This window comes from Enterovibrio calviensis DSM 14347 (assembly GCF_000621165.1).
Lineage (GTDB): Bacteria > Pseudomonadota > Gammaproteobacteria > Enterobacterales > Vibrionaceae > Enterovibrio > Enterovibrio calviensis.
In genome coordinates, this window is record NZ_JHZA01000008.1 from 230,687 (window position 1) to 288,357 (window position 57,671).

Consider the following 57,671-nt stretch of genomic DNA (forward strand, 5'->3'; position numbering starts at 1 on the left):
TTAAACACGAATCAACAAGTCTATGCGCAGTCCCTCGTGTCAGTAAGTGGCACATGAATTTCAACAATCCCAGCAAAACACCAAAAAATTGTTTAGTGCTGTAGAAATAATCCGTACTATTTTTTGATTTTAAGCAATTTAGGTGGGTTTTTTACTTGCATGGGTGATACTGATTCTGTAATTTTACTACCAGTTTCATTTTCACTAGATATCAAAGTTGTGGAGCAACATAATGACTATCAAAGTAGGTATTAACGGTTTTGGCCGTATCGGCCGTTTCGTATTCCGTGCATCTGTTGAGCGTAACGACATCGAAGTTGTAGCAATCAACGACCTGATCGACGTAGATTACATGGCGTACATGCTAAAGTACGATTCAACTCACGGTCGTTTTAACGGCACTGTTGAAGTAGTTGAAGGTAACCTAGTTGTTAACGGTAAAACCGTTCGCGTAACAGCTGAGCGTAACCCAACTGAACTTCAGTGGGATGCAGTAGGTGTTGACGTAGTTGCTGAAGCAACTGGTATCTTCCTGACTGACGAAACTGCACGCCAACACATCACTGCTGGTGCTAAGAAAGTTGTTCTTACTGGTCCTTCTAAAGATGCGACCCCAATGTTCGTAATGGGTGTTAACCAAGACACTTACGCGGGCCAAGACATCGTTTCTAACGCTTCTTGTACTACTAACTGCCTAGCGCCAATCGCTAAAGTACTGAACGACAACTTCGGTATCGAATCTGGCCTGATGACTACTGTTCACGCAACTACAGCAACTCAGAAGACTGTTGACGGTCCTTCTGCTAAAGACTGGCGTGGCGGTCGTGGTGCTTCTCAGAACATCATCCCATCATCAACTGGTGCAGCTAAAGCAGTAGGCGTTGTTCTTCCAGAACTAAACGGCAAACTGACTGGTATGGCTTTCCGCGTACCAACTGCAAACGTTTCTGTTGTTGACCTAACTGTTAACCTGAAAGAGTCTGCAACTTACGAAGCAATCTGTGCTGCTATGAAAGCTGCTTCAGAAGGCGAGATGGCTGGCGTTCTTGGCTACACTGAAGACGAAGTTGTTTCTCAAGACTTCATCGGTGAAAAGCAAACTTCAGTATTCGATGCTAAAGCTGGTGTTGCTCTGACTGACAAATTCGTTAAAGTTGTATCTTGGTACGACAACGAAATCGGTTACTCAAACAAAGTTCTGGACCTGATTGCTCACATCTCTAAGTAATCATTCCGGATTGCCTATTTAAGGCATGAGTGACAAAAGGCGGCTTATTGGCCGCCTTTTTTGTATCTAAATTTCAGATTCAAAAGGCAAATCTCATGGATGTTAATCAGCTTCCAACCACTGCTGTCCTCTCTGACTATGTCACCGTTTGCGAGCTTGACGGCATTAAAGTGCTCCGCGTCATTCACCCTAAAGCAACGGCTTCCATTTCTCTTTTTGGTGCTCATGTACTTAGCTTCCAACCATCTGGTAAAAAAGATGTCATTTGGATGAGTGAGAAAGCCGATTTTAGCGGTAACAAAGCCATTCGTGGTGGCGTTCCTGTTTGCTGGCCTTGGTTTGGTAAAGCAGCAGAACCATCACATGGTTTCGCACGCAGCAGCGAGTGGACACTTAACGAACACAGAGAGAATGAGCAAGGCGTTATTATTAGCCTCACGCTGAAAGATTCAGCCAACACTCGCGATATATGGCCGCATGCATTCAACGCGGAAATTATCATGGAGGTCGGCGATACGCTGAAAATCAGCCTTGTTTCTACGAACACGGGTGACACCCCTATGCTGATAGGTGGCGCGCTCCATACTTATCTAAACATTGGCGACATTACCAAAACCACCGTTTCTCAACTCGGCAACGAGTTCATTGCTGCGGGTGTTCGTCACCCAAGCGCTGGCAATACGGGATTTGACCAAGAAGTTGATCGAATTTATACGCATTCTGACGAAACCGTCATGGTTGAAGACCTTGGCTTTCAGCGCCGTCTTGCCGTAACGAACCAAGGTCACAATGCTGTCGTGGTGTGGAATCCGTGGAAGGATTTGTCTATCAGCATGGGTGACATGGCTGATAACAGCTATGAAACCATGGTGTGTGTGGAGTCTGCCGTTCATGACCGCAGCGTCACCTTGGAGCCAGGGCAAACTCACACATTGTCTACCGTGATTTCCTGTCAATAACCAGCAGCAAAACTCCCCCCTCTAAGCCGGATCGACAATTGCTCCGGCTTTATTACTTTGATTATCCCTCCTTCTACCTCGTTTGTTTTCCTCTAGTCGCCTCACAAAACAAGACACAGCATTAAGGTATTAATCGTAAGCGTGATTCTCTTCGTATTGATAAGTTCATTGCGATGAGGAAGTTACAGCTTGAATACAAGGCCTTATCACAAAAGGGAAAAATATCGAAAAAACAACGAATTCAACCAAGCAAATTGATCAGTTGCTACTAGTCTTAAAAAGGTAAGGATATGAAAGCAACTGCGCCGATATCCTTTCTTATTGATAACAGCACGATTTAGGGGGCAGGACCATGAGTATATTCGACCACTATCGTCAACGATACGAAGAATCTAAAGACGAAGAGCTGAGCCTTCACGAATTTCTGGACCTATGCCGGGAAGATCGCAGTGTGTACGCCAATGCAGCCGAACGTTTGTTGATGGCCATTGGTGAGCCTGAAATGATCGATACCGCGCACGAGCCGCGGTTGAGCCGGCTTTTTTCAAATCGTGTCATCTCGCGATATGAAACCTTTGAAGATTTTTACGGGATGGAAGAAGCGATTGAACAAATCGTCTCCTATCTCAAGCATGCTGCACAAGGTCTAGAAGAACGCAAACAGATCCTCTATTTGCTTGGTCCAGTGGGTGGCGGTAAGTCATCACTGGCCGAAAAACTCAAAAGCCTGATGCAGAAAGTACCTATCTACATCCTCACTGCCAATGGTGAACGTAGCCCAGTGAATGACCACCCATTCTGTCTCTTTGATGTAACAGAAGACGGTGCATTGCTGGAAAGCGAATACGGTATTTCTCAACGTTACTTACGTTCGATCATGTCACCTTGGGCAGCTAAGCGACTTCATGAGTTTGGTGGTGACATCAGCAAGTTCAAAGTCGTGAAAGTTCGTCCATCGATTCTTGATCAAGTCGGCGTTGCGAAGACAGAGCCGGGTGATGAAAACAACCAAGATATTTCATCGCTGGTTGGTAAAGTGGATATTCGTCAACTCGAGCATTTCTCACAAGATGACCCCGATGCTTACAGTTACTCTGGCGCATTGTGTAAAGCCAACCAAGGCTTGATGGAATTCGTAGAGATGTTTAAAGCCCCCATCAAAGTGCTTCACCCATTGCTTACTGCGACGCAGGAAGGTAACTACAACGGGACCGAAGGCCTCTCGGCGCTACCATTTGATGGCATGATCCTCGCTCACTCGAATGAATCTGAATGGCAAACATTCCGAAACAACAAAAACAATGAGGCTTTCCTCGATCGCGTTTACATCGTGAAAGTGCCTTACTGTCTGCGTGTGTCGGAAGAAATGAAAATTTACGACAAACTACTGCAAAACAGTGAGTTGTCTTCTGCGCCTTGCTCGCCAAGTACGCTCGATATTCTTGCTCGATTCAGTATCTTGTCGCGCCTAAAAGAGCCAGAAAACTCAAGTATCTTCTCTAAAATGCGCGTCTATGATGGCGAAACGCTGAAAGATACCGATCCAAAAGCCAAGTCTTATCAGGAATACAGAGACTACGCGGGTGTCGACGAAGGCATGAACGGACTTTCAACGCGTTTCGCGTTCAAAATTCTGTCCCGCGTCTTCAACTTTGACCACTCAGAAGTGGCGGCTAACCCTGTCCACTTGTTCTATGTGCTCGAACAGCAAATTGAACGCGAACAGTTCCCGCAAGATCTTGCTGAGAAATACCTTGAGCACCTTAAAGGGTACTTGATTCCAAAATACGTCGAGTTCATTGGCAAAGAAATTCAAACCGCCTATCTCGAATCTTATTCAGAGTATGGTCAGAACATCTTTGACCGCTATGTCACTTATGCCGATTTCTGGATTCAAGATCAGGAATACCGTGACCCTGATACTGGCCAACTGTTTGACCGCTCCGCACTCAATAGCGAGTTGGAAAAAATAGAAAAACCGGCGGGCATTAGTAATCCAAAAGACTTCCGAAATGAAATTGTGAACTTTGTGCTCCGTGCTCGCGCCAACAACGAAGGCAGAAACCCAGGTTGGACAAGCTACGAGAAACTCCGCACTGTGATTGAGAAGAAAATGTTCTCTAACACAGAAGAGTTGCTGCCTGTCATCTCGTTCAATGCGAAAACCTCGACGGAAGAGCAGAAGAAACACGATGACTTTGTCGCACGTATGATGGAGAAAGGTTACACCCGCAAACAAGTACGACTCTTGTCTGAATGGTACCTGCGCGTGCGTAAGTCTTCGTAATCAGGCTGTTAATGAAGTAACGAAATACGGGGGGCTTATGGGGCATTTTATTGATCGAAGGCTCAACGGAAAGAACAAGAGTACAGTGAACCGACAGCGTTTTTTACGCCGTCACAAACGACAGATCAAAGAGTCGATTGCTGACGCTGTAAATCAACGCTCTATCACTGACGTGGATAGTGGTGAGAGTATCACTATCCCTTCTCGTGACATCCGAGAGCCAACGTTCCGACAAGGTAAAGGAGGACAGCGTGATGCTGTCCATCCTGGCAACGACCAATTTATCGCAGGCGACCGCATTGAACGTCCACCGGGTGGCGGCGGTAGTGGCGGTGCGGGTGAAGGCCAAGCAAGCCCAGATGGTGAAGGTCAGGACGATTTCGTTTTCCAAATCTCCAAAGACGAATACTTGGATTTGCTGTTTGAAGACCTTGAACTGCCAAATCTGAAAAAGAATCAAATCACCCAATTGGTGGAGTACAAAACACACCGTTCTGGTTTTAAAGCAACCGGCGTTCCTTCCAATATTGCCATTGTTCGGTCGCTGCAAAACTCGTTGGCTCGTCGAACCGCAATGAGTGCGGGTAAGCGTAGAAAGCTGAAAGAACTGGAAGCAGAGCTTGAAGCCTTAAAACGCTCAGAGCCGGCGCAACCGTTGGAGGAAAAACAACTTCAAGAAGAGATCGACCTGCTCAAAGACAAGATCGCAGCCGTTCCTTTCATTGATACGTTTGACCTGAGATTCAAAAATTACGAGAAGCGTCCGCAACCAAGCAGCCAAGCTGTCATGTTTTGTCTTATGGATGTCTCTGGTTCGATGGACCAAGCAACCAAAGATATCGCCAAGCGCTTCTATATCTTGTTGTACCTCTTTCTCAACCGCACCTATAAAAACGTGGAAGTGGTGTTTATCCGACACCACACACAAGCAAAAGAAGTGGATGAGCACGAGTTTTTCTACTCACAAGAAACGGGCGGCACTATCGTTTCGAGTGCCCTTCGCTTAATGAACGACATTGTCAAAGAACGCTACCCGTCGAATGAATGGAATGTCTATGCTGCTCAAGCGTCGGATGGGGATAACTGGGCAGACGATTCACCAGGTTGCCGTGAGCTGTTGCAAAAACAACTGCTCCCTGTGACTCGATACTACGCATACATTGAAATTACACGCCGTGCGCACCAAACCCTCTGGCGCGAGTATGAAGCACTGGATGAAGCCTATGAAAACTTCGCTATGCAGAATATTCGTTCAGCCGAAGACATTTTCCCCGTCTTCCGGGAGCTATTTAAGAAACAGGTAAGTTAACGCTTACCTCTCTTTTCATACGGCTTTGATATCCAAGGAGGACTTCCATGGCAGTCGCAGCAAAAAACAAAAAGAAGACGCTCAGCGATGGTCCAGATTGGACATTTGATCTTCTGGACCAGTACCACAACGAAATCAAACGAGTCGCGGAACACTATCGACTAGACACTTACGTCAACCAAATTGAAATCATTACCGCTGAACAGATGATGGATGCGTACTCAAGCGTCGGTATGCCAATCAACTACAGTCACTGGTCATTTGGTAAGAAGTTCATCGAAACAGAACGTGGCTACAAGCACGGGCACATGGGGCTGGCGTATGAAATCGTCATCAACTCTGATCCCTGTATTGCCTATTTGATGGAAGAAAACACCATCACCATGCAAGCCTTGGTGATGGCCCATGCTTGTTACGGTCACAATTCATTCTTCAAAGGTAACTACCTGTTCCAAACATGGACAGACGCTGGTTCCATTATCGATTACCTGCTGTTTGCCAAAAAATACATCAGCGAGTGTGAAGAAAAATACGGCGTTGATGACGTCGAAAAGCTGCTCGATTCCTGCCATGCACTGATGAATTACGGCGTCGACCGTTACAAGCGACCGCAAAAAATCTCGATGGCCGAGGAAAAGGCGCGTCAAAAATCACGTGAAGACTACCTTCAAACTCAGGTAAACGCCTTGTGGCGCACCATTCCGACCAGCGAAAAAGTGCGTGAAAAAGCCGTCGAGCGATTCCCGTCGGAGCCGCAAGAAAACATTCTCTACTTCTTTGAGAAGCACTCGCCATTGCTTGAGCCATGGCAGCGTGAAATTGTTCGTATCGTGCGTAAAGTGAGCCAGTACTTCTATCCACAAAAACAAACGCAAGTAATGAACGAAGGCTGGGCCACCTACTGGCACTACACCATATTGAATCATCTCTATGACGAAGGTTTGGTGTCCGATCGCTTTATTATGGAGTTCTTGCACAGCCACACCAACGTGGTAGCACAACCCCCCTACAACAGTAAATACTACAGCGGCATCAACCCTTATGCGCTGGGTTTTGCGATGTTCACAGATATTCGACGTATTTGTGAGTCGCCAACGGAAGAAGACAAATATTGGTTCCCTGAAATTGCAGGCTCAGATTGGTTAGAAACCATGCACTTTGCCATGCATAACTTCAAGGACGAGAGCTTTATCAGTCAGTTTCTTTCTCCTAAAGTGATGCGAGACATGAAATTCTTCGCCGTTAATGATGACGATAAACAGAATTTCATCGAAGTCACTTGTATTCACGATGAAGAAGGATATCGACAAATCCGCGAAAAGCTCTCGGCGCAATATAACCTCGCCAACCATGAACCGAATATTCAAGTGTGGGACGTCGATTTGCGTGGTAATCGTGCGCTAACGCTCCGTTACGTACCTCACAACCGTATCCCTCTCGGTAACTCGCATGAGGAAGTGTTAAAGCATGTACATCGCTTGTGGGGCTTTGAGGTGGTACTTGAAGAAGAAACGACGGATGGAAAAGGGAAGATTATCGCAACGTGTCCGAAGCGTCCTCAGTTCGATCCTGATTTGATTCCTGGCACCTAGCGAGCTTATCGCATAGTGCTTAGCTCTCGTTGCTCACTCAGTGATGCAATGTGCAAGGGGTAGGAACTAAAGTTGAACAACAAAGTATTTAGATAACAAAAAACCGCCAAACTGGCGGTTTTTTTCTGTCTGTCGCATCGTGTCATGCGCTTGGACAATTAGGAAGCAAGAGACGTATTTACGCTTCTTCTTGTTCCATCAGTTTTGCAATGGTATCGCGGTTCACAAACCACATTGCGCCACTTTCACGTCCGTACTGTTTGATACGATCAACCACATCGCCTTGGCGACCTTCAACCGAAATACTAAGTAAGTCGCGATAGAACTGAAGAGCCAGTTCGCAAGCGCGCTTGTCCATGAAGTAGTAGCCACCAACGCGTGAATAGATTTTACGCATACCGTTCATGGTCAACACATAGACTTTGTTGCCAGATAGTTGAGCCATACCTTGGAACAGCATGTAGTCGTAATGGTTGAATGCACGACCACGGCACACAGCTTCACAAACATCAGTGTCGATTTTGCCAAACGAATCAAAAATCTTTTTAACGTCTTGTTGAATTGCAGGCTTCTCTTCTACCGTTTCAACAAAGCTCGCAAAGCTATCGCTCGCCAAAAGGGCTTCACAACGGCTTATCACCTTTTCAATCAGCGCGGTGCATGCTTGTGCGTCATTTTTCACCGCATATCGCATGTACACACCACCAATATCGGTGCGCGCAGACAGCAGGTTCTCAAGAACGCCATGAACATCTTCACCCTCTAGCGTAACCAAAGTATCTAAGATATTCAGGCCAGAAGTATTCATGTAATCATTAACACGCGTTGGTTTGCCGTGTTGTATCGTCAACCAGCCATCACGAGCCAAACGTTGAAGTACTTCACGCAGCGTTGTACGAGTCACTCCAATCAGTTCTGACAGTTCACGCTCAGCAGGAAGAATTGAACCTTGAGGAAAATGATTATTCCAAATGCTCTCGATAATGTATTTCTCAGCAAACGTTGCCGGGCTGTCCGCCTTTATAACCATTGAGTGTTGTTTCCAAGTTGCTTCTTATTTTGATTAATAACTCATCATACCACTGAAGGTTACCACCTAGAAACCTATGAGTGCCCTCGCAGACTCGCATTTCCCCGTGATTTGACGTCATACATCACAGTTAGCTAAATAACCTGACGTAACATCCGCATTCCCCAAAAGGAACATTATCAAACATATTTCTATCAACATTCATCACACAGAAGAGGCTTTTCCATTGCCAAATGAGGCTTTTGACCACCTTCTTTGTCTAAACGCCTGAATAAATGTTCACTTGTAAGCAACGTACTATTTAACCTTGATCCGCATCACTGTATACAACCAGACTCACGCATAGAATAAGCGCGCCCAAATGTTACAAGGTATTTCGACACGAGGCGATTCACGTTTCGTTTTTTCGTAACATACTCCAGTAATTTAATTAACATGCAAAGGATTGTTGACTGTTTGGAAAGTCGCTGTATTGTGTGCTCCGAGTTTGCCTATGCGATGGGTTTCAATGGCGTTTTATTGCCGAGTGATTGAACATTCGCATGTTTATTTTGCTTGATTTAGCAGCGCGTCATAAAAGTGAAACCTGACCATCTCCAAACGCAACAGCTTGTTTACATCTTCATTTCAAGCCCCCAAGAAGACTTGCTTTTTCTATAAGAACAGAGACAAAGACATGGCCATTACGCTAAGGAATGCTTTTACTAAGAACTTTCTCGGTAAAGCGCCCAATTGGTACAAAGCGGCGATTATCGCGTTTTTGATTATCAACCCTATTGTTTTCGCAATTGACCCATTTGTTGCTGGTTGGTTGCTCGTCGTAGAATTCATTTTCACGTTAGCAATGGCACTGAAATGCTACCCTCTTCAGCCAGGCGGCCTGCTCGCTATTGAAGCTGTTGCTATTGGGATGACAAGCGCAGATACCGTCAAACACGAGTTGGTTGCTAACTTTGAAGTCTTGCTGTTGCTTATCTTCATGGTGGCTGGCATTTACTTCATGAAGCAGCTTCTGCTGTTTATGTTTACCAAAATACTGCTTGGTATCCGCTCTAAATCCATGCTGTCTCTTGCCTTCTGTGCCGCAGCTGCACTGCTTTCAGCATTCTTAGACGCCCTAACCGTTATTGCCGTTATCATCAGCGTTGCTGTCGGTTTCTACTCTATTTATCACCGCGTTGCATCGGGCGGGTCTGCAGACAATGACCATACTTCGGATGATCATCTTGGTGATGACCTAAGCCGTGATGACTTAGAGCAATACCGCGCATTTCTTCGTAGCTTGCTAATGCATGCCGGTGTCGGTACCGCGCTTGGTGGTGTAATGACCATGGTAGGCGAACCGCAAAACCTTATCATTGCAGAAAAAGCCGGTTGGCAATTTGGCGAATTCATCATTCGCATGTTGCCTGTCACGCTACCTGTTCTTATTTGCGGCCTCATCACCTGTGTGGTGGTCGAGAAGTTCCGTCTGTTTGATTACGGCACAAAACTGCCAGAAAACGTGCGTAACATCCTATTGGAATTCGATGCAGGCGAGCGCGCCAAGCGCACGAATATCGACGTTGCGAAATTGATCGCTCAAGCGTGTATTGCAGTTTTCCTTGTGATTGCGCTGGCAATGCACCTTGCCGCTGTGGGTCTGATTGGTCTAACCGTTATCATCCTAGCAACCTCATTCACTGGCGTGATTGACGAGCACCACATCGGTAAAGCATTTGAAGAGGCTCTGCCATTCACTGCGTTACTTGCCGTATTTTTTGCGGTCGTTGCGGTAATCGTTGACCAAGAACTCTTTACCCCAGTGATCGCTGCCGTATTGCAAATGGAAGGTGGTGCACAGCTCACCATGTTCTATATTGCGAACGGATTGCTTTCTATGGTGTCTGATAACGTATTCGTGGGAACCGTCTACATCAACGAAGTCAAATCTGCGTTGACGGAAGGCATGATTACCCGCGAACAATTTGAGCTGTTGGCAGTCGCAATCAATACCGGTACGAACCTTCCATCAGTCGCAACACCGAATGGCCAAGCCGCGTTCCTATTCTTGCTAACATCGACACTGGCGCCACTGCTGCGCTTGTCTTACGGCAAAATGGTTTACATGGCATTGCCATACACCATTGTGATGGGCTTGGTGGGTTTGGCAGGTATCGAACTGTTGTTGATTCCAATGACGGATTGGTTCGACTCGTTAGGTTGGATCTCACTCGGTACAGTTGAAGCGGTTGGCGCAGTAACTACTGGTCATTAAGTATTGATTTTCTGTCCAATAAACCTTTGAATATCAAAGTCCCACAATTAGGTGGGGCTTTTTTGTTTTAAAACGGATTTATAACCTATGTTGTCCTACTTCAATCAAATATCTCGCGGTCGCGGTGCATGGTTTTTGCTGATGCTGTCTGCATTGGCTTTCGAAGCTTGTGCGCTGTATTTCCAGCACATCATGAATCTTGCGCCATGTGTCATGTGTATTTATGAACGCGTTGCCATGGTAGGTGTTCTTGGAGCTGGCCTCATTGGTATGATCGCACCTAGCAACGGTTTGGTCCGCTGGCTCGGCCTTGCGGCATGGGGCGTATCGACAGGATGGGGACTCAAGCTCTCCATTGAACACGTTGGCTACCAATTCCCAGACCCGAATGATCTTTTCGGCGCGACCTGTGACATCTTCGTTTCGTTCCCGTCTTGGGCACCTCTCAACCAATGGGTTCCGTGGATGTTTGAAGCCAGCGGTGATTGCAGCAAGATCGTATGGGAATTCATGACACTCACTATGCCACAGTGGCTAGTGATCATTTACGGCGCAATGCTTGTCGTATTTGGGCTTGTTGTGCTGTCTCAGTTCTTCGGTAAACCGCGTGATCGTCGCTTGTTCTAACCAAGCACACCAGAATTAACCCAATAAAAATCCCAGCTTTATGCTGGGATTTTTATTGCTCTATTGTCTTCCACTGCCTTCAAGCAAACTGAAGGTGCTTAACCAGCGGTAAGTCAGCACCACTAAAGCAATAGCGGTCGAGTTCATTCGGTAAGACCCAAGCCATGGCTTGATGACAATGCAAAGTGATATCGCCAGCCACGGCCTTGCAACGGTAGCTGCACAAGAGTATGGACTTCGCAGGGTAGTGGTGAAGCGTTTCAACTAAGAAGTCGTCCACCGCAACACTCAGCCCTAGCTCTTCCATCAACTCACGCGCTAACGCTTCTTGCTCCGTTTCGCCCGCTTCGACTTTGCCGCCCGGGAACTCCCAAAGACCCGTTTCGCCGTCCACGCCGTGGCGTTGTGCGATCAACACGCGGTCGCCCTCGGTGATCACACCCGCAACGACAAGAATGGGAGTTAGGGTCATTTACCGCAGCACTTCTTGAATTTCTTCCCACTTTTACACGGGCAAGGATCGTTGCGACCCACAGACTTGTAAGGGTTCACAGCGCGAGCACCAGAGCCTTGTTGAACTTCGTCCGCAGCAAGGGCCACTTCATTAATCATCAAGGCTAATTGCTGATAGTATTTTTCTGGCGATGGCAGCGATGCAAGCCCTGCCTCTTCCATCTGTGCCAGCGTGCCTTGTTCATCGTGAAGGAACAGCATAGTGGTCATCAACGCTGACAACATACGTCGACTACCATCTGAAACGCTAACTTCCTGCCAAGCAGGTTCAATGTGCGGCCAAACCGCTAGGAAGCCTTCAGCAAAAGCCTGATGACCATCATGACGTGCAGCTTCAAGCGAAAGGGCTTGTGGCAATGCATATTCATGCTTCATTAACGCCACATATTGTTGTTCGAAGCGCAACATGATCGCGTGTTTTTGCTCTGTCGTAAGTGGCTCGATGTTGTCTTCATCCACGCCGCCAGTCAGCAAAATAGGCTGCCATAAATCAGGATCAAGCGGCGCAGGTGATAGGTTCGCAGCAAGCAGCGCACCTTCAATAAACGTCGCGGGCATGCCTGCCCAGTTATCAGGCAGTTCAACCATTGTTGTCATTGCAGTTCTCGAAAAATAAAGTTGTCGATATTATATACCCAAGTAACCTGAAGATGCAGGATTCAGCGAGCATAGAGACCGAAAACCGAAAACTCCCCCATCCCGCTTAACACGGCTATTCACACAAAATTGGTGCTGATTTTAACGTGCAATAGTTCGCGTTTTATCAAATATTAGCGCTAACATCTTGAATCTTTTTGCGCAAACCGTGGTAGCCTTAGCGGCGACAGAATACGAAAGGAAATTCTCTTGCCATCGTCTCGAAGTGTCATTCTTGCCGGAGCCACAGGCTTGGTTGGTGACGAGTTGTTACATCAATTATTGGGTGACCCAAACGTGACGCATATTCACGTTGTGACGCGTCGCCCCATTGCTGTCGTATCAGAAAAAATCATCGTTCATCAGAGTCCAGATTTATCGGTCACCCATTGGCAACCCCAATGGCCTGTGCCGTTACAAGGCTACATTTCTCTGGGAACCACAAAGCAGCAAGCAGGATCTAAACAGGCGCTAGAAGCCGTTGATTATCAATTGGTGGTGAAGGTCGCACGTATGATGGCAGTGATGGGCGTCAAGCACCTCGCGGTCGTCTCTAGCCTGTTTAGCCACCCTTGGTCTCCATCTCACTACTTGCGATGCAAAGGCAGAATGGAACGAACGGTTTCCGAGATGGGCTTTAAGCGTTTTTTGATTGCGCGCCCTGGTCCATTACTGGGCGAGCGGGATGCACCAAGAAAAGACGAACAAATGCTTCAGCGAATGATGCCTGCCCTGTCGCCTTTTCTCGCGGGCCCTCTGGCAGATTTAGAGCCCGTTGAAGCTGTACGCGTTGCTCGCAGCATGATTTCCGTCTTATCAGAAGAAAGCTGGCCGGGTCGAACAGACAGACGCACTCTTTCAGGTCGAGTCCTTAATCAATACTGATCCTGCTGTAACATCACGAATATGAATGCAAAAAAGGCAGACGTGACGTCTGCCTTTTTTGTTAACGCGTGACAGCATCAATACAGTTAGGCGAATGCTTCGGCTTCACCATAACGCTCGATACGTTTTTCAACGTCATTAAGCGCCGCAACGATGATGTTTAAAATCTGTTGCTTGTCTTTCAATTGACGAATTTCGGCAAACAAAACATTCGATTGTGGGTACTGCACCTGTAAATACCTGAACCATTGCTTCACGCGGTTCGCGTAGTACAAGCCCTTGTCGCCACGAATTTCAAATTCGGAGTAGCGAACCAACAGCGCCAACACGGCGTGCCATGACATCATAGCTTCACCACGTTTTATATGCGCGCCAAGGTTAGGTACATTCAACGCACCACGACAAACCATCAGGGTGTCGCAGCCCGTTACTGCCTGACAACGCAATGCATCTTCTTGGTTCCAAATGTCACCGTTCGCTGTGACAGGAATACGCAAACGCTGAGTGATATCACCGATCAAGTCCCAACGTACCGTACCCGGTTTATACGCATCGGCTTTGCTTCGGCCATGAACCACAATTTCATCTGCACCCGCCAACTGCACGGCATCGACAATCTCGCGATACGACGAACAATCGTCGAATCCCAATCGCACCTTAGCACTGACAATGTTGCCAACTGGTACAGCATTGCGCACCGCTTTGACCACTTGAAACAGCTGTTCAGGGTCTTTGAGTAACGCCGCCCCGCCTTTGCTGCCATTCACAGTTTTAGACGGACAGCCAAAGTTGATATCCACCCCCGCCGAGCCCAGTTCGATCACTTGCGCCGCGTTCTCCGCCATGTATTGCGGTGATTGGCCAAGCAATTGAACACGCACCGGCGTTCCTGACGTGGTTTTGCCACCCGCTTCGAGTTCAGGACACATACGGTGATAAACACGTGGCGGCAGCAGCGCATCAACAATACGCACAAATTCGGTGACACACAGATCGTAACCGTTAATTTCGGTCAGCATTTGACGCATCAAAGCATCAAGCACGCCTTCCATCGGACCAAGAACGAGCTTCACGCTTATTGGCCTCGGTTTGGATGATTCAGAATGTGGTCTTCCCAATCAATCACATCGATTTCGTAAACCACTTTCTCGCGCACAGATTCATCAGCGGCGTGCATGGCATCTTTTGAACCCGTGATCAGCGGGTGCCACGCAGGTAGAGGCTTGTCTTCTGCCAGCAGGCGATACGCACAGGTATCTGGTAGCCAGTAGAATTCTTCAATTTTGTCACGGGATAGCTTCAAGCAATCTTCGTCGTAGCTAAAGCGATTCGTGTAGTCTTTACATGAGCACGTTTTATCGTCGAGCAGGCTGCACGCGATATTGGTGTAATAAAGCTGTTCGGTATCTTCATCAATCAACTTATGAAGACAGCACTTACCGCAACCGTCGCACAGCGATTCCCACTCTGCATCCGTCATATCAGTCAGTGTTTTTTGTTCCCAGAAAGGTGTCGTCATGTTCGTTTATACCGTTGATGTTGAGATAACGCTTAGAGGCGCCCGTTATACCACCCAGCCCAAAAAGTTCAAGGACTATCCCACTTCAAGCAGAGTGACACCAAGCCCTAGACCAATAATCAGCAAGTTATAAACGCTTTTTGCGAAAAGCATGATGGAGTGATAATGTGCGCGCCTTATCGTTATTGAGTGTTGGGCGCGTTAGATGAAAGAGCAAGAAATAAGCTGCCGTTTAGGCTGTGGGGCATGTTGTATTGCGCCAAGTATTTCATCCCCCATTCCAGGTATGCCTAATGGCAAACCCGCCGGTGAAAGATGCATTCAGCTGAATGACAACAATTTATGCAAGATATTCGGCCAGCCAGATCGCCCAGCGGTATGCAGCCAATTCAAGGCCGACCGAGATATTTGTGGTGGTTCTAATCAATACGCGATTGATGTGTTAACCGAACTAGAAACCCTCACCTAACGAGAGTGGCTCTCTGCGGCTTCTTCTTCCGTGAGTTCACGAATAATACGCGCCGGATTTCCTGCAGCCACCATGTTATCGGGCACAGATTTAGTCACCACACTGCCCGCGCCAATCACGCAATTTTTGCCAATGCTGACCCCTGGCAACACAATCACGCCGCCCCCTAACCAAGCATTGTCCCCGATGGTGATGGGCAAACCATACTCTTCCAAATTAACGACCCGACGCTCAACATCAAGCGGATGCGTTGCTGTCAGTAACTGTACGTTGTTTGCCATCATGACACGATTGCCAATACGAACGGGGGCGACATCTAATATCGTGCAGTTGAAATTCATAAACACATCCTCACCAATCTCGGTGTGAATGCCGTAATCACAAAAGAAAGGCGGCTCGATATAGACGTTGTCTGCCGCGTTCGGCAACAAATCGCGCTTTGCGGTTTTCCACTCGTCGCTGTCAGGAATACTTTGATTGAATCGACGCATCGCCTCTCGGCAACGCATTTTATCCGCCACTAATTCTGGGTCACTGGCAATATATAGTTCGCCACTTAGCATTTTTTGCTTTTCTGTTTTCATTTTTCCCGCTTCTTTGCGCACACTCCACAATAGACAGAGAACATAACCTAAACCGGAGATACCATGCTGAGATCTTGGTTCGCCTTCTTACTCTTAATTGTTGGTTTAGTCGGCTGCGCATCGTCTCCGCCTCCGATGTTGTTCAGTACGTCATCAAATCAATGCGAACAAAGACTTCATCACTTTTATCAAGGTGTAGAAGACGCTCGAGACTATGCACTGCCTTACCACTATGACCCACGCTTTCCCCATCTGGCATTTGACCGCCTGAGTGCTTCTCTGGCTCATTCGCTAACGGACGAAGCTTCACGGGTCGAGTGGCTGGGTTATGTGTCCAAGCTTGGTCAAGATCAGCTCGCCACACTCTTGGCCTTAGCGGCGAACATCGAGGATACAAAACGTGTCGTGCTAACCCAATGCCAGCAAGCACTTACGAAAGACAGTGCTGACAACGATGCCTTCTGGCAATCCATCCAAGAACACGCCCCGACGATTCCCACTGCGTATCAACACTGGAAGCGCGTGCTTGGCGCTTATCCGATTGCCAGCATCGTCGCACAATCTCGCATTGAACAAGAGCAAGCACACATTCAGGCTGATTTTGGCCGCCCCCTTGCCCATCCATTCAGTTACAGTGAAACGCGTTCTCGACTGTCATCCGGACAGATTGAGAAAATGATGGCAAAGGCTAGTCAGCCTTCGGAGCTCAACTGGCCGATGTTGAGCGAAGCGCAATCGCAACAACTCCTCAATCATTACTCGCCCATCGTGACGGTTGAAACGCTGTCACAAGATGATTTACCGGGCGCGTTGGAACTCGATAATCACAGCAAACCCATCGTCAACACTGAACGACCGCTCATCTATCGCTCCGTTTCCTACACACGATTTGACGGAGAGATACTGCCGCAACTCAACTATGTGCTGTGGTTTAAAGCCAGAACCGCAAAAGGTGCGTTTGACCCCTATGCTGGAGAGTTAGATGCCATTAACCTTCGCCTAACGTTAGACAAGCATGGCGCTCCACTCATCTTTGATTCCATTCACCAATGTGGGTGTTTCCATATGGTGTATGCATTGAATCCAACACTGCGCTTTACCAAGAGCGATGACGAGCGTCCTATCGAAAGTGACCTACCTGCGCCCACGAGCAATGCCCGCTTAGCCGTCTCTCTGACAGGCGGTGACCATATGATTAATCATGTGAGTTTTACCGATAACATACCCGCCAGCATTGAGCTTGAACCACGCCAACTGCAGTTATTGTTCACGTTAAAAACCCCGGATGGCGAAATCAAAAGCCCCTTCAACCGCCACGGTGTTATCGACGCAAGTGCTCGAGGTGAGCGCTGGTTCTTATGGCCGTTTGGCGTTCGCTCACCCGGCGCAATGAGACAACAAGGCGCACACGCGATTGCGTTCGTTGGAGAACGTCATTTTGATGATGCGTTTCTTTTTGATGAGTTGCTGGAGCGCGTTGAAAACACTATCGAATAGCGTGGCTGAATAGCAAGAAGCAAGAAGCAAGAAGCAAGAAGCAAGAAGCAAGAAGCAAGAAGCGAGAAAATCGTGGTTCTGAAAGCAAAAAAGCAAGCCATTTAGGCTTGCTTTTCTCTCATCACCCCAAAGGGCAAATCAACCGTGTACTTAGTGTACGTGGCCGTGTTCAATTTCTTCTTGAGTCGCGTCACGCACTTCACGTACCACGCCTTCAAAATGCAGCACCAAGCCAGCGAGTGGGTGGTTACCATCAATGGTCACTTGGTCACCATCAATGTCTGCGATAGTGACTTGGATGTCACCTTGTGGGCCTTGAGCATTGAAGACCATACCGACTTCAATTTCTTCAACGCCTTGAAACACGCTTTTCTCAACAGTTTGGATCATACCGTCGTTGCGTGGGCCGTAAGCATCTTCAGGTTGAACTACCGCGCTGAAGTCATCGCCTTCCGCTTTACCCGTTAACGCATTTTCCAAACCAGGAATAATATTGCCCGTGCCGTGCAGATACGCGAGTGGTTCTTTCCCTTCTGAAGAATCAATCACTTGGCCTGATTCGTCTTTTACCGTGTAATCGATTTTTACGACTTTGTTATCTTCAATCATCATGCCATCCTTTGTCGGCAACGAATATATGCATCTGAAACTCTGACAGATACCGACTCCCATTTAGGCGGGACACTTTGACTCTAACACAGTGATAATGTCGCTAGGGTTTCAGGCCCAAATCAATGGGATCGAATTGGAAAAAACGTGAACTTCGGCAAATCCAAAAACGGAATGGTTGCAACATTCCGTCTGTCTTTCGTCACCCATCTAGCGCCATAGTGATTTTAGAGGGTCATCTGGGCTAAATCGATGTGCGACTTGCGCCTGCAACAACTCCGCTGTCGCTAGAGCATCTACCAGTGCATTGTGGCCTTGATAGAAGGGCAAATTGTAGCGACGACGACTGTCTGCCAAACGGATTGATGTTAACGGACGACAGAAGAGGCGCGACCACAGTTTCTGTCTTGGTTTACGATGGAACCATGATTCTATTTCCAGTGTATCAATCACAGGGAACATCAACCCTTCACCCAGACGCTGCTTAATCGCCGTGTCGATGAACTCTCGCTCAATGCGACGATAGTGCACCACCACGATCTTGCCTTCCAGTGCAGCCAACACCTCTTCAAGAATACGACGTAAATCTGGCGCATCACTGATATCAGAGTGAGTGATACCATGAAACACCACAGACTCTTCATTCAAGGCTTTACGTGGCTTCACTATCCAGTGTTTGGCCTCTCGACAATGAATACGTGACAGCGTAAAAGGCACTAAACCGACACTGATGATTTCACTTTTCGTTGGATCGAGTCCCGTCGTCTCCAAATCTAACGCAACGAACTCCACTTCAGAAAGCGGCATCTCTCCGTTCGTATTCGTCACGTCATAAAAACGCTTTAACAAAGGGACTTTCGCTTTTTGTTTCAGCCGAGCAATCAGTGTGGGCCAATCTGGCCCAACATTGGCGTATCCGACTTTCTTAGGAGGTTCAAGATATAACATGATGCCTCCTAATTGCTGCGGTTCGGCTGATAACGATACTTCAAGAACTTCTGCGCATTGCTCAAGATCTCAAAAGCATCTTTCAAGTTTCGGCGTTCGAATTCAGACAAATTATCCGGCTCGATGTTGTTGTCAGGCTCAGTTTCAGTGTCAACGTCCAACGCTTGGTGACGGATACGCACGGTGGAGATGAACTCCATCGCATCACGCAAATCTTCACCTCGCCCTTTCGGCAAAATACCCGCTTCGATAATGTCATCAAGGCGCTCAAACGAATTTTGAGAACGTGAATCGACAGCCAGCGCATGCACACGAATAAGATCCGCTAAAGGTGCGGTGCCACGACGTTTCAAGTTCATCGAGTTCTTGTGGCGACCGTCTTGTTCCATCACAAAGTTCTTGAAAAAGCCTAGCGGCGGCGTGCGGTTCAGTGCGTTTCTCGCCATGCAGGCCAAGAAGCGATTGTTACGGCGAGCGCGGCGTCCGATAAAGGCTTTAAGCGTTTCCGCCCAATTGGTTGCGCCATGCACACCGTCAAGGTCAAAGAAAATACTGCTGTTGAGCAGTGATTTCGGATTCGGCTGGTCAATCCAATCGGCAAAGCAGGCCTCCCATTCGGTGCGCGTTTTACGCCACTCTGGGTTGGTCGCCATGATGTTACCGGTACAATAGCTGTAACCACAGCGCGCAAGGCCATCACTCACAAACTTCGCCAAGTTGGCAAAATATTCGTCATGCTCTTTCGGATCGAACTTGTCGTCCAAGATCATGGCGTTGTCTTGATCGGTCACGATCAGCTGCTCGTCACGAGCCATAGAACCCAATGCCAAGAAGCAATAAGGCACTGGCGGTGGCCCAAATTCTTCTTCGCCCAGCTCAAGTAAACGTTGTTTGAAGCTGCGGCCAATCACTGCCATCGCAGAGCCAATCATGTGGGAGTTGGCATCTTCAGAGACCATGCGTGAGAAGCACGCAGGCACGCCTTTGGCAATGACTTCGAGATCATCAACCGATTGCTGACGATAGATGCTGCTCACGATAACAAGGCTGCTTTGCGATTCGTATCGAACAATATCAGACAGCGCGATAACACCCACTGGCTTCTGATGACGAAGGATCGGCAAGTGATGCAGATTATTTCTCAGCATCGTCAGCATGGCCTCAAACACGTAAGCGTTGTGATCGAGGGTAATCAATTGTGGCGTCAGTATCTCGGAGACAGGGGTTTCATAGGGCAAACCCAAAGCAATCACGCGGGAACGTAAATCACGATCGGTAATAATCCCCACCGTTCTCGTGGTCTCTTGGTTGTCTTCATCCACCTCGGTGGTCATCACCAACAAGGAAGACACCCCTTCTTCGGTCATGATCTGAGCGGCTTGCTGAATGGTGGCTTCGCGCTCGACGGTCACAGGGTCGCGAATAATTAGCGAGCTGACTTTAGAGGTGGTGAGATCGTTGCTATCGTTATGACTTTCAACCGCTTGACGCAGGCGCGTTGTATCTTCGGTTTCCATGAAATCAGAAAACACTTCGAAACGTTCAAAAAGATCGTCAAACACTGCCGCAGGAATGAAATACACCAAGCTGTCTTCAATCGCTTTGGCGGCATAACGAACACGGCGGTTCATCAATAGGCCCCATTGCCCGAAGATCCCGCCTTCAGACAAACGGTTAAACAGCTCACCGTTTCGGCGGTATATTTCTAATACGCCACTTCGCACCACACACAAATCATTGATGGGCACGCCGTATTCGTACAATTGTGTTTCTGCACGGAAATAGGAGATTTCGACCTGCTTTGCAACGTCGTCGACAACCTCTTCTGGCAATGCATCAAAAGGGGGGTGTTGCTTGAGAAACGCTGCGATTTCGATTTGTTCCGCTTCCATTAATTCTCAATCTCTTGGGAGCCATCTTGGCTCACTCTTAACCAGACGAAACAGGGCAGACTCACCCCCACGCAACCATTCACGTTGCGCGGGAACAAACCTGCCCCATTACTTACACCTGATTGCGTTTAACCGCGGGGTTCAGACATCAATCCCTTGATTAGCGACACACAGGCAACTAACAAAACAATGGTGAACGGGAAGCCCGTAGATACCGCCATCGCCTGCAAGGCAACCAAACCGCCACCCAGCAGAAGAACAACGGCAACCAAGCCTTCAAACGTACACCAGAACACGCGCTGAGGCATCGGCGCGTCAACTTTACCGCCCGCTGAAATGGTATCAATCACTAGCGAGCCAGAATCTGATGAGGTAACAAAAAACACAACCACCAGAATAATACCAATAAACGAGGTCACTTGTGCCAAAGGCAATGCATCTAGCATGGTGAACAACTGAAGTGGTAGTGCCGATTCCGTGACTGCCATATAGCCGTCGTTAACCACTTGGCTAATGGCTGTTCCGCCAAATGCCGTCATCCAAAGGACACATGCGGCTGATGGAATGAGCAACACACAAATGATGAATTCACGAACCGTACGACCACGCGAAACACGCGCGATAAACATACCGACAAATGGTGACCATGAAATCCACCATGCCCAATAGAACGCAGTCCAACCTTGGGAGAAGTTGGCATCTTCTCGCCCAAACGGCATCGAAAGTGCTGGGAGGTGTTCAATGTAAGAGACCATGTTACCGAAGAAACCGGTCACAATCGCAAGGGTCGGCCCCATGATAATCACAAATACCAGCAACGCCATCGCCAACATCATGTTGATCTCAGACAACCGCTTCACACCGGCATCCAGACCTGCGGCGACCGAAATCAGTGCCAAACCGGTAATGAGCGTGACCAAAATAATCTCGGTCGTGGTTCCCAGCGGAATACCAAACAAATAGTTCAAGCCCGCTGCGGCTTGCGAAGCACCAAACCCTAGCGAGGTCGCCAAACCAAATAAGGTGGCAACGACCGCCAAAATATCAATGATATGACCCGTCCAACCCCAAACACGCTCACCGAAAAGTGGGTAAAACACAGAACGCATGGTGAGCGGCAAGCCTTTGTTGAACGAGAACAGCGCCAAGCCTAGTGCCAAAATGGCGTAGATTGCCCAAGGGTGAAGACCCCAATGATAGATAGTGGCGGCCATGGCCAAATCTGCAGCGGCGGCAGCATCACCGGCGGCTGCACCTAATGGCGCCCAGTCTGTTCTCACCCCGTTTTCAACGGATGTGCCGCCGAATGAGGATGCATAGTGGGATAGCGGTTCAGATACGCCATAGAACATCAAACCGATGCCCATACCTGCGGCGAACAGCATCGAGAACCAACCGGGATAGCTGTAATCAGGCTTTGCTTCTGTCCCGCCAAGACGCACTTTACCTAATGGACTAACAATCAAAAACAGACAGACAACGACAAAAATGTCGCCCGCGGTCAGAAAAAACCAATCAAGGTTTGAGGTTAACCAACCACGAATATCGCCAAATACAGGCGCAACGTCTTTTTGGAAAGCGAGAGTGACAAAGACAAACAGCGCGATAGAAAGACCTGATATAAGGAATACGCGGTTATGAATGTCTAGCCCGAGTGGGCCAATTTTTAGTGCTATGTTGTCTTGACCCACCTGATAGTCGGTGTCGATGGGACTCACCTCACCGTCAGGCTTCATTAACTCTTCATGACTTTTATCGCTCACAGTAAACTCCTTTGTCCGTTTTGCGAGTTATACAGTCAATGACGTTGAATATGCTTGGGAGGAATCCCAAAGAGACATCTGTTGATGTCAGGCATATTGAACGCTCACTGGCAGACCGAAGACTCTAACATACCCTTAGTGTTCAATGCTTAAATGCGGCGTGCGTTAATGAGAAAAATCTCGCCACCTGCTGCATTTACAGTCAATCCAAACGGTAAATGCACCAACAAGTGACATTTCGCGCCACTAACAAGCATAGAACCCTAAACAATGAATACGCGTGTCTAACCAATGATATTGTTATCCGCTCGTCGCATTGGCGTGTTATGCAAATGCGTCTCTGAGGATCGTAATTCAGTCAATGTGTCACTTTGAGTTCAAAACAAACAAGGCAGAAGAGGTTGCCGTTTGCCCACTGTGAAGCGGTGTCGCGATACCTGACGAATCTGAAATGCTGCCATCCAAATTGTTCAGGTATCGATAAAAAAATCCGGACGCTATCGTCCGGATTTTTTTGATGTTACGAATGGTCTACGAACGAGGCTCTGACATCAGTCCCTTCACCAAGGAGAAGGCACAAAGCAGAAGAACGATACCGAACGGTAGACCCGTCGACACCACCATTGCTTGGAGCGCAGAAAGACCGCCACCCAGCAACAGAGAAATCGCAACCAAACCAACGAACGAACACCAGAAGATGCGCTGTGGTACTGGAGAGTCCACTTTACCACCCGCAGAAATGGTGTCGATAACCAGTGAACCTGAGTCTGACGATGTTACAAAGAACACCACAACCAGAATAATACCGATCAACGACGTCACGCTGGCTAACGGCAAGCCGTCCAACATAGCAAATAGCTGCAATGGCAATTCTGCATCCACCACGGCACGGTAACCATCTTGAACTTGTTCAATAGCGGTTGTACCGAATGCTGTCATCCACATCACACACACTGATGTTGGAATGATCAATACGCAGATGATGAATTCACGCACGGTACGACCACGAGAAACGCGAGCGATAAACATGCCAACGAATGGAGACCAAGACATCCACCACGCCCAGTAGAACGCAGTCCAACCTTGAGAGTAGTTAGCATCTTCACGACCAAATGGCATTGACAGTGCAGGCAAGTTTTCGAAATACGCGCCCATGTTTGACACTAGGCTGCTGAAAATAGAAAGCGTTGGGCCTACTGCGATAACAAACACCATAAGCAAGGTTGCCATCAGCATGTTGAACTCAGACAGACGCTTCACGCCCGCATCAAGACCTGCAACCACTGAACTCAGCGCCAGACCTGTGATACCAATGATCAGCACGATCTGCGTTGGCGTGCCATTAGGAATGCCAAACAGATAGTTAAGACCCGCAGCCGCTTGTGAGGCACCAAAGCCCAACGACGTTGCTAGACCAAACAAGGTCGCTACCACTGCCGTGATATCAATGATGTGGCCCGGCCAACCCCAAATACGCTCGCCAAAAATCGGGTAGAACACTGAACGCATGGTCAGTGGCAAGCCTTTGTTGAACGAGAACAATGCCAGGGACAGAGCAAGCAGCGCATAGATAGCCCAAGGGTGAAGACCCCAGTGGTAAATCGTTGCTGCCATACCAAGATCTTTTGCTGCTTCAGCGTTACCCAACGCACCACCTAGTGGCGCCCAGTCGGTACGCATACCGTTGGCTTCAACAATGCCGCCAAACGAAGCAGAGTAATGAGACAGAGGCTCAGACACACCGTAGAACATCAAGCCGATACCCATACCTGCTGCAAACAGCATTGAGAACCAACCGACATAGGTGTAATCCGGTTTCGCTTCCGTACCACCGAGACGTACCTTACCAAGGGGACTAACAACAAGGATCAGACACAAGATAACGAATACGTTACCTGCACCGATGAAGAACCAATCCATTTGTGACGTCAGTGTGTTTCTCATCTCACTAAAAACGGGACCGACAGATTGTCGAAAGAGAAGAGTGACAGCGACGAAGAGCGCTATCATTGAACCAGAAATAACAAATACGCGGTTGTGAATATCTAAACCAAAAGGTCCAATCTTCACTGCAATGTTATCTTGACCGACTTGATAATCCGTATCAATCGGGGTCACTGCACCATCCGGTGACATCAATTCATCGTGACTTTTATCACTCACAACGATAACTCCATTTAAAAATAAAAAACAAAAAGCACTAAAGTGTTGTGCTTCAAAATAACCACAAAATATCCACCGGAAGAACCCAGCAGTAAAGTGAAATAATATGATGGTGACAATCGAAAATATTTCACAAAAGCTTGTGCTAAACTTTTTTGAAATACTTGTCTAGAAAGACACCCAAACTAGAAACAACGAATTAACAATATGACGACACAACATCAATAAAAGGTTTCTACATGTTGATTGCTATTGTTTACACGAGCGAATCACTCTTTGACTTTGATATGGAAACACTCAAAGCCTTGATGGTTCAAAGCCGAGTTAACAACACAAAGCACGGTATTACCGGTCTTCTTCTCTATCGCGAGCGTGAATTTATCCAAGTGCTCGAAGGTGAAGAAGAGGACGTAAACAGTGCTTATCAACACATCAAGAATGACTTCAGGCACAAACGTGTCGAAGCCATCTTCAAAGAGCCTATCGAGCGTCGCTATTTTCCCAATTGGTCAATGGGATTATGCCGCGCTGAAAAATCAGCAACGCTTAGAGACAGACCGTTATCAGACCTCAAATACGATAAAATCTCAGTTTACAAATTGCTGCATGAGTTCAAGCGAGGGGACATGTAACGTCACCCCTCTCCACAACTCACTCTGCATTTTGTTTCTTCACTACTCACCAATGGATAACGCCAACTTTCGCTGGCGTTATCTATGCCAATGCTTACTGGTCATTCGTGACCATGTTTATTGCATCGACGGTTTAAACACGATTTTCTCGTCTTCTTCGCCCGCTTTCATGTCGTTATATCGGTCAAGATCCAACGCATCTTCACTCTTGGCCACAATACATGTCACCGCACAGTCACCCGTGATGTTTACCGCGGTGCGAATCATATCCAGAAGACGGTCAACACCCATGATCAAGGCGATACCTTCTAGCGGAAGACCCACTTGGTTCAATACCATCGCCAACATCACCAAACCAACACCCGGCACACCCGCCGTACCAATCGACGCCAGTGTTGCCGTCAGAATCACCGTCATGTAATCCATCAGTGTCAGATCGACGTTAAACGCCTGCGCAATAAACACGGTCGCAACACCTTGCATCATCGCCGTACCGTCCATGTTGATGGTCGCGCCGAGAGGGATGGTGAACGAGGCAATTTTGTTGTCTGCGCCCATACGGCGTGTCGCGGTTTCCATCGACACAGGAATGGTCGCGTTTGAAGAAGCGGTAGAGAACGCAAACATGATCGCGTCTTCCATTTTCTTTAAGAAGGTGATCGGGCTAAGGCCAGCAAACACCTTCAACAGCGCGGTGTATGTCACAAGGGCATGCAAAATCAGTCCGCCCGCTAGCACAAAGAAGTATTCTGCAAGACTCAGAATCGCCGACAGACCCAATGTGGTGAAGAGCTTCGCCATCAAACAGTAAACACCGTAAGGTGCTAGGTTCATCAGCAGCGCAACTAACTTGAGGATCACTTCGTTCATGTCGCGGAAGAAAGCCGCGATGCGTTCACCCGGCTTACCCGACGCACTGATCGCGATACCGAATAGCACGGCAAAAATAATAATTTGTAGCGTATTACCTTCAGCCATTGAACTGATTGGGTTCGTTGGGAACATGCCCACAATCACTTCACCCAAGGTTGGTGCTTCTGCTGCTTTAAAGCTAGACGCCGCCGTTAAATCCGCGCCTTTACCTGGGCCAAACAACAGTGCAAGGCTCATGGCGAGCGTGATAGCAAGCGCAGTGGTACCCAGATAGAACATCAGGGTTTTGCCGCCTAAACGCCCCAAGGTCGCAATGTCTTTCAATGCGCTCGTGCCGCAGACCAAAGAGACAAACACCAATGGCACTACCAGCATCTTTAAGCTGGCAACAAAGATTTGTCCGCCAACATCAAATAAGCCATTAACGATGTACTCGTTAACAAACCCTTCATCGGCAAAAAGAAAGCGAATCGCAAATCCCGTCGCGATACCCATGACCATACCCACTAAGACACGAGTCGTCAGGGACATCTTGTTTTTCTCTGCATTCATCGTCGAACACTCCATTTCATGATTTACGTGCTTGTCACATACAAGGCGCAAAGAGATTAACAGTGGTTATACAAATTGAGATACATCACGAATGCGAGACAAATCACCAAATGTGTTGCGTATCACATATTTCCATGTGACCGGTAACATTTAATACCCAAAGCGAAAACAAAAAAGACATTATTGTGTCTATTTTTTGTTCAGCAAGCATTTGATGTAACGAAGGAAAGTGATAGAAGATAACGACTTTGGATTCAATTTCTAGGGGTATTGAACCGCCAAAACGGTGTCATATCGTCTCGCACTGCCCGTCCAAATCGAAGAAAATTGACCGCGAAAATTTATCCATTATCATTAGATAAATAAGCAAAATTTATAGAGAATCCATGCTGAATCCCAAATGGCTCATCACATTCGAAACCTTGGCCGACACCCAAAGTTTCACCAAAACCGCAGAATGCTTGTTCATGACGCAGCCTGGGGTCAGTCAGCACATCAAAAAACTAGAGGACACGTTAGGCGAAACGCTGATTTTTAGGGAGGGCAAGCAGTTTGAGTTAAGCCAAGCCGGCACGCTGCTTAAACATTACATCGCATCACAAAAACAGCTAAAAGAGTCGTTTCTCGCCCAACTCAAAGACGACAATCCCAACCAAGGGCCCATTCGAATTGCGTGTTCCGGCGCCATGGCAATGAAGCTCTACCCCTTGCTACTGGCTCATCAGCAACAGCATCCAGATTTATCTGTCCACATTGAAGCTGCACCCGCCTCGCGCATTCATGCCCTGCTCATGGATAACCAGATCGATATTGGGATTAGCACGCAACCTATTAGCCACCCATCTATCGAAGAAACGCTCATGGGAAAAGAGTCTCTGTGTTTGGTGGTACCCGCAGCCAGTCAGGTCGATCCACATGATTATCTTGCGCTGTGCGAGCTGGGGTTTATCCAACATCCCGATGCCAGTCAATACGCGGATTTAGTGCTCTCGAAGAATTACCCTAAGCAATATAGAGGGTTAGATGGGTTTCGCGACAAAGGCTACGTGAACCAGCTGGCACAAATACTACTGCCAGTTTCACAAGGGCTAGGTTTTACCGTGTTACCTGGCGGAGTGGTCGATAGTTTTGTAGATAGAGACAAACTGAGTTGTCTCACCCTGCGTCACCCTGTCTATCAGCAGGTGTATCTTGCGCAGAAGCGCTACCGGAATTTGCCTCAGCGTTATGCAAAGATCATTGAAATCATTGAAGTCGCACTGGCATAAAAAAACCGCTCTATACCCATAAGGACATAAAGCGGCATTTTGTTAGTTCGCTAATGCTCGCTCAATCTGATTGAACAGAGACTGATAGCAATCAACTGAGTATTAAAGGCGGAAGAACGCCAACTCTTGCTTTTGGCTTTCAGCCAGCTTAGACAGCTCTAAACTCGCCTGCGCACTCTGGCTGATACCAGTAACATTCTGCGTAATGATGCACGACATATTGGTGATATTACGGTTGATGTCTTGCGTGACCGCCGACTGCTGCTCAGCAGCCGTTGCCACCAAGGTGTTCATATCAGTGATTTGCGCGACAGATTGCGTGATACCAATTAGCGCATCATTCGCTTGTTGGCTTAATGTCTGGGTGCGTGCTAGAACATCCATACACATGCCCATGCTGTCACCCGCTTGAGATGCCTGACCTTGAAGACCTTCAATGATTTGTTGAATTTCTTTGGTCGACTCTTCGGTACGCGCTGCCAACATACGAACTTCATCGGCTACTACCGCAAAGCCACGGCCCGAATGACCGGCACGTGCCGCTTCAATCGCCGCGTTCAATGCCAACAAGTTGGTTTGTTCTGAAATTCCGCGAATCACTTCAACAACATGGCTGATACGCTCAGATTGCTCACGTAGGTTCGATACAACAGAAGCTGTGTTCTCAATCGATTCCACCATTTGCTCTGCTGCTTCAGAGCTTTGCTGGAATACCGCCATGCCTTGAGACGCCAACTCATCAGTTTGACGCGCAGCATGGTCCGCGTTCACGGCATTGTCAGAAACATTGTCTGCTGTGCTTGAAAGCTCAGTCACCGCTGATGCAACTTGTTCAATCTCGCCTTGCTCTTGCTGTGCATTGGCAGAAGATTGAGTCATCACCGTGGCTAGTTCAGTAGAGGCTGCCGCCACTTCATCACTGATACCCACAAGGGTTCTTACCGTGTGACGCAATTGCTCAATACTCTTGTTCGTATCACGACCAAGAAGCGCTAGTTCATTGGTGCCTTCCTCGTTCGCCAAGACACTCAAATCCCCCATTGCGACCTTGCGCAAGACTTCTTGGAGAACTTGAAGTGGCTTAACGATGACACTCGACAACCACCAGCTGATCACAATAGCGAAGAGAATAGAGACAGTAAGCACAATGCCCGTGGTGAGAATCGCTTCGTCACTATTCTCGTCAGACAGCTTTAGATCTTGCTCAATCAATGGGTTGATAAAGGCAGAAAGGTCATTGATTGCCACCATCATGTCACTGCCCATGTGACGATATTCGTTCACCATGGTGTTATAGCGTGACTCATTAATCTGGCTGTTGAAGTATCCTTCAATAGTCGGTTGCGCGGTGGCATCGGTATAACGCACATAATCACTGACGCTTTCCTCTACTTGCATGACAAGATCACGCAACTGCGCGGTTTGTGCCATGTGACGAGTAATGTCCAGCGCTTCTCTGCCAAGTAGAGAAACCTCTTTCGCCATTTCCTTCGTTCTCGCTTGGTCATAGATGCCATAAATAGCCTCTACGCGCATTCCCCATGCAATGTCTGCAAGTTTAGATACACGATCTTTGTCTGATGCAGCCTGACGAGCCGTATTATTGGTTGCAAGAATGGACGATTCCACCTCACTTTTTGCAAAAAATAGAACCGAAAAAACGCAGAGAACCAAAATAATGATGGGAAACTGAATTTGGTACCGAATGGAAATATTGTTAAGGGACATATGTCTTTTATACCTGACTGTGTTTCGTGTACTGACTATTCGAAAATTTGCCGCATTATGAGAGTTAGATCACTAAAAACCAAACCATTAATCGCATTCAGCAACAATTATTTTCTCACACATAAATACACGTCAAATATCCGTCACAAGCGCCAATAAATTATCGAAACCAAGCGTGTTGTGGTCATTTTTCCACCAAATATGGGCTGCCCAATTATTAGCCTTAATCATTTAAGGACATTAAATCGTCCAACTCTTAAGACAGGGGTTCAGATAGAAATGAAGGTGATATTGAGGAATAAAAGAAGAAGTCAGGGAGCAATTTATAACCACCACCCTCGTTACTGACGGTTAATCAATAACGAGGATGTGATGTTATGGAATAGATATACCCAAGCAATCTGCTGATGCAGGATCAGGTTACTTGGGTATATAGCGGAGGCAATTAAATAGAAAGTCGTTTACGCGGACATTAGCGACACGAGCTCTTCGATATCGTCATGCTTGTCATTTCCTGATAACCACACCATAAACAACTCATTCGCCATTGATGGGCTATCTTCAACGCGATACAACTTACCGGCATCAATCCAAGGCTGTGCTATCGTCGACGGCAAATAGCCTACCCCACCACGTTTCAACAAAAACGTGAGCGCTGGCTGACAACCATGGCTGTGTAGCACAGGCGTGCGCTGCATTGAAGGGATACGGCTGTGTTCAACACCAAAGCGGGTTCCCCAATCCAAATAGACCAGAGGCAACTCTGCAATGCTTTCCATGTCTTGATCTGGTTCGCTCGACACCAAGATCAATTCAAAGTGAGTAACACGTTGCTGTTGTAAATCGGCCAATTTGGGTGGTTCACTGGTTAACACAACGTCTACCAGCTTTTCTAACAGTGCATTTGAGATTTGCTGACGGCTTAAAGACTCAGTGCGCAATGCCCATTCAGGTTGTGCAATTTGCACTTGCTCAAGCCACTCACTGCTGCTTTCCAGCTCCCAAATGAGAGATGTTGCGCCAACCGTCAGTTGCTGCTGGTAAGAATCCGTTAGTGCGACATCCTGACGCGCACGTCCCCACGTTTGAAGAATGTTCTCAGCATAAGGAACAAAACGCTCTCCGGCCGACGTCAAACGCAGATCACCACGTTTACGTGTGAAAACCGGTGTTCCTAGTTTTATTTCAAGCTGACGGATACGAAAACTCACTGCCGATTGGGTCAGATAAAGATTCGTCGCCGCTTTACCGAAATGGCGAGTTTTGTTCACTTCCAGAAATGTGCGTAGTAGATCAGTATCCATATCAGCGCTGTATAAAAGGTAAAATCATCTAACTGCGTTATCGGGGAAAACCTTGCTAGGGTCAAGGTCAAAAGCGACAATTTGCTAATTTTGATGTTAATTGGATGACTTCTATACCCAAACATCTTCAATTGACAGGTTTGCGGTCACAACTGAGCCACTCTCACGCAACATCACACCCTACGCTGAACCTCCGGTTTAGGCTGAGAAAAGCGCAGACAATAGACGCCATACCCCGCGCACCATCCCAAGACAAACAGACCCCAACTTTCAACAAAGTGCCCAAACAACGCGGACGCTGCCATCAAGAAAAGACAAAGCAGCGATAGATTGATGAAAGAGCCCAAGGCTCTGTTTGTTTTGAAGCTCTTTTGCACAAACACAAAGACGCACAAGTGAATAGCCGTTACTTGTTTGCCATAAAACCTATCCAAGTACATCGCGAGCCAAAAGCCCCACAATATCCCCATTGCGACATCTAACCAGACCATTGGCATCGAGCCTCCTACCACTTAATGTCAGCGCGAACGAACATGTCTTCCAGTGTAATCAGCTCATCCTTTGACAACTGTTCTATCAAAGAGAATGCAATCAAATTCATAGCGCGAAACATCAAAGGGAAACGCATCATTTTCTTGCAGAATGAAGATGAAACTGGTGATTACGTCCATTTGCCACTGAATCATCTCTGCCCCCCCCTGCCCAACTCGCAATCCGTGAGCGGCTGTTTTAAGATGCCTAATACCCAAGCAATCTCCATATACTGGGTATCGATACCACTCCCTCGCCAAGCTGTGCTTGCTAAGAGTGATACATGGACGTTTCATATAACAGGAGTTACTGCGTGCGCATTTCCGCCCCCATAGTTGAATCATTAGATAGCATATTGCCAGACGAGCCACTGTTGATGATGGGTGCGGGCCCTGTTCCCATTCCAGCCAAAGTCGCCGCCGCCAATGGCATCGTGATCAACCATTTGGGTGAAACCATGTCTCGTATTATCGAGCAGGTGAAAGCGATGTCTCGCTATGTATTCCAAACCGAATCATCACACATTTTAGGTGTCGCAGGCCCCGGTTCTGCCGCCATGGAAATGGCGATTGCTAACCTCGTTGCGCCTGGCGATAACGTGCTGTCTGTTTGTAACGGTTTTTTCAGTAACCGGTTGTCAGAAATGTCATCACGTGTCGAAGGCAATGTAACGCAATTAACCATTGAAGAAGGCCAAGCGGCTGACCCCATCGAAGTGGCAAAAGCGATTGCAGAACATGCGCCGAAAGTGCTGACCATTGTGCAAGGCGAAACCTCAAACACAGTCTGTAACAGCGCCCTACCGGAAATTTGCCGCGCGGCAAAAGCGGCGGGATGTTTAGTGATTGTTGATGCGGTGTGCACCTTGAGCACCATGCCACTGAACATGGATGAATGGGGCGTTGATGCGGTGATTACGGGTGGGCAAAAAGGCCTAAGCTGTATTCCCGGCGTATCACTCGTGGCGTTCTCCGAGCAAGCGTGGGACAAAATCACATCACGACAAGACACCCTGCGTCATTGGTGTTTGGACGCCAAGCTCGCGGATAAATTCTGGTATCAAAGCTCCTATCACTATACGGCCCCCGTTTCCGGCATTATGGCGATCCACGAAGCATTGCGACTCGTGTGTGAAGAAACGTTACCCGGTCGCTTTGACCGACACCTACGATGCTCTTTGGCACTGCAAGCTGGTATTGAAGGGTTGGGCTTGTCGCTGTTCGCAGATAAAGCCTCACGTTTGAACTCGGTGGTGGGTATTCATGTGCCAAACGGCCTAGATCAAAAGGCCATCTTGTCGCGCATCTCTCATGACTTCAAAGTCGAGATTTCCGGTTCATTCGGGTTAGACATCATCCGCGTAGGACAAATGGGGGAGCAGTGTCGCGTGCACAATATATTCCGTACCATTCATGCACTAGGTTCGACGATTCAAGGGTTAAATGGCGAAGCAGACTTGCCTCGTGGTGTGGCGATGCTCGAAAAAGCCTTACAGGAATACCAACCCCAGTTCTCCTAACGTCAGTTCTCCTGACATCAGTTTTCCTAGCATTAAAGGGCCTGCCGATCAGTCGGCAGGCTTTTCCACTGACAACCGCCCATTCTCTTGCTCGATCGAGAACACATGCGAGGATGAATGCGCGACTTCTTGTGACCCGAGATTGATATACTCGCCTTCACATATGTAAGCATGATCAATCGCGATAAGGGATACCGACGCCCTTTTCATGTATCGGGAAAGATTGTTGTCAGCGCTTTTGACTATCACTGACGTCTCCGCGTCTCGACCGAGAAAATACAGAGTAAAACAACGTGACAGCATCAACAGTTGATGCGGATCCATATCCAGTCTTTCATCAATCCCGTCTTCATCAGGATCGTCTTGATCTAAATCTTCGTCATTGGACACGATAGCAATGGGCTGCTCAAAGAGACCGTCAATGTTTTCATCAATAACAACGTTATCCAACATGCTGCCAGTGGTCGTCAGCTCATAGTCATTGAGGTACACCACCAAATCTTTCCCTTTGACCACATGCCTTTTCGTTTCATTAAAAAAGGCCGATAGACTCTGAGCCTCATCCTCGATTTCTCCCCAATAGGGCGAAAAGCTACTTCCTGTTGCAATCACATCACATTGAAAACCGAGATCAGCACCAACGGTTGAAAGAAAATCGTGCACTGACAAAGTGACATTATCCGCCTGACTTTTCAGCAAGGTCACAAAGTGTGGCTCAAGGATGATTTTTGGCCGAGGGAGATCTTTGAAGAAAAAGTCCTCAAGCTTAATCGAGACTGTCATGGGTTTAGAATTCACACCCACCAACAAATGAAATTTAGTTTTCTTCGTCAGAAAGTTATAGCTAGGTTGGCGAAAGTAATTGAAACGCACTTTCTCACGAAGTCCGAACAGAAACACGCGAGGCTTCGCAATCACGCTGGCGATGTGATCTTTCAAATTGGCACGATAATCAACAACATACTGACTCATGCTGCCAGACTCATCAGCAAACCGCTCATCAACAAGCAAGTCGGCCCAGAACATCTCTGTTCCCACCAACTCTGCTCGCCATTGCTGCACAATGGAAATGGATTCAGTTTGCTTAATCGCTTCCAAACACTACTCTCGGTGATAAATCGTTAATACCATTAAAAAGAATAGCTTATATTTCTAGGAGCCAACCAAAATCTACACCTTGTTACCAATAAAAACTCCGCGTAAAGCCAATACTCTCTCGCACCTGCCGATGCAGAATTCCGCAGGTTCTATTGACGTTATGAACAAGACATCCCTTTGCTGGTGTAGCGAACTCCATAAAAAGAGGACGATAGAACATCGGACGTGAGGCGGTTTTGAGCCTCTTAAAATAGGAAGGCGAGCCAAAAAGCTCGCCTTGTTGAAACATTCAATTCAATCGAACAATCAGTCCAATCAATCTAAACGATCTGTCGATAACAAGCTGTCACCCAAACACAAAGCGTGAACTCACCGCCTCTATCGACAAGGGTCTATCATGCAAATAGCCTTGTTGGAACTGACAGCCTCGCGCGGCCAAAAATGAGGATTGTTCAATTTTCTCAACGCCTTCTGCCACAATATCCACGTTCAAGCGATGAGCCAGCTCAATGATGGATTCCAACACAGGTGCATTAATCGAATCCACGCCGACAGTGTCTACAAAGCACTTATCAATCTTCAAATAGTCAAAATGCACGCGCTGAAGCATAGACAGCGAGGTATGCCCAACCCCAAAGTCGTCAATAGCCACGCGAATACCGAGCTGGCGAACCGCATCTATGTGTCTAATTGCTTCTTCATTCAGCAATTGTCGTTCAGTCACTTCCAAGGTCAAAGACAGGTTCACTCGCTGAAACGCTTCCAGCGTTGTTTTAAGTGTTGCATCTAATTCGTCGCTGCACATAAACGACGGCGGGACATTCACCCCCAAATGATAAGGCTTCGCTAGCTTAAGCGGTCCCATGTCTTCCACCACACGCTCAAACACATAGCGAGTGAAAAGCATACTCAGCTGCTGGTTTTCGATTTCAGGAATGAATATCTCAGGGCTCACATAGCCCATGTGAGGATGCTGCCAACGTGCCAGCGCTTCAAACCCATGCAGCTTATTGTCATTGCCATAGATTGGCTGATACTGCAGGTAAAACTCTTTACGATCTAAGCCACGTTTAATGTCATCGGCCAAAGATAGGCGCGGTGCAAAATAACGAAGCAGGAAGTGCGCCATCAACGAAATCAGCAAGGCGACAGGGATGCTTGATAACACAAACATCGCCATAGTGGCATGCACATAACTGTCTGAAGGCGACGCCCCAATACTAATATGATGCTCTTCTGAATCCACAGAATGACCGATGACCTGATCAGCATGACGTTTGCCCACCATTGGCGTGTCATCGATCCAAATGGTCAACTTGCTGTATCGAGAAGAAGGAGCAAGATCCAAATACTCGTGAAAGGCTTTTTTGGTGAGTACGGCAAAGCCTTGAACGCCTGCGACTTCTTCTGTCGCGATCACAAGCAGATTCTCACCTGCCTCCATGGATGACTGGTTACGATAACTATGCAACCCAGCTAGGGGCGTTATTCCGACCAAGGTTTCATCAATCCAATCAAAGAAATGATTCGATTGGCAAAGCACCTTGCCATCTTTGGTCACGGCGTAATCGTTGATATAAGGCCACATTTCCATTCGCGAAAGAATGACATCACATCGAGCAGGTTCACTTAAGGCAACACCAACCTGCACAGACAACACTTCAGCCTTGCGCTCAAGTGTTTGCATATAAAAGTTACCAAAGTCTTCGGCATGGTGATCGATCGTCAGCTTGGACAAATAAAGGCCAACGGCAACAGAAAAGAATAACGGCACACAAAGCAAAACGAGGTAATACACTACATCTTGTTTATTTCGCTTCATTGATTTCGAAAACCTTTAGGAACTCGCTGTTCTCAGCAAAAAAAGGAGCGTCCAATGTCTATTTTTTTGCCAAAAATGCACACAATTAATGTGCGCAAAAGCAACAGGTTAATGACATTAAAGTCAGTAAAATTGGACATAAATAAATTCGGCGCGAGGTATATCACGGATAAAGTGAAATCACCATGAAATGGATATGAAACAAGGAAGGTAACGACACCGTCATTGGAAAGATTTAGAGACAGGACTGTAAATAAATATCGACGGTTTCAAACCTCGCCAGCGAGGCTTTTTAGGAAGAGAAGTTGCTGTTGCTCTTGTTCAGAGGGGACATAGGGCTCAATGGAAAGATCATTCACGTCAAATTCCCCCAATTCAATAACAGAAATATTGGAAACACCGTAGCGTGTTTCTTCGCCTGGCACGCCGGACATGCGTTCCAGCTGAATATCTCGTAGCTGATAATCGCCTTGCACACCGCCGAATACGGATTGATGTGCTTTCACTTCCATGACACTGTCACCACTGCTCAGACGCTGCTTGTTAGTCAGCACAGCAACAGGCGCACCATCACTTCGATAAAGGTTCGCGCGCAATCGGTATAGCCCAGCCTCCTTTGCTTCAATCTCTAAGGGGATCATCCAATCCGCCCCATTCACATAAGCAGGTTGTGCCCCCACCACAAACGCCACAGGGGTTTGATAGTTAATGTCCGCCGTGAGTACATCTTCACCACGGTCGAATTGCACAAGTACGCGAAGGCGAACATTAGCAGGCCAGCTTTCCTTCGCAGGTATCTCACCAAGGTGATTCTCACTGCTGCCCGTCGCGACGACGGTACGTGTTTCAGTATCAATGAGAGAGAATGTCATGCTCTGTACGGCCAACCCACTCTTAACTTTAAAGGAAAGTGGCTCAGGGAAAAAATAACGGTATTTATCCATAACCAATGCGGCTGAATCTGTACCATCCAGTACCGGCATCTCCACGACAGAAAAGTGGTTAGGAGTAAGATAAGGACTCGAAGAATCCAAGATGGGTTGTGAATATGGCGGGAAATCCAACTCGCTTTCGAAAGTTTGTGCAATACGAGAAAACTGCACGGCCATTTTTTCTGATACCACCACGTCTTCTCGCTTAGGCGATTGAATAGCCAATGAAGGAGTGTCGCGATTTTGGTTCGTCGACAGCGCGGGCGTCGAAGCAGCCGTCGCGACGCCTTCTTTAATGGGCGTTGCAGATGCAACCGCTACATTGGGTGAAGGCCGTTCAGCGAGCAGAAACCACGCAGCCAAACCAACAACGCTGACACTTAGCACGATCACGAATACCTTCGTTGGCTTCATTTGGAATTCCTTTTACTTAACAAGCGTCCAGCGCTGATACAAGTAGTAGCGACGTCACGAGATACCATGCGATTTCGCCAATGACATGTTGACTATGCCCAAGCACCACAGCGGTACTTGGGCACAATGTTAAAGCAGATCAGTCACCAATTCAGACATAGTGCGATCATCCGAGCCATTCACATAGCGATAAGTCGCCCAAGACCACCACGACCATTTATCTTTGGTGGATACTGAGATGCCTTGTCCATTCGCCAACGTCACGGAATTGCGCGCCGTCGTTACCTTCCCTTGGTGGCTATCGCCAATCAATTCGCCGTGTCCGTAACCACTGCCCATCATCATTGGGTAATGACGTGGCATAAAGCTGGATACACCGTTCGACTGATAAGTCACTTTGCCATCAAACGCGACAGAGGTGGAGCAACTGCTAAAGCTGCCTGAACGGCTCGCACCACATGAGGAATGAGCAGACACCACACCATCGTCATGACCCGGTAAGAAAGGCGATGTCAGGCCAAAATACTCGGAGTCGTCGCCCGTAAAGCGCACGCGTGGCACTCTGCCATCAGGAAAAGGGGCGATTTGGCGGGCATTCGCGACTTTCAGATCATTTAGCACACCAACGTTATTGCTGTTTGGCATTTCACCCAGCCAAAGTGAGATAGCCAATCTTAATGATGCGTTTAAAACACCACCACCTTCAGCAATATTTACGGCCATGTCAGCCAGTTCAGAACCGCCACCAGCTCCGGCAAAATCAAACGTGGAAATAATATTTAATGGTGATAACCCTGCGTTTAAAAGCCAGTTTTCTTGATTATCTAAAATATAACGCGTAACTAAATCACCCGTTGAATGAGTGACAAAAATACAACCATTACTGCAAGTATTACTTTCTGAAAGTTGTTTTAATTTAGGCCACGCATAATCACTCGCTATTTTTCCAGCAACTCGCTCATGTGAAGGCCAGTCTATACGCACGTCAGCATGAGTAAGCCAATACTCCTGCCAATATTCCTCTCCGTCAGCCCTAACCTCTGTCGCGTCAGGCCTAGACTGGAGTTGAGATGGGTTTAAACCATGCACTAACACGACAGGGTATTGACCAATAGCTGCAAACGTAGGCATCGAAAGAGAGGCAGCGGCGAGCGATAACATTGCGATAAACTTCTTCATTTAAAACCGTCCTTTTATTTTAAAATTTCGAATGCGTAGTATTTATATATGCGATCCGAAAACGGGTTTAAATCAGCCTAGTCGACGCAACATTCCTATAACATTGATCATGATCCCATTCGTTTGCATTTAAGAGGTCAGACATGTAGAAAATATAAGTTAGTGACAATATTTTTATAAATGCGACACTCATTAATAAAATAATTTCATGCTGTTAATGAAACTATATTCATGAATAAATAATACTAAATTGCTTATATACCCAAGCAACCTGAACATGCAGGATCCAGCGAGCTTGACTGACGTTATGATCATGGCGTCAGTAAACTCGCCCGAAGGGAGGCCATCTTCAGGTTGCTTGGGTATCGCTATATGGTTTACCTCTCATTTCTTCTCTTCATAAGCTTGCAATGACACGAATTTATGTCCGATCAATCTGAAGACGCTGAGTATGACCGCATCATTCTGATGCCTGCTGCTTTACCGTCGTAAAATGGCGCGTAAAACGTCGTAATTAAATAAATACCCTTATTTCAAACGCGCCATTATTCGATGTATATGCGTCGCTATCGCCACGCTTGGCTCCCTTCCCCTAGAGATTCGTCGAGTTTGGGGTTGGAAAGCGATGATGGAATGTCGCAAAACATTTGATGACTGTTGAAGTAAGGAAAGGGCCATGAGTCAACTTCCCGTAAAGAATCTCGATGCTGCACCCATTGATAGAGAAATGGTGAAAACCATGCTCGATCGACGTATTCCTGATTACACGCTAGAACAGCCCTTTTATAACGACCCAGAGCTGTTTCGCATCGACATGGAAGAGATCTTTGGTAAAGAGTGGATCTTCGCTGGAATGACATGCGAACTCCCAAAAAAAGGCAGTTTTTTCACCCTTGAGATCGGTAATAACCCTATCCTGATCGTTCGCGACAACAACAATGAGATCAGCGCTTTCCATAACGTCTGTCGCCATCGAGGCTCAAAAATTTGTTTGGCCAGCAAAGGGAAATCGCCAAAGCTGGTGTGTCCCTATCACCAGTGGGCATACGATCTGGATGGTTCGCTAGTGTACGCCTCCGACATGGGTGAAGATTTCGATCGAACACAATTCAGCTTACACCCTGTGCAATGCAAATCTGCTGGCGGGTATATATTTGTGTGCTTGTCGGATAACCCACCGCCGATTCAAGAGTTTCTCGATGATCTAAATCACTACCTAGAACCTTTCGACATGGACAACACCAAGATCGCAGTGCAAAGCGAAATCATCGAAAAGGCCAATTGGAAATTAGTGGTCGAAAATAACCGAGAGTGTTACCACTGCGAGGGTTCACACCCTGAATTATTGGCATCGTTACTTGAGTGGGATGACAACAATGACCCTCGCTCTACCCCAGAATTCAAAGCACTGGTCGCAGAGAAACAAGCGCTGTGGGATGGGCACGACATTCCGTACCTTTTCACTGGCACCTATGACAATCGCAGCCGAATTGTAAGAACGCCGTTGAAAGCAGGCACTCACTCCATGACGTTAGACGGTCAAGTAGCCAGCAAGAAACTGCTGGGTCGAGTACCCATTCCAGACCTTGGCGCACTGCGCATATTGCACCTGCCAAACTCATGGAATCACGGCATGAGTGATAACCTGATAGCGTTTCAAATCATCCCTGTTAGCCCACAAGAAACTCGTGTAGTGACGCGTTGGCTGGTTCACAAAGATGCTGTCGAGGGCGTTGATTACGACCCAGAAAACCTCAGTGCGGTATGGACTGCCACTAACGCACAAGATCGCTCATTGGCGGAAAATAACCAACGCGGTGTGAACTCAGTGGCGTATCGCCCCGGCCCTTATTCGAAGACTTTTGAGTTTGGCGTAATTAATTTCGTCAATTGGTACTGTGAGCGCATGAAAGAGAACTTGGGATAGCCATGGTCATTTAAGGCATGTCGATGTCGTGTTTGCGTAATTCACATGCCGAAAATCAACCCAAAATCTGTCTTAGCTAACTCGCATATTGAACACGTGATCCACACATTTCTATCACGTGTTCAATGACATGCTTTGATGAGTCATCGAGCAGCGAAAACAGCATGGATGAAGACTCGCGACTAGCACGCGCAACTTGGGGACGATGGCAATGAGTGAAATGGACACAAACGCAGAAAATAGCCTCAACCCAGTGACCACCCAAACATGGTCCAACGGGCGCCATTTGGTGCGATGTGTCAAAATCATACAAGAAACCCATGACGTAAAAACCTTCTGTTTTGTCAGCCAAACGCCGATGTTGCTCTTCTTTAAGCCGGGACAGTTTGTCACCTTAGAATTGCTCATCGATGACGAGCAAGTGATGCGTAGCTACACCATGTCTTCGTCGCCTTCTGTGCCCTATAGCTTTTCCATTACCGTAAAACGCGTTAAGAACGGTCAAGTTTCCAACTGGCTGCACGATAACTTGCGCGTTGATGATGAACTGGCAGTGCATGGCCCAATCGGCAATTTCAATTGCATCGACTTCCCGACGGACAAAGCGCTGTTCTTATCTGGGGGCGTGGGGATCACACCCGTGATGTCGATGGCGCGTTGGTGGTATGACACCAATGGTGCAGTGAACATGAAGTTTGTTCACAGTGCCCAAACTCCCAAAGACATCATCTTTCTCAAAGAACTCGAACTGATAGCTTCACGCATTGATAACTTCGAACTCAGCATCATTTGCGAGCGCTATGACATTGGTGAAAGCTGGCACGGCTACCGAGGCTTTCTCACCCAAGCTCTACTGTTGTTAATTGCCCCTGACGTCTTGCAGCGCGAAGTATACTGCTGTGGACCAGAGCCTTACATGAAAGCAGTGCGCACCATGCTGCTTGACCTTGGTTACGACATGAGTCGCTACCATGAAGAGAGCTTTGGAGAAACACCGCCGGATGCAATTGAAGATGCAGAAGAGTCCGCTGAACAAGCACTGATTGCCGATGAACAACCAAGCACAGGGTTTGCCGTCGAGTTTGTTGATGAAGGCATGGCAGTCACCGTCAGTGAAAGTGAGACCATTCATGCTGCCAGTGCCAAGCTGGGCATTCATGTCCCTAAAGCCTGTGGCATGGGGATCTGTGGTTCTTGCAAAGTACGTTTGCTGTCAGGTGAAGTAAACATGGAACACAATGGCGGGATCAGTGAAGATGAAATCGAAGAAGGTTACATCCTGAGTTGCTGCAGCTCCCCTATTAAAGATGTCTCTATTGAAACCTAATCACGCTAGCTTCTGCCATCATTAGCGGCATAAGCACGATCAAAAATTAACCATTAACCAGCGGCATGTTCATGTCGCTGCTCACCCGCTTTTCATCCTTTGGTTTTCTTCCTAGCACTTTCTCTTTCACTGGTTCATTTTACCAAGTCTTTTTCACTGAGTCCTTTTTACTAAGTCCGTTTAACAGGCGCTTTTTAATCGATGCTTCCTAAAACTATTTCTTTGCACGTGGCGCACGATTTCGAGCTGTTAACAAAAAACCGAATACCGCTTCCAGTTTCAGGCATTTTTCCATGTGCATTCCTTCATGCATTTTAACAACGATCGTCTACTTAATTGGACTCCATTTTCGCCTAACACAACCATTACCGAACGCTAACATTCCCCCCTGTCGATTGAACCAAAGTGTATGGGCTGCAGCAAAAAACTTAACCCAAGATTCCAAAGGAAAAGGAGAACGATCCATGAATATGTTGAAAACAATGATGTTAGCGTTTGCGGTTCTATTTTCAGGCATGGCATTAGCTAGCGAAACCGCGCCCGACTGTCCGGAGGGTTCTGAAGCCCCTGAATGCCAAATGAAGAAAGACGATAGCGGCTCGACCAACTAAAGAGCCCTATCTCCTCAACTTTTGTCGCTTCGACCTCGACCTTCGAGCAACAAAAAAGGCCAATGGCATTTGCCATTGGCCTTCTTCGTTGTATCTGTACAGTACACACAACCATTCGGTTGCGCGGCCTAGTGATATTAATCGCGCAGGTAAATCATCCAATACCACATGCCCACGAACAAACCGCCGCCAATAATGTTCCCTAACGTCACGGGTATCAGGTTATTCACCACAAACGTCATCATGCTTAAGTCAGCAAAATCGGCAATGTTCATGCCCGTCATCTGCCAAAAAGACTCTGGGGCGAAATACTTAATCCCAATCGCCATTGGCACTTGGAACATGTTCGCAATGCAGTGCTCAAAGCCCGCAGACACAAACATCGCCACAGGAAGAATCATCACCACGATTTTATCTGTCAGCGTGCGACCGCTGTAGGTCATCCAAACTGCAATACACACCAGCACATTACACATGATGCCCAGCGCGACAGCTTGCAAGAAACCATGATGCAGCTTGTGCTCTGCAATCCTCATGGCGTTAATGCCCACTTGCCCGTTATCGAACATGTATTGCTTGGCAATGAGCATACACACCACCAGCAAAACAGCCCCTACGAGGTTGCCCGCGTACACCACCGCCCAGTTTTTAAACAAGGCACTCCAGGTAATCTTACCACTGGCTCGCGCCACCAATGTGAGAACCGAACTTGTGAAAAGCTCGCCACCGGTAATGATCACTAAGATAAGGCCAAGGCTAAATGCCAACCCACCGACGAAGCGTGTCATGCCCCAAGGCATGTCACCTGCCCCTGTGGTGACTGTGGTATAAAAGATAAATGCAATACCGATATGGATACCGGCAGAAATAGCCAGAAGAAAAGATTTCGCCGGATCTTTTGTTGCCTTAGCAACGCCAATTTCCGCCGCTCTTTCAGCAATCTGAGGAGGGGGTAACGAATCAAACTGAGTAAAGTTCATAGTACAATAGCACTTAGTAAGAAACACGGAGGGCGCGGATAATCTCTCCTTTCCCGCCGATTTTCAAGGGCTATTTTGTTGAGCAATTTATGTTTGCATACATGCAACCGTTATCACAAAACAGAAGCTATCGAATAAACAGACAACTGCACAAAAATGCCTCACTATTGCAACGTATACCCATAAGCTTTTTGCAACGATATTCCTTCATCTCCTTCCGCTTTTCGGTACAACTTCTGACAACACACTGGTAGACTCCGCGCCTTGTCACTTTGACCTCTAACCGTGAATGCCCATGACCTTTTCTGCGCTGAACCTGACCCCTGCTTTGCTGAATGCATTGCCAAGCCATCTTTCTTCACCAACGCGGATCCAGCGTGAGGCCATTCCCGTTGCGCTAGCGGGAAGCGATATGCTTGCCATGGCTCAAACAGGTAGCGGTAAGACACTGGCTTTTGGCCTACCCCTGCTCCAGCGCACGGAGAGCAATAATCCCAACATTCAAAGCGTGGTCCTTGTGCCAACGCGAGAACTGGCGATACAGGTCACTCAAGCGTTGCAAGCGATCAGCGCAGCGATGGGCATTAATGTCATTACGCTATGCGGTGGCGTTGAGCCAGAACAGCAAATAGCAGCACTCGCCGCGCACCCTCAAATAGTGGTGGCCACACCCGGTCGTTTGCTGGACTTCATTAACCAGAAACATGTGACACTGACTGATGTGAAGCATTTGGTATTGGATGAAGCAGACCGCTTGTTAGAAATGGGGTTCTGGCCAGATGTGCAGCGCATTATTGCCGCCATGCCAGCCAAGCGGCAAACCTTGTTGTTTTCAGCCACCCTGCCCGCAGCGCTTGAAGCGGCGGCACTGGCATTGCTGTTTAAACCTGTTCGTATCGAAGCGGATGAGAAGAACAGCGTGGTGGATGAGATTGAAGAGCGCCTGTATTTGGTCAACAAAGGCAGCAAAGCGCAGGCATTGATTGCCCTCATCAAGCAACATGGTTGGAAGCAAGTCTTGGTGTTTGTGGGTGAGCGCAATGCGGCTGATGCCTTGGCCAAGAAAGTGGCCAAAGCGGGCGTGTCGGTTGCCGCGTTACACGGTGACAAAGATCAAGCGGCACGAGAACAGACATTGGCAGACTTCAAAGCGGGCAATATTACCGTGCTGGTTTCCACTGACTTACTGTCACGCGGCATTCACATTGATGCCTTGCCTGTGGTGATCAACGCGGATCTGCCACCCAATGCGCCTGTTTATATACACCGTGTAGGACGCACTGCCCGCGCGGGCGAGAATGGCCTTGCCCTGTCGTTGGTCTGCCATGGCGAGCAAGATGCACTCACGGCGATTCGCCAACTGACAGGCCGTGAACTGGCTTTAAACGAGCTAGAAGGCTTCCCTGTGACTGATAAGCCAGCAGAAGCTGTAGCCAGCGGCGAACGTAAGCGCGCACCGCGAGACAAAAAAGCCAACCGCCGCAGCAACACTAAACGCAGCATCAAACAGTTCGCACCGAAGAAGCCGTAAGCGCCCATCCCACCTAACCACGGTGTGTTTCACGGATGCCCATATACAACAAAGCCCGATCGAGTCGGGCTTTGTTTTGGCTGATTATCACGGTAATCCCGTCAATACATCAGCAATGCTTAAGACAATGTCTTGCGATTACTCAGCGTATTCGGTCACATCATCTGGGCGCAGTTGACGCTGAACACCCGTCAAGAAGTTGCGCAGAATCTGGTCTTTACATTCACGGTAGTGTTTGTTGTCCGGTTTACGGAAAAACGCACTCAGCTCATGCTTGCTAATGTTGAAATTCACCAACGCCAAGATGTCTAAGATATCTTCGGCTTTAAGATTCAACGCAATACGCAGCTTTTGGAACACCATGTTGTTGCTCAAACGCGCTTCTGGTTTAGGTTGCTCGCCTTCGCGCTTACCGCGTTTTAGGTTGATCAGGCCATTCAAGAATGAAGACAGTTCAACAGCGTTCATTTTTACGAATGCTGCGTCTTCATCTTTCTTCAACCAAGCAACCACTTGGTCTTGCGTGACAGCAACGTCAGCAAGAGCAAAAATTTCAACGACTGCTTTATCTTTAAAATCAAACGCGTAACGAATACGACGCAAAATATCATTATTGGTCAAAACGAATCCTAGTGTTAGGTAATCCAGTGTAATCAACACGACTTACTGGAGAGGCGAGAAGTGTAACAGAAATCACATTTCCTCCCAATGGATAGTTATACCCAAGCAACCTGAAGATGCAGGATTCAGGTTGTTTGGGTATATGTGTTCACCCTGTCCCATCACCGTCATTGCGGCGTGTAACATGGGGTATAAACCCAAGCAACCAACAGCAAGTACCTCATTAATGGACAAAACCAGCGAGTCTTTCCATTGTGGGTTATGCTTTTTTTATCCATGAACATCCCACCACTTTGGAGTCTTTTGTATGGGAAACACGTCTGCAGTACCGGATAACATGAAATTGAGCGTGATTTGTCGTCTTGAACCTGGGTGCCTAGGGCCACAAGGGGCAGATAAAATAGACGACTTTTGTGAATACATTGCTCAAGAAATGCAGGCGCTAAACACAGACCACATCGCACTGAATGTTGTGCCCCGGAATGACAAAAGCCTCCCAGAGATGCAGTTCAACGTGCTCGGCAAGAAAATGACCCAAGGGCAAGCGGCCAAATACCTCTCTAGCTTAGATCAAAGCTTGGACGATTTTGAGGCAGCGCTGGAAGGCAAACTCGAAACGCTTATCGATCAATATATGGGTCACTGATACGCCCATTCACCAGCCGATAAGCACCTCGCTAGCGCGACATGGTCTGCAGTCTCTGGCTTTTGAAGTCGTTCTTTTTGAGCGTTTCGCCAAACTGATAATTCGACCATGTCATCACGGTTCTTCGGCCATTTAGCGCGTTCTCCATATCCAGCGTCAGTGGTCGCCAACGCCCATTGTCCGGCAAGGTGTAATCTGACAACAGCAGCGTTTTTTCATGCACGCCATGACGGTTATAAAAAGCCACTTTCTGCGCCCGGTTCTCGTCCGTGTCTACCCAAATCACGCGCTTGGTGTAGCCCGAGTTTTTGTTTTTTGGGTAGGTCTCAATCACCTCACAGGTCAAATCGCTGTTCGGACAAGGTTCTGTCGCGAGCCACTGGTAGGTGTATTCGTCCACTTCCTGCTTCGCCAGATCTTCATAAGAAAACTCAGACGACACGAATTTGCCTGACACATTAGAACTGGAGATCCGTTTGGTTCGCGACGCTGCTGGGAGATACAGCCATTGGTTATCGTCAACAGGCTCGGTTCTCGCGTGGGTGAGCAATGCAATGCCTCTCATGTCACCGGGGGATTCAAACACCAGCACATTGTATTCCGAGGGCGAGTTATCCAAATCTTCCAACGTCAGGCTTCGAAACGAGCGCTTCACTTCGCGATTGCCAAGATAAAGCACCATTTCTCCATCAGCGCTAGACGTGCCATAACCAGAATACGATTGGTCCATTTTCTCGGCGATTTCTCGCCCTTTTTCTGCGTCATTGCTTGCCGCCATTAATGGCGACGTAAACAACAATGTTGACGTAAACACTAAAGGCGACGTAAACAAAAGTGCTGACAGTACAAAAGGAATTGTCTTTTCCATGCTAAACCTCCTGAGCCGTGTGTCGTTGAAATGCATGATTGAACGTGATCAGCAGCGCCGGAATAAACAGAAAATCGTAAAGTAACGCCACAATCACCACGCCGAGTGCCAGCAAACCAAGATTGGCATTGATGGCAAAGCTTGATGTCGCCATCACCGCGAAACCCAATGCAATCACTACGGTGGTGGTGATCAACGCAAGCCCGACGCCCGAGTAAACATCAATCACCGCTTGCTCAACGGATGCGCCCTGTTTTCGCGATTCCTGATATTTCGTCAATATGTATACGGTGTCATCAACCACGATCCCCATGACCATGGCCCCGACGACAGAGACCGCCAAATTGATCTCGCCGACAAAGTAACCCCACATACCCAGCACGATCATGATAGGCAGTAAATTAGGGATCAGGCTAAACACCCCCATCGACCATGAACGCCACGCCAATAACAGCAAAAACGAGATAGTAACGATGGTGGTTAAGTTACCCAGCAACATCGACATACTGTTGCGCTCAGACACATACGCAAAAGCCAGCGACAACCCCGTTCCTGATGTGCCTGAAAGCAATGGGGCGTTTTGCTGCATCCATTCCTCTGCGGCCTTTTCAATCTCAATGGTTTCCGCTGAGGATAGGTTATCTGTCATCACGGACAGGCGAGAAGACACATAATCTGGGGTGACCCGATCCGTGAGACTGTGGCCGTACGGCGCAGATATTTCATAGGTGGTTAATAGCTGTGACGAGAGATATGGGTCGTCCGCCAGCGTTGGCGTGTCGAGATTATTGAAGGCTTGATTCAATCTTGCTAAGTGGTCGGGCAATGCAATCACCGCATTCACATGTGGCTGCTGGCGAAGCCAATTCGCAAACCCATCGACTTGTTCCAAGTAAGCCAAATCCGCCACTGTTTTGCCAGTTGGCGCGTCAAAGGAGTATTCAATTAACCCCATGCCGCCCCAATGCTCTTGCACGAGATCAGTCTGCCCGCGGAAGGCATTGCGATCATCAAAGTACTCGACAAAATTGTCATTGAAGGTGATCAACTGCAAACCCAGCAAGGCCGTGATCCCGAGCGATCCGAACACAAACAAGATCCAACGCGCATTCGCACACACTCGCTCGGCTAGGCGACCAAAATGCACGTTTGGCAAACGAGCCAAGGGCTTTTTACGACGGGATAACCACGCCTGAAGCACCACGGGCGTAATGGTCAGATTGACCACCAAGCTGGTTAACACCCCCAGCGCAGCGATGGTTCCCAGCTCGCCAAACGGCACAACATCAGAAAAGTTCAGGCTGATGAAACCCACAAACGTCGTGAGATTGGTCAGCGACAGAGGAACGACGTTGTACGCCATCGCAGCCAGAATGATGGTCTGCGGGTTTGAATTTGGCATGGCATGACGCAGTTGATATGTCTTGGTCATGATGTGGACCACGTTGGCGACCGCCAACACGAGGATGATCAGCGGCGCGGCTCCTGATGCGGTATTGAGCTGTATCCCCGCCCATGCCACCGCGCCGACGGATGCAAGAATACTCAGAAGGATCACCATCAACGCAATCAAAGGTGGCACGAACGCGCGGAACAATGCGCCGATCAGCACTAAAACCAACACAATCATGATGGGAACGAGTGATCCCGAATCAGTGTCGCTGGCTTCATTGAGCGCATAATCCAGCATCACCAAACCCGTAAGGTAAATTTGGTAGTCAGGGTATTTCTCAAGATATGCCTGCTGGAGTTCACGTGCATGCAGCGCGACTTTTTTCACGGCGAGCAGGTCTTGGCTGGACATGGCTACCGTTAAAAATACTGTGGTGGCGTTGCCTTCTTTGGCGACCAAGTTGCCGATAACGTCAGGCCGCTCTTCAAAAAACCGAGACAAGGTTTCCTGCGTTTCTGCGCTTCCTTCTTCCCCACTCATCACCAAGTCATCGACCACCATGCCGCCGCCGTCTGCATCGGCGACCGGGTCAATGAAGTTAGCCAAGGAAGTGACTTTTCGCGCATAGGGGGATTGCCACAACTCATCGGTTAATTCACGGACGAGCGTCAGCGTTTTGGGGCTAGTGGAGGATTCGCCGTCAGGAGGAACCACCACAAACATGACATTTTCGTCTTTGGAGTAGTTAGCTTCTAACTCATCCAAAGCGACTTTTTCGGGAGAACCCACCGCAAGAAACACACGGGCTGAATTGTTCACTTCCAGCGTTGCCAACCCTCCCGCGAGGGCGAATATCGCGCCTAAAACAATGATCAGCGTTAACTTGGGACGAGCGAGTACGGATGAAACCAACCGAATGAGAAACTGCTCAAAACTCGATACTTTGGTGGTCACATTATTCATTAAATACACGTCCCTTATTCTCGTTGTACAGCCACATATAATGCGCCTGACACACGCCGATGCTCGGCAACAACGCCTCGGCAAATGGCATTCCTTGTGCCTTCATGGCATTAATCGTGGAACGGTCGAAGGTCCATTTACGGCTGGCAATTTCTAAGTTGGTGCGACAAAACGCGTTAAACGCTCGCACTCTTGGGGAGAGGCCACGATAGTCAAGGGTATCGTTGCTGGCTGCCCATTCAAGGTGCTCAGGTTGGCCAATTTCTTGAAACAGTAACGACCACAAATCTTCCATTGTGGGCGCTAATGAGGAATCAGATACCAGGTTGATGATGTTGTTTTCAATCGGATGGCGCAGCACAAAGCGCATCACTTCAATCAGCGCATCTTGGTGCAAGAAGTTCATCTGCCCATCAGGGCAAGCAAGGCGCATCACACCGATTTTTTCAGGGAGTAAGCGCTTGGCGCCATCCCACAGTTGGTATATCCCGTAGCGCTTTCCGGCGTAGTGTCCGGTGCGGCTGTCGCCAATCACAACAGAAGGACGAACGATAAGGTAGTCGAGACCCGATTCCGCCACCTGACGCTCGGCATTGCGTTTGGTTTGGGTGTAAAGCGTTGGGTCGTCCCCTTCATCGCCATAAATTCGCTCTTCTATCTGACCGTCGCTAACAGCAGGGGCAAAGGCAGTAGATATGTAGATGTGTTTCTTGATCCCGTTCGCTTTCGACTTTTCGAGTATCCAGCGTGTGAGTTCCACATTCACGGCTTGGAGGTTTTCTTCATTGAAGTACTCCACCGAACCAATGCAATTGATCACCATGTCCACACCTTCAACTTCAGGCGCATCAAACAGTGTGTCGTTAAAGCACACAGTATCGAACAGGGATGCCAACTCACTGTCAGTCAGTGTTAGTGCTTCCTCTGATGCCGCCAACGTATCCTTTGCGAGATGCACGATGTCCTTTATCAAGGTTTCAAAAGAGTCTGGGCTTCGCGATGCCAGAACAATTTGGTGATTGGCTTCCATTACAATGGCCGCAGACACCAAGCGCCCCACGTAACCATTTGCACCGAGAACGAGAATACGCATGCAGGTTCATCCTTGTTTGTGTTGGGCCAAGCTTAGCTAGGCTAAGTTGAAGTGGGCGAAGCTCGCGCTTCGCCCGAGTTTCGCCATCAATGGCAGCAACTGATCCCTGAGATATCATCTTTGTTTTTCGGTTGCCATTTAGAAGGGTCATCGTCCACGAGCGATGAAAACAATGGGGCAACACGATTTGGATCTAATCCGATGCGATCGATTTTCTCCATATAGGTGTCGATAGCGTCGATACGCAGTTGATCCAAATCTTGCTCAATCACACCGAGCGACACCGTCGAACACTTGATTTTCAACTCGTCACAGAGGCTAAAGCAGTTGTAATTCACCATGCTCATCATGGCTGGCATGACCGCTTTGTGGGCCATTTCAAACGCACGGTGAACATCTTCCGCATCGTTATCGAGCATGCGATGAATTTGGTCGACGCCATGTTGCAAGTGAGCCACTTCTTCAAGATAGATACTGGCAGCAAGGCTACGCGTGTGTTTGTCGGTGTTGCGTTGCAGTGCGGTGTAAGCCACGGTGGCAAAGGTTTCAACCATGATGTCCTGCGCGATAATGCAGGCGGTCAAATCCCCTTCTCTAGCACGCTCTTTTACGAAACGGCCAATCTCTTTCCACTGGGGCTCAACCATGCCCTTCATGGTTGGGAAATCCACATGCACCGCAAGTTTCGAAAGCGCGTTAACGTGGCCGCCCTCGTCCCTTGCCTGTTTAACCACATGGATTTTTTCATCCACGTCATCAATCAAAGGCACCATAGTGGTGTAATTGTTCACCGCCATGATCTCACCGGAGATCGTGTTGGTGACCACGTAAGCCAAAAGGTCTTTATACGCTTGGCTCTGAACGCGTTGGGTTTCAGTAAGAATGTTTGACACTTAATCTCTCCTTCATGTCCATTCAACAGTGACGTTGATAGGGAAAGCCGGAGACAAAGAAGCAGAGACAGTGCAGTGCTTTTTGAAATTCCGCTCTATGGAAGCGCGATTTTGACTGCTGAGTTTTCCGCCGTCATTCGCCCTTATCGTCACATTGATTTCACGGATGCGGGGGTATCCCTCATCGCCTTTGTGCACCGTAATTTCTGCATCCGTCACGATGCATCCCTCATCAGTGCGTGCGCCATGAAAGCGCATATGTTCGAGCAACGACGCCGATAGACAATGCCCAACAGCACTTCCCAGCAAGGCCGGTGTAGACGGCCCGCTGTTGTTACCAACAGGGTCCGGTTCGTCACTCATGTAAGGGTCGCCTGCCTGATTGCCATGCTCACTGGCGACGTTTTTAAACTGGTAATCCGTTTGATAAGTCAGTTGCACATCGAACAGCCTGACATCTTGCGACTTTAGTTCCATACACTTGCATTCCTTGTTGGTTTAAGAGCGTCAGATTTCGAAATCTCTGCGGTTTGAGGCACGTCTTGCGGCAAGTCTCCTAGCCCTGAACTTGGCGAATGTTGTGCCGAGTCATTGGGTGGATGTTTTGGCGAGTCTTTTGGCAGCGAGTCTTTTGGCAAAAAGTTACACACATCCACAGAGGTCACTACGCCAGCGTCCATTTCAACTTTGGCGGAGCAGGCTTCGAGGCATTCACCCAAACGGTGAGACGCCATCAAAATCGTGGTGCCCGCTTGCTGTCGCTCTAAGAGCAACTGATTCACAATGCGGGCATTGGCTTCATCGAGCGCCGACAGTGGTTCATCCATCAACAGAAGATCAGGATCGCCCACCAAGGCGCGTGCGATAGAAATACGTTGTTGTTGCCCTCCCGATAACTCACTCGGAAAGCGGAGGGCAAAACGAGCCACGTCGAGCGCCTCCATGACCAGCAACGCTTTGTCATGTTTTTCCTGTGTCGTGCATTTCTCACGACACTCAAAACCCATGCAGACATTTTCAAGCGCCGTGAGCTGATCAAATAAGGCCGGCGTCTGAAACACGGTTCCCGTTCTCGTACCTGGGCAGCATTCCCATTTGCGCCCCCAGCAATCCACAGGAACACCAAATTTCATCGCCTGACCGCTCGAAAGCGGCGTAAGATTGTTCAGCACACTCAGCAAGGTGGACTTACCACAACCACTCGGCCCGACCAGCATGTACCACGCACCTGCAGGCACAGTGAGGTTGACGCCATTGAGCACAGACACATGTTCTTGTGCCGTTTCACGAGCAAACCACTGTCCCCAGAAATGCGTACCGGTTGGCGGCGCGATCTCCACCTTGGCATCGGTCAGACACAAAGCGGGTTGCGACGGATCTGGGATACACAAGCTGCGATCAATCAACATACTTAATCCTCCTTCCGTCTAGCCGCCCGGCCATACTTCAATGCGCTTATCGAGTGGCACTGGGGTATCGCTATCAGGTCCAAACCAGCGGTTATAAATCGGGAGGTATTCTCCGCTCGATTCGATCTGCTGTAGGGCATGGTTGATGGCGTCACGCATCTTGCTATCGTTCTCGATAACACCGAGACCATCTTGTTTCATGCCTATGGCTTCGCCACTTAATACGGTGAGTTCAGGGTTGGGCTTGGCGTAGTTAGCCAGCACTTCGGCATCTTCTGCCCAGCCTGCGATTTTTCCTGACAACACGGCATTCATAGCAATCTGCTTGTTGCCAAACTCAATGATGTCTTCTTCATTCACTTCGTAGCCGTTCTTTTCCAACCACTTTTTCCAGTTACCCACTGAGTGACTGCCACGGTTCATACCGACTTTCTTCCCCACTAAATCTTTGAGATTTTTCGCTCCGTCTTTTCGCACCAGAAAGGTCTGGGCTGACCAAAAATAGGTTTGCGAGAAATCCACCGCATCATCACGTTTCCACGTGTGACTCATGGACGCCGCCGCCATATCAATCTTGCCGTTTTGCAAATAGGTAATTCGGGTGATTTCATCAACGGGGACACGTTTCATTTTGACGCCCAGTTTCTCGGCGACAGCGTTGGCAATATCCACATCAAAACCAACCCAATCACCTTGTTCATTGATAAACGAATGCGGTGGGTTGTCCTGACGGATACCCACGACGAGCTCGCCACGATCCTTGACGCGATCGATGACAGAGGTGTGTTCTTGCGCCTGAACAGAGGTAAAGACGCCCACTAACACTGCACAGATGAACCCAAAAGCCATACGGAACATAAACTCTCCTTCGTTAATGCATTGCATTGTTGATGCGTGACGTTGTCCGGTCGTGAGACCGAAAAACGGAGTGGCGCAGCCGATCTCCAACAAAATTCAGGAGCTGCACATTGAAAAAGTAGAGCGCGGAGCAAATCGCAAAGATCGTCAGCCAATCTGATAGCTGGTATGCGCGGCTTGCTAACAGATTGGTGAGCGCACTGAGTTCGAGTAACCCAATAAGGATGACGATACTGGTGTCCTTAAACAGAGAGACAAAGTGGGTATGCATTGCCTGAAAGCTCTTTTTGAATACCCAATGCGCTCGCAATCTGGCATATCTGGCGATGATCCCAATCTTCAGCACGCTTTCGACACGCTCTAAACTCTCGGGGTAGAGGTGAATGTATTTGGCGAATATCGGAACAAGGTGAGACATGGAATAGAGGGTAAGCGCCATGATCCCTTTCGCCGACGCATCCAGCGGCAGAAAGTAATCAATGGTAAAAATGATCACTAAGGGAGGAATACCTCTCACTAGTGCAAAACAAGCGCCGGACATCGAATGCAGCACCATTTTTTTGCTACAAAGGCACACCAGCAAATAAGACAAGGGGACAGAAAAACAGATGGTGACAAGAAATAAGCACCATGTCAGAACAAGCCCTCCTGGCTGCGCATGCGGAAGACCAAATAACATCTTTTGAGCAATATCAAAGCTGCCTTCCATCTAGCTAAACCTCCTGCTGACTACTAAATCCGTAATCAAATTAGCACTGAGTACACGTCCATATTTTCATATATTCATTATATCAAGATATACAGATATTTTGATTTCAATTATGAGAACACTAAGAATGGTCACTGGCATCAAGGGGTTGTGAAACTGTGTGTTTTCTTTGGTTGCGTGTTAATATTCAGTTATCTACACCTCCGATGTGTTTAGAAAATTGACCTGCGTGGCATCAAGATAGAGTGTAAAAACAGATGCTTGAATGAATCCTATAAAACGACACAAACTATAAAAACTATGAATTCAGAAGAATCAGCGAAAACATTTGCCGCTTTAGCGCAAGAGACAAGACTGGATGTATTCAGGCTTTTGATTAAAGCCGGAGAGACAGGACTGTCATCAGGGGAAATTGCAGACAACCTGAGTATTCGTCAAAACACGATGTCGACGAATCTGTCCATTTTGTACAATGCAAAGCTGGTGCGCAGGAAGCGCGAAGGAAGAACCATTCGTTACTTTGTGAATATGGATACCATTGGGTTACTTCTCACCTTTTTACTAGAGCATTGCTGTGGGCAAGAACAAGACATGGTGACGGATCTTGTCAGTAAGCTCCAAGAAGGCTTCGTGCAATCATCTTGACGTTCTGTGGCAACGTCACCTCGTCAACAATCGCTTGGCGAGTACATTACCCGCAACGTGTATCGCCGTTCCCAAGAGCACAAAAAGCAAGGTCGCAAACGTTAGGTAAGGGATCACCTTGGCCGTTTCGATCACCCCTGTTCGCATCGCGGCAAAGATACCTGCAATCGGAAACATTGAGATAAACGCCGTATTGTGTAGATGGTGAACCAGCCTCGCAGACACTGTGGGGATAAGCGCCGGCGCACATTCAAAGAAAATCAATCTCACTTTCGCAAGCGCCCCGAGATGCAAGGTATCCATGTAATCGATCGTGTCCTGTTTGATCGTAGAAATAGCCGCTTCAATGATCCTCGCCAAATGGCCAGAGCTGGAAAACGCCAACCCCACGATAATAAAACTCGCCGCCAAGCCAAATCCGTAAGCCACCCCAGGAATAATGCCTTCTACGTCAATGCCTGAAAAATAGGGCGCAAGCCCCAAGTTACCCATCAACAATACAAACAACACCGTCGGCACACCGCGAGAGACTTCAATTAGAAATTCGGACATCGCCGACAGTGGCAGGTAGCCACTACGGCTGAAAAGCACATACACAATGGCAAACAGCAAACTCAACACGGCGGAGGTGAAGAAAAAGAACACTGTGGTTGCAAGCGGTGCGGCAAACGAAGCCAGAAACGCCATCAATTCATCTGTCATTTCGTCGTCTACTTATCGTCGCTTGCTTAAGACCAGAGTTGATAAATCACGCCCCACGCGAACGACCCCACCAGCGCGACACCCACATAGAACAGCACCACCTGAATACGCGCCACCGCAACTACCGCAATCATGGCGGGAATAGACGTAATGCCGCCCGCAATCAAGAAGGCCATACCCGCGCCGGGTTGCATGCCTTTGTTGATCAATTCCGCCACCAAAGGCACCGCCACATAGCCATTCACATAGGCAGGCACACCAATCACGGTGGCCCACAAAATAGGGGCGTTGGTATCACCACCGAACGACCCTGCTACCCACTCTGTTGGCACATAGGCGACCAACAAGCTTTCCAGCAAGAAGGCCAGCGCCAGCCATTTGAGCAACAACATCATGATGTGGGTGGTCTTTTCAATGAACACCTCTTGTCGCGCCTTTTCGTGCCAGAAACGCCAAACTGGCTTATCTTGCGCGACGAGCTGCGTGGCATCTCCGGTTACTGACGGCTTCAGCGGGTTAAGTAAGTAGCCCGCGGATTGCGCGAAGTAGACCGCCCACCCCGCAGTTAGCCCGAGCACAATCGCACCCAGAGCTTTCATGGTCGCAAACTCCCAGCTCACAATGCCCGCAGTAAGCAGATACATCATGGGGTCAATCACCGGGCTCGCAATCCAAAAAGCCATCACAGGGGCAAGAGGCACGCCCATCGCCAGCATGGCGGCAATCAAGGGGATCACGCCGCATGAGCAGAACGGAGACAGCGCACCGAACATCGCCGCGGTAAGTATCACCACGCTTTGACGCCCTTGAAGCGCCCCCGCAATCAAGCTATCGGCCTGCGTGGCAGAGACATACGCATAGATCAGTGACGACGCCAAAATGAATGGAATGATCAAAACGAAGGTGTTGCCCATGAACACGATGGACACCGCAAGCTGTTGCGGATCGAACACCGCAATGGCAAGCAAAGACAGCAAGAACGCCGTCCATACTGGTTCTAGGAAGGTTCGGTTGTAGCCAAAGTTGATGAGCCCCGACACGATACTCGACATATGTAATCCCTCTCGATTTCCCTTTTCTGCGCGAAGCACTTAGTATTCAATATATCAAGAATAGTTGATATTAAATATTTTGTGATAGATGGTCGGACGCGATGAAAATGATGGAAGCGCTCAATAATGAGAAGAAAAAAGACACGGATATGAAACAGCGGATGCTGAACGCAATGTGCGTTTTTCTGATCAGTCTCGCCATGCTGTTTGCAACCAGCCCTTCGGCTGCGGCTCCAACCGGAGAGATCTCTTTTAGCTATCTTCACCACTGGGAATCGCGCCCTAGCTTACCAAGCAATCAAACCGACATGTCTGTCATACCACGCTTTGTCGTCGATGGGTCGCACGATATAACGTGGGTCATCGAACCCGCGCTCAGAGCGCGGGGCGATAGCAGCGACACCATCGAGTTCGACTTCTATAAAAGCCAACTGCGCACCTACACCGACAATGTGGATATCACGGCGGGGTATGACGTGGTGTTTTGGGGCTCAAGCGAAGGGGCGCAAATTCTTGATATTCTCAACCAGCGCGACCTAGGTGCGGACTTCGACGGCGACGTGAAACTGGGCCAACCGCTATTAAGCCTAAACCGCAGTATCGGCGACGGATTAGCCACCCTTTACTATCTCCCCTACACCCCCAAACGACGGTTTCGCGATAACAGCGAACGCCTGACTGCTGGGTTCGACATCAATGAAAACAGTGCACAATGGCATGACCATCAAGACGCTTATTACCCCGGTTTTGCGGGGCGCTATGCCCTCTCGGCAGACAGCATGGATGTGGCGCTCATTGGCTTTCATGGTGTGAACCGCTCCCCC

General features: G+C 48.2%; 51 protein-coding genes (1 of these 51 cut by a window edge). 20 read left to right on the forward strand and 31 right to left on the reverse strand.

Annotation, left to right across the window (positions count from 1 at the left end; all coding sequences use genetic code 11):
* Positions 1-232 precede the first annotated feature (232 nt).
* The 5 genes from gap to Q365_RS0108025 all read left to right on the forward strand — a co-directional run bounded on the left by gap (position 233) and on the right by Q365_RS0108025 (position 7,375).
* Complete coding sequence (gap, locus tag Q365_RS0108005; protein WP_028022852.1) at positions 233-1,228, forward strand: type I glyceraldehyde-3-phosphate dehydrogenase; 996 nt, start codon at positions 233-235, stop codon at positions 1,226-1,228.
* 95 nt (positions 1,229-1,323) lie between these two features.
* Positions 1,324-2,187 carry a D-hexose-6-phosphate mutarotase gene (locus Q365_RS0108010; RefSeq protein WP_028022853.1) on the forward strand — a complete coding sequence of 288 codons (864 nt, stop codon included), beginning with the start codon at positions 1,324-1,326 and terminating at the stop codon, positions 2,185-2,187.
* A gap of 352 nt (positions 2,188-2,539) precedes the next feature.
* Positions 2,540-4,474, forward strand: coding sequence for a PrkA family serine protein kinase (locus Q365_RS0108015; protein WP_028022854.1), 1,935 nt, complete (start codon positions 2,540-2,542; stop codon positions 4,472-4,474).
* 37 nt (positions 4,475-4,511) lie between these two features.
* Positions 4,512-5,783, forward strand: coding sequence for a YeaH/YhbH family protein (locus Q365_RS0108020; RefSeq protein WP_028022855.1), 1,272 nt, complete (start codon positions 4,512-4,514; stop codon positions 5,781-5,783).
* 47 nt (positions 5,784-5,830) lie between these two features.
* Positions 5,831-7,375, forward strand: coding sequence for a SpoVR family protein (locus tag Q365_RS0108025; protein ID WP_028022856.1), 1,545 nt, complete (start codon positions 5,831-5,833; stop codon positions 7,373-7,375).
* A gap of 178 nt (positions 7,376-7,553) precedes the next feature.
* Here Q365_RS0108025 and fadR read toward each other — a convergent pair whose 3' ends face one another.
* The gene (fadR, locus tag Q365_RS0108030) at positions 7,554-8,405 is read right to left on the reverse strand and encodes a fatty acid metabolism transcriptional regulator FadR (RefSeq protein WP_028022857.1); all 852 of its coding nucleotides are present in this window, start codon (positions 8,403-8,405) and stop codon (positions 7,554-7,556) included.
* 676 nt (positions 8,406-9,081) lie between these two features.
* On the opposite strand from fadR, the gene nhaB reads away from it, so the two are divergent.
* Complete coding sequence (gene nhaB / locus Q365_RS0108035; protein WP_028022858.1) at positions 9,082-10,662, forward strand: Na(+)/H(+) antiporter NhaB; 1,581 nt, start codon at positions 9,082-9,084, stop codon at positions 10,660-10,662.
* A gap of 87 nt (positions 10,663-10,749) precedes the next feature.
* A complete protein-coding gene (gene dsbB, locus Q365_RS0108040; protein ID WP_028022859.1) occupies positions 10,750-11,289 on the forward strand; it encodes a disulfide bond formation protein DsbB in 540 nt (179 codons plus the stop codon).
* Positions 11,290-11,368: 79 nt separating this feature from the next.
* Here dsbB and Q365_RS0108045 read toward each other — a convergent pair whose 3' ends face one another.
* Together Q365_RS0108045 and Q365_RS0108050 are read right to left on the reverse strand one after the other, a co-directional pair.
* Complete coding sequence (locus tag Q365_RS0108045) at positions 11,369-11,761, reverse strand: (deoxy)nucleoside triphosphate pyrophosphohydrolase (protein ID WP_028022860.1); 393 nt, start codon at positions 11,759-11,761, stop codon at positions 11,369-11,371.
* A complete protein-coding gene (locus Q365_RS0108050) occupies positions 11,758-12,399 on the reverse strand; it encodes a YecA family protein (RefSeq protein WP_028022861.1) in 642 nt (213 codons plus the stop codon). The genes Q365_RS0108045 and Q365_RS0108050 overlap by 4 nt, the downstream gene beginning before the upstream one ends.
* Positions 12,400-12,648: 249 nt before the next feature.
* Between Q365_RS0108050 and Q365_RS0108055 the strand changes: the two genes are divergently transcribed.
* Positions 12,649-13,323: a Rossmann-fold NAD(P)-binding domain-containing protein gene (locus Q365_RS0108055; RefSeq protein ID WP_028022862.1), complete on the forward strand. Its 675-nt coding sequence runs from the start codon at positions 12,649-12,651 to the stop codon at positions 13,321-13,323.
* A gap of 86 nt (positions 13,324-13,409) precedes the next feature.
* Here the strand turns inward: Q365_RS0108055 and dusC are convergent, their stop codons facing one another.
* Complete coding sequence (gene dusC / locus Q365_RS0108060; RefSeq protein ID WP_028022863.1) at positions 13,410-14,396, reverse strand: tRNA dihydrouridine(16) synthase DusC; 987 nt, start codon at positions 14,394-14,396, stop codon at positions 13,410-13,412.
* A 2-nt stretch (positions 14,397-14,398) separates the two neighbouring features.
* Positions 14,399-14,842 (reverse strand): YcgN family cysteine cluster protein, encoded by a 444-nt coding sequence (locus Q365_RS0108065; RefSeq protein ID WP_028022864.1) that lies wholly within the window; start codon positions 14,840-14,842, stop codon positions 14,399-14,401.
* A 205-nt stretch (positions 14,843-15,047) separates the two neighbouring features.
* Between Q365_RS0108065 and Q365_RS0108070 the strand changes: the two genes are divergently transcribed.
* On the forward strand, positions 15,048-15,311 hold the full coding sequence (locus Q365_RS0108070) for a YkgJ family cysteine cluster protein (protein ID WP_028022865.1): 264 nt from the start codon (positions 15,048-15,050) through the stop codon (positions 15,309-15,311).
* On the opposite strand, the gene Q365_RS0108075 is transcribed toward Q365_RS0108070, so the two are convergent.
* Complete coding sequence (locus Q365_RS0108075; protein ID WP_028022866.1) at positions 15,308-15,895, reverse strand: sugar O-acetyltransferase; 588 nt, start codon at positions 15,893-15,895, stop codon at positions 15,308-15,310. The genes Q365_RS0108070 and Q365_RS0108075 overlap by 4 nt on opposite strands.
* Before the next feature lie 63 nt (positions 15,896-15,958).
* Between Q365_RS0108075 and Q365_RS0108080 the strand changes: the two genes are divergently transcribed.
* Positions 15,959-17,392 (forward strand): hypothetical protein, encoded by a 1,434-nt coding sequence (locus Q365_RS0108080; RefSeq protein ID WP_035024666.1) that lies wholly within the window; start codon positions 15,959-15,961, stop codon positions 17,390-17,392.
* Positions 17,393-17,542: 150 nt separating this feature from the next.
* Here Q365_RS0108080 and Q365_RS0108085 read toward each other — a convergent pair whose 3' ends face one another.
* The 5 genes from Q365_RS0108085 to Q365_RS0108105 all read right to left on the reverse strand — a co-directional run bounded on the left by Q365_RS0108085 (position 17,543) and on the right by Q365_RS0108105 (position 24,767).
* The gene (locus Q365_RS0108085; protein ID WP_028022868.1) at positions 17,543-18,001 is read right to left on the reverse strand and encodes an FKBP-type peptidyl-prolyl cis-trans isomerase; all 459 of its coding nucleotides are present in this window, start codon (positions 17,999-18,001) and stop codon (positions 17,543-17,545) included.
* A gap of 210 nt (positions 18,002-18,211) precedes the next feature.
* Complete coding sequence (locus tag Q365_RS0108090) at positions 18,212-18,949, reverse strand: 3'-5' exonuclease (RefSeq protein ID WP_028022869.1); 738 nt, start codon at positions 18,947-18,949, stop codon at positions 18,212-18,214.
* A gap of 8 nt (positions 18,950-18,957) precedes the next feature.
* Positions 18,958-20,841: a DUF294 nucleotidyltransferase-like domain-containing protein gene (locus Q365_RS0108095; protein WP_028022870.1), complete on the reverse strand. Its 1,884-nt coding sequence runs from the start codon at positions 20,839-20,841 to the stop codon at positions 18,958-18,960.
* A 128-nt stretch (positions 20,842-20,969) separates the two neighbouring features.
* Positions 20,970-22,604, reverse strand: coding sequence for a BCCT family transporter (locus Q365_RS0108100; RefSeq protein WP_028022871.1), 1,635 nt, complete (start codon positions 22,602-22,604; stop codon positions 20,970-20,972).
* 531 nt (positions 22,605-23,135) lie between these two features.
* Entirely contained in the window at positions 23,136-24,767 is a 1,632-nt protein-coding gene (locus Q365_RS0108105; RefSeq protein ID WP_028022872.1) for a BCCT family transporter, read from the reverse strand.
* Between the two features lie 239 nt (positions 24,768-25,006).
* Here Q365_RS0108105 and Q365_RS25555 point away from each other — a divergent pair, with 239 nt between their 5' ends.
* Entirely contained in the window at positions 25,007-25,399 is a 393-nt protein-coding gene (locus tag Q365_RS25555; RefSeq protein WP_051563775.1) for a BLUF domain-containing protein, read from the forward strand.
* Between the two features lie 117 nt (positions 25,400-25,516).
* Here the strand turns inward: Q365_RS25555 and Q365_RS0108115 are convergent, their stop codons facing one another.
* Complete coding sequence (locus Q365_RS0108115) at positions 25,517-26,824, reverse strand: dicarboxylate/amino acid:cation symporter (protein ID WP_028022873.1); 1,308 nt, start codon at positions 26,822-26,824, stop codon at positions 25,517-25,519.
* A 386-nt stretch (positions 26,825-27,210) separates the two neighbouring features.
* Here Q365_RS0108115 and Q365_RS0108120 point away from each other — a divergent pair, with 386 nt between their 5' ends.
* Positions 27,211-28,092 carry a LysR family transcriptional regulator gene (locus tag Q365_RS0108120; protein WP_028022874.1) on the forward strand — a complete coding sequence of 294 codons (882 nt, stop codon included), beginning with the start codon at positions 27,211-27,213 and terminating at the stop codon, positions 28,090-28,092.
* Positions 28,093-28,194: 102 nt separating this feature from the next.
* On the opposite strand, the gene Q365_RS0108125 is transcribed toward Q365_RS0108120, so the two are convergent.
* From Q365_RS0108125 to Q365_RS0108135, 3 genes are all read right to left on the reverse strand, one after another.
* The gene (locus tag Q365_RS0108125; RefSeq protein ID WP_028022875.1) at positions 28,195-29,820 is read right to left on the reverse strand and encodes a methyl-accepting chemotaxis protein; all 1,626 of its coding nucleotides are present in this window, start codon (positions 29,818-29,820) and stop codon (positions 28,195-28,197) included.
* 461 nt (positions 29,821-30,281) lie between these two features.
* Positions 30,282-31,124 carry a LysR family transcriptional regulator gene (locus Q365_RS0108130; protein ID WP_028022876.1) on the reverse strand — a complete coding sequence of 281 codons (843 nt, stop codon included), beginning with the start codon at positions 31,122-31,124 and terminating at the stop codon, positions 30,282-30,284.
* A 173-nt stretch (positions 31,125-31,297) separates the two neighbouring features.
* Positions 31,298-31,621, reverse strand: coding sequence for a hypothetical protein (locus Q365_RS0108135; RefSeq protein ID WP_028022877.1), 324 nt, complete (start codon positions 31,619-31,621; stop codon positions 31,298-31,300).
* A 347-nt stretch (positions 31,622-31,968) separates the two neighbouring features.
* Between Q365_RS0108135 and Q365_RS0108145 the strand changes: the two genes are divergently transcribed.
* On the forward strand, positions 31,969-33,174 hold the full coding sequence (locus Q365_RS0108145) for a pyridoxal-phosphate-dependent aminotransferase family protein (protein WP_028022879.1): 1,206 nt from the start codon (positions 31,969-31,971) through the stop codon (positions 33,172-33,174).
* A gap of 48 nt (positions 33,175-33,222) precedes the next feature.
* On the opposite strand, the gene Q365_RS0108150 is transcribed toward Q365_RS0108145, so the two are convergent.
* From Q365_RS0108150 to Q365_RS0108170, 4 genes are all read right to left on the reverse strand, one after another.
* Positions 33,223-34,272, reverse strand: a complete 1,050-nt coding sequence (locus Q365_RS0108150; protein WP_245621521.1) for a hypothetical protein — start codon at positions 34,270-34,272, stop codon at positions 33,223-33,225.
* Between the two features lie 346 nt (positions 34,273-34,618).
* Complete coding sequence (locus Q365_RS0108155; RefSeq protein WP_028022881.1) at positions 34,619-36,094, reverse strand: EAL domain-containing protein; 1,476 nt, start codon at positions 36,092-36,094, stop codon at positions 34,619-34,621.
* Between the two features lie 269 nt (positions 36,095-36,363).
* Positions 36,364-37,440 (reverse strand): hypothetical protein, encoded by a 1,077-nt coding sequence (locus Q365_RS0108165; RefSeq protein WP_028022882.1) that lies wholly within the window; start codon positions 37,438-37,440, stop codon positions 36,364-36,366.
* Between the two features lie 129 nt (positions 37,441-37,569).
* Positions 37,570-38,619: a hypothetical protein gene (locus Q365_RS0108170; RefSeq protein WP_028022883.1), complete on the reverse strand. Its 1,050-nt coding sequence runs from the start codon at positions 38,617-38,619 to the stop codon at positions 37,570-37,572.
* A gap of 676 nt (positions 38,620-39,295) precedes the next feature.
* Between Q365_RS0108170 and Q365_RS0108175 the strand changes: the two genes are divergently transcribed.
* From Q365_RS0108175 to Q365_RS26970, 3 genes are all read left to right on the forward strand, one after another.
* Positions 39,296-40,546: an aromatic ring-hydroxylating oxygenase subunit alpha gene (locus Q365_RS0108175; protein ID WP_028022884.1), complete on the forward strand. Its 1,251-nt coding sequence runs from the start codon at positions 39,296-39,298 to the stop codon at positions 40,544-40,546.
* A gap of 211 nt (positions 40,547-40,757) precedes the next feature.
* Entirely contained in the window at positions 40,758-41,873 is a 1,116-nt protein-coding gene (locus tag Q365_RS0108180) for a hybrid-cluster NAD(P)-dependent oxidoreductase (RefSeq protein ID WP_028022885.1), read from the forward strand.
* Positions 41,874-42,337: 464 nt separating this feature from the next.
* On the forward strand, positions 42,338-42,484 hold the full coding sequence (locus Q365_RS26970; RefSeq protein WP_169737848.1) for a hypothetical protein: 147 nt from the start codon (positions 42,338-42,340) through the stop codon (positions 42,482-42,484).
* A gap of 137 nt (positions 42,485-42,621) precedes the next feature.
* Here Q365_RS26970 and focA read toward each other — a convergent pair whose 3' ends face one another.
* A complete protein-coding gene (gene focA, locus Q365_RS0108195) occupies positions 42,622-43,464 on the reverse strand; it encodes a formate transporter FocA (protein WP_028022886.1) in 843 nt (280 codons plus the stop codon).
* Between the two features lie 295 nt (positions 43,465-43,759).
* On the opposite strand from focA, the gene Q365_RS0108200 reads away from it, so the two are divergent.
* Entirely contained in the window at positions 43,760-44,995 is a 1,236-nt protein-coding gene (locus Q365_RS0108200) for a DEAD/DEAH box helicase (protein WP_028022887.1), read from the forward strand.
* Between the two features lie 138 nt (positions 44,996-45,133).
* On the opposite strand, the gene Q365_RS0108205 is transcribed toward Q365_RS0108200, so the two are convergent.
* Complete coding sequence (locus Q365_RS0108205) at positions 45,134-45,616, reverse strand: YehS family protein (protein ID WP_028022888.1); 483 nt, start codon at positions 45,614-45,616, stop codon at positions 45,134-45,136.
* A 307-nt stretch (positions 45,617-45,923) separates the two neighbouring features.
* Between Q365_RS0108205 and Q365_RS0108210 the strand changes: the two genes are divergently transcribed.
* A complete protein-coding gene (locus tag Q365_RS0108210) occupies positions 45,924-46,262 on the forward strand; it encodes a hypothetical protein (protein ID WP_028022889.1) in 339 nt (112 codons plus the stop codon).
* Positions 46,263-46,293: 31 nt separating this feature from the next.
* Here Q365_RS0108210 and Q365_RS0108215 read toward each other — a convergent pair whose 3' ends face one another.
* The 8 genes from Q365_RS0108215 to Q365_RS0108250 all read right to left on the reverse strand — a co-directional run bounded on the left by Q365_RS0108215 (position 46,294) and on the right by Q365_RS0108250 (position 54,448).
* Positions 46,294-47,130, reverse strand: a complete 837-nt coding sequence (locus Q365_RS0108215) for an outer membrane lipoprotein-sorting protein (RefSeq protein ID WP_211254246.1) — start codon at positions 47,128-47,130, stop codon at positions 46,294-46,296.
* Between the two features lies 1 nt (position 47,131).
* Complete coding sequence (locus Q365_RS0108220; protein ID WP_028022891.1) at positions 47,132-49,486, reverse strand: efflux RND transporter permease subunit; 2,355 nt, start codon at positions 49,484-49,486, stop codon at positions 47,132-47,134.
* Positions 49,479-50,579 carry an NAD-dependent epimerase/dehydratase family protein gene (locus Q365_RS0108225; protein WP_081796196.1) on the reverse strand — a complete coding sequence of 367 codons (1,101 nt, stop codon included), beginning with the start codon at positions 50,577-50,579 and terminating at the stop codon, positions 49,479-49,481. Before Q365_RS0108225 ends, Q365_RS0108220 begins: the two co-directional genes overlap by 8 nt.
* Before the next feature lie 86 nt (positions 50,580-50,665).
* Positions 50,666-51,472: a ferritin-like domain-containing protein gene (locus tag Q365_RS0108230; RefSeq protein ID WP_028022893.1), complete on the reverse strand. Its 807-nt coding sequence runs from the start codon at positions 51,470-51,472 to the stop codon at positions 50,666-50,668.
* A gap of 12 nt (positions 51,473-51,484) precedes the next feature.
* Complete coding sequence (locus Q365_RS0108235) at positions 51,485-51,949, reverse strand: OsmC family protein (RefSeq protein WP_028022894.1); 465 nt, start codon at positions 51,947-51,949, stop codon at positions 51,485-51,487.
* The gene (locus Q365_RS25560) at positions 51,940-52,881 is read right to left on the reverse strand and encodes an ATP-binding cassette domain-containing protein (protein ID WP_081796199.1); all 942 of its coding nucleotides are present in this window, start codon (positions 52,879-52,881) and stop codon (positions 51,940-51,942) included. Before Q365_RS25560 ends, Q365_RS0108235 begins: the two co-directional genes overlap by 10 nt.
* Before the next feature lie 18 nt (positions 52,882-52,899).
* Positions 52,900-53,739, reverse strand: coding sequence for a transporter substrate-binding domain-containing protein (locus tag Q365_RS0108245; RefSeq protein ID WP_028022895.1), 840 nt, complete (start codon positions 53,737-53,739; stop codon positions 52,900-52,902).
* A gap of 13 nt (positions 53,740-53,752) precedes the next feature.
* A complete protein-coding gene (locus tag Q365_RS0108250; protein ID WP_028022896.1) occupies positions 53,753-54,448 on the reverse strand; it encodes a hypothetical protein in 696 nt (231 codons plus the stop codon).
* A gap of 300 nt (positions 54,449-54,748) precedes the next feature.
* Between Q365_RS0108250 and Q365_RS0108255 the strand changes: the two genes are divergently transcribed.
* Positions 54,749-55,093, forward strand: coding sequence for an ArsR/SmtB family transcription factor (locus tag Q365_RS0108255; RefSeq protein WP_028022897.1), 345 nt, complete (start codon positions 54,749-54,751; stop codon positions 55,091-55,093).
* Positions 55,094-55,108: 15 nt separating this feature from the next.
* Here the strand turns inward: Q365_RS0108255 and Q365_RS0108260 are convergent, their stop codons facing one another.
* Positions 55,109-55,795, reverse strand: coding sequence for a hypothetical protein (locus tag Q365_RS0108260; protein ID WP_028022898.1), 687 nt, complete (start codon positions 55,793-55,795; stop codon positions 55,109-55,111).
* Positions 55,796-55,821: 26 nt separating this feature from the next.
* Positions 55,822-56,847, reverse strand: a complete 1,026-nt coding sequence (locus Q365_RS0108265; protein ID WP_028022899.1) for a permease — start codon at positions 56,845-56,847, stop codon at positions 55,822-55,824.
* Between the two features lie 101 nt (positions 56,848-56,948).
* Here Q365_RS0108265 and Q365_RS0108270 point away from each other — a divergent pair, with 101 nt between their 5' ends.
* Positions 56,949-57,671, forward strand: partial view of a hypothetical protein gene (locus Q365_RS0108270; RefSeq protein WP_028022900.1) — the 5' portion only. Its footprint extends 525 nt past the window's final position; the window shows 723 of its 1,248 coding nt (coding positions 1-723); it begins with the start codon at positions 56,949-56,951; the stop codon falls past the right edge of the window.

What these genes read in the sequence shown, in the direction of transcription:
- gap (WP_028022852.1), top strand. Translation starts at nt 233, where the DNA reads ATGACTATCAAAGTAGGTATTAACGGTTTTGGCCGTATCGGCCGTTTC.
- Q365_RS0108010 (WP_028022853.1), top strand. Translation starts at nt 1,324, where the DNA reads ATGGATGTTAATCAGCTTCCAACCACTGCTGTCCTCTCTGACTATGTC.
- Q365_RS0108015 (WP_028022854.1), top strand. Translation starts at nt 2,540, where the DNA reads ATGAGTATATTCGACCACTATCGTCAACGATACGAAGAATCTAAAGAC.
- Q365_RS0108020 (WP_028022855.1), top strand. Translation starts at nt 4,512, where the DNA reads ATGGGGCATTTTATTGATCGAAGGCTCAACGGAAAGAACAAGAGTACA.
- Q365_RS0108025 (WP_028022856.1), top strand. Translation starts at nt 5,831, where the DNA reads ATGGCAGTCGCAGCAAAAAACAAAAAGAAGACGCTCAGCGATGGTCCA.
- fadR (WP_028022857.1), bottom strand. Translation starts at nt 8,405, where the DNA reads ATGGTTATAAAGGCGGACAGCCCGGCAACGTTTGCTGAGAAATACATT.
- nhaB (WP_028022858.1), top strand. Translation starts at nt 9,082, where the DNA reads ATGGCCATTACGCTAAGGAATGCTTTTACTAAGAACTTTCTCGGTAAA.
- dsbB (WP_028022859.1), top strand. Translation starts at nt 10,750, where the DNA reads ATGTTGTCCTACTTCAATCAAATATCTCGCGGTCGCGGTGCATGGTTT.
- Q365_RS0108045 (WP_028022860.1), bottom strand. Translation starts at nt 11,761, where the DNA reads ATGACCCTAACTCCCATTCTTGTCGTTGCGGGTGTGATCACCGAGGGC.
- Q365_RS0108050 (WP_028022861.1), bottom strand. Translation starts at nt 12,399, where the DNA reads ATGACAACAATGGTTGAACTGCCTGATAACTGGGCAGGCATGCCCGCG.
- Q365_RS0108065 (WP_028022864.1), bottom strand. Translation starts at nt 14,842, where the DNA reads ATGACGACACCTTTCTGGGAACAAAAAACACTGACTGATATGACGGAT.
- Q365_RS0108070 (WP_028022865.1), top strand. Translation starts at nt 15,048, where the DNA reads ATGAAAGAGCAAGAAATAAGCTGCCGTTTAGGCTGTGGGGCATGTTGT.
- Q365_RS0108075 (WP_028022866.1), bottom strand. Translation starts at nt 15,895, where the DNA reads ATGAAAACAGAAAAGCAAAAAATGCTAAGTGGCGAACTATATATTGCC.
- Q365_RS0108080 (WP_035024666.1), top strand. Translation starts at nt 15,959, where the DNA reads ATGCTGAGATCTTGGTTCGCCTTCTTACTCTTAATTGTTGGTTTAGTC.
- Q365_RS0108085 (WP_028022868.1), bottom strand. Translation starts at nt 18,001, where the DNA reads ATGATTGAAGATAACAAAGTCGTAAAAATCGATTACACGGTAAAAGAC.
- Q365_RS0108090 (WP_028022869.1), bottom strand. Translation starts at nt 18,949, where the DNA reads ATGTTATATCTTGAACCTCCTAAGAAAGTCGGATACGCCAATGTTGGG.
- Q365_RS0108095 (WP_028022870.1), bottom strand. Translation starts at nt 20,841, where the DNA reads ATGGAAGCGGAACAAATCGAAATCGCAGCGTTTCTCAAGCAACACCCC.
- Q365_RS25555 (WP_051563775.1), top strand. Translation starts at nt 25,007, where the DNA reads ATGTTGATTGCTATTGTTTACACGAGCGAATCACTCTTTGACTTTGAT.
- Q365_RS0108115 (WP_028022873.1), bottom strand. Translation starts at nt 26,824, where the DNA reads ATGAATGCAGAGAAAAACAAGATGTCCCTGACGACTCGTGTCTTAGTG.
- Q365_RS0108120 (WP_028022874.1), top strand. Translation starts at nt 27,211, where the DNA reads ATGCTGAATCCCAAATGGCTCATCACATTCGAAACCTTGGCCGACACC.
- Q365_RS0108125 (WP_028022875.1), bottom strand. Translation starts at nt 29,820, where the DNA reads ATGTCCCTTAACAATATTTCCATTCGGTACCAAATTCAGTTTCCCATC.
- Q365_RS0108130 (WP_028022876.1), bottom strand. Translation starts at nt 31,124, where the DNA reads ATGGATACTGATCTACTACGCACATTTCTGGAAGTGAACAAAACTCGC.
- Q365_RS0108135 (WP_028022877.1), bottom strand. Translation starts at nt 31,621, where the DNA reads ATGCCAATGGTCTGGTTAGATGTCGCAATGGGGATATTGTGGGGCTTT.
- Q365_RS0108155 (WP_028022881.1), bottom strand. Translation starts at nt 36,094, where the DNA reads ATGAAGCGAAATAAACAAGATGTAGTGTATTACCTCGTTTTGCTTTGT.
- Q365_RS0108165 (WP_028022882.1), bottom strand. Translation starts at nt 37,440, where the DNA reads ATGAAGCCAACGAAGGTATTCGTGATCGTGCTAAGTGTCAGCGTTGTT.
- Q365_RS0108170 (WP_028022883.1), bottom strand. Translation starts at nt 38,619, where the DNA reads ATGAAGAAGTTTATCGCAATGTTATCGCTCGCCGCTGCCTCTCTTTCG.
- Q365_RS0108175 (WP_028022884.1), top strand. Translation starts at nt 39,296, where the DNA reads ATGAGTCAACTTCCCGTAAAGAATCTCGATGCTGCACCCATTGATAGA.
- Q365_RS0108180 (WP_028022885.1), top strand. Translation starts at nt 40,758, where the DNA reads ATGAGTGAAATGGACACAAACGCAGAAAATAGCCTCAACCCAGTGACC.
- Q365_RS26970 (WP_169737848.1), top strand. Translation starts at nt 42,338, where the DNA reads ATGAATATGTTGAAAACAATGATGTTAGCGTTTGCGGTTCTATTTTCA.
- focA (WP_028022886.1), bottom strand. Translation starts at nt 43,464, where the DNA reads ATGAACTTTACTCAGTTTGATTCGTTACCCCCTCCTCAGATTGCTGAA.
- Q365_RS0108200 (WP_028022887.1), top strand. Translation starts at nt 43,760, where the DNA reads ATGACCTTTTCTGCGCTGAACCTGACCCCTGCTTTGCTGAATGCATTG.
- Q365_RS0108210 (WP_028022889.1), top strand. Translation starts at nt 45,924, where the DNA reads ATGGGAAACACGTCTGCAGTACCGGATAACATGAAATTGAGCGTGATT.
- Q365_RS0108215 (WP_211254246.1), bottom strand. Translation starts at nt 47,130, where the DNA reads ATGGAAAAGACAATTCCTTTTGTACTGTCAGCACTTTTGTTTACGTCG.
- Q365_RS0108220 (WP_028022891.1), bottom strand. Translation starts at nt 49,486, where the DNA reads ATGAATAATGTGACCACCAAAGTATCGAGTTTTGAGCAGTTTCTCATT.
- Q365_RS0108225 (WP_081796196.1), bottom strand. Translation starts at nt 50,579, where the DNA reads ATGCGTATTCTCGTTCTCGGTGCAAATGGTTACGTGGGGCGCTTGGTG.
- Q365_RS0108235 (WP_028022894.1), bottom strand. Translation starts at nt 51,949, where the DNA reads ATGGAACTAAAGTCGCAAGATGTCAGGCTGTTCGATGTGCAACTGACT.
- Q365_RS25560 (WP_081796199.1), bottom strand. Translation starts at nt 52,881, where the DNA reads ATGTTGATTGATCGCAGCTTGTGTATCCCAGATCCGTCGCAACCCGCT.
- Q365_RS0108245 (WP_028022895.1), bottom strand. Translation starts at nt 53,739, where the DNA reads ATGTTCCGTATGGCTTTTGGGTTCATCTGTGCAGTGTTAGTGGGCGTC.
- Q365_RS0108250 (WP_028022896.1), bottom strand. Translation starts at nt 54,448, where the DNA reads ATGGAAGGCAGCTTTGATATTGCTCAAAAGATGTTATTTGGTCTTCCG.
- Q365_RS0108255 (WP_028022897.1), top strand. Translation starts at nt 54,749, where the DNA reads ATGAATTCAGAAGAATCAGCGAAAACATTTGCCGCTTTAGCGCAAGAG.
- Q365_RS0108260 (WP_028022898.1), bottom strand. Translation starts at nt 55,795, where the DNA reads ATGACAGATGAATTGATGGCGTTTCTGGCTTCGTTTGCCGCACCGCTT.
- Q365_RS0108265 (WP_028022899.1), bottom strand. Translation starts at nt 56,847, where the DNA reads ATGTCGAGTATCGTGTCGGGGCTCATCAACTTTGGCTACAACCGAACC.